Raw genomic sequence first — 57,084 nt, forward strand, 5'->3', positions numbered from 1 at the left:
CGCCCCGCTTGCGGCCCGGCCCCCGCGACGGCGTCGCAGGCGGGAGCCCCCTCACGTCACCTGCGCCGGGTCGCTGGGGTGGCGGGTCAGCGGCACCGTGTCGACGGTGCGCCAGCCGGCCACCGGGCCGGAGTGCAGGATCTCCCGCAGCCGGTCGGCCCCGGGCGCCTGCCACAGGCCGATGGCGCGGTCCCGGTCCGGCAGCGTCCACAGGCGGATCAGACGGCCCTCGGCGGCCACGTCACCTGCCCGCTTCGACCCCGCCGGGCTGTCGGACCCCGTTCCGGACGGTCCCTCCACGGCGAACGTGACCAGGTACTCCTCGCTGTCCGCCGCGACCGGGACCTCGCCGCGGCCCGGATCGGCGGGGTGCGGGCCGAGCTCGGTGGGCTCGTCGGTCCGCCAGACGCGCAACGGCATCGCGGCGAGCGTGCGCTCCAGCGCGTCCGGGCCCTCGTCGTCGAACAGGCCGATCGAGCGCCATTCACCCGGTCCGAGCGGCGGCCGCCACAGCCGCAGCAGCCGCCCCCGCGCGGCGAGTTCGCGGCTGTGCGCGGCCTCCCGCGTTCGGACCTCGGCCACCTCCCGCTCCGTCGTACCGTCCGGCACCCGGGTGGTCATCGTGACCAGGTACTCCATCTCGGCCCTCCTCGGTGGTCGGCCCTTCCAGGATCGGCCCGGCCGGCCACTCGCGCTCTTCCGGCGACCGGCCGGAGTACCCCAGGCGCTGCCGCGGCCGCCCGCCGCCGCACGCACCCTCGCCGACCTCGACATGGCCCCGGACGAACTGCTGAGCCATCTGGACGACCTGGTCAGCGACCGGGGCGAGGGCTTCTACGCCACCTGCCGGTACGCCGTCCACGACCCGGCGGGGCGCCGGTGCGGCCACTCCGTGGCCGGTCGTCCGCCGCCGGTCTTCGTTCATCCCGACGGCACCGTGCACCGCGCCGACTCAGCCCACGCACCCCACGTGCGCCAGGGCCTGCTTCAGCAGCACGCCGTGACCGCCGGGCATCTCGCCCTGGACGGTCTCCGAGATCGCCTCCCGCGGGCTGAACCACACCAGGTCCAGGGCGTCCTGACGGGGTCGGCAGTCCCCGGTCACCGGCACGATGTAGGCCAGCGACACCGCGTGCTGACGCGGGTCGTGGTACGGCGTGACACCCAGCGTCGGGAAGTACTCGGCCACCGTGAACGGCTGCAGGGAGGCCGGCACCCGGGGCAGCGCGACCGGGCCGAGATCCTTCTCCAGGTGGCGCAACAGCGCGTCACGGACCCGCTCGTGGTGCAGGACACGGCCGGAGACGAGGGTCCGGCTGACCGTTCCGTCCGGGCCGATGCGGAGCAGCAGTCCGATGCTGGTGACTTCGCCGCTGTCGTCCACACGTACGGGCACGGCCTCCACGTACAGGATCGGCATACGGGCGCGAGCCATCTCCAGCTCGTCGGAGGACAGCCAACCGGGCGTGGTTTCGGTCATGTCAGACATTGCTTGATCATACTTTCCGGGTGGGGCGCGCGCTCAGTCGCGGCCGGGGTCCGATACGGGAAGTCCGTAGAGGCGACGGGCGTTGTCGCGTCCTGTCCAGGCGGCGATCCTCACTGCGTCGGCGGTGCTCAGCTCGTCGGCGTCCACCCGCTCCTGGAGCACTCCGGCCAATCCCTGCCGGAAGGACAGCGCACCGAGATGGTGGAACTCCGCCACACCATAAGCGTCCGAGCTGTACAGCAGTTTGCGGAACGGAGTGATCTCCATCGCCTCCGCCAGCACCGCGCCCGCCCGGGCCGGGCCCACATAGTGCAGCGCGAGCCCGACGTCGAGGTGCACATGCTCGAACACCGTGGCCAGATAGGCGGCTTGGCGCTGGTACGGCCAGCAGTGCAGCAGCAGGACCGGGACGGTGCCGGCGGTCAGCCGCAGCCAGTCGGTGAGCAGGGCCGGGTCAGCCAGGTGCAGCCGCAGGTCCGAGTCCCCGAAACCGGTGTGGAGTTGGAGCGGCAGTTCGAGGGCGACGGCGGTCCACAGCAGATGCCGCATCAGCACCGGGTCCGTGAGCCTGCCGCCGCGCGCGAACCACAGCGCGGCCGCCCGGGTCACCTCGGCGTACGTCGGCCGCGCCGGATCCAGGTCGAAGCCGGTGCGGTAGGCGGCGACCGACTTGACCGCGACCACCCCCGGCCGCCCTACCGCCTCCTCGGCCGCCGCCCGGAACGCGGCCGCGTACTCGCCGGCGTCGATGCCCCGCCCGGCCACCGCCTCGGCGATGCTCTCCAGCCGGACCACCTCGTAGGCGGCGGCGCCGGACGCGTCCGCGAGGTCGGCCGGCGAGGTGACCGGGTGCGGGGCGTAGCCGGTGTCCACGCAGAACGTCTCCGCGTGCGCGGCCGTGAGGAACCGGCGGTTGACCTCCTGCCAGCCCAGTTCAGCCCGGCGCGCCAGGTAGTCGGCGGCGGGCGCGTGCCGCTCCAGGTCGAGCAGGGGCGCGCAGTGCCGTCGTACGGCCACCCCGACCGGACTGTCGAACGGTGACACGCCCGGCCGGACCGCGCCCTCGGTGAGCAGCGACTCGAACTCCGCCGGGCCGAGGTCGGCGGTGACCGCGCCGTGGCAGTGGTGGTCGACGAGGGGGAGCGCGTCGAGAGCCTCCCGGACCGGTCCCGCCATCAGTACTTCCAGCGGTAGGCCGCCGCCACCCCGGCGTCGTCGAGCCCGGCGACGGCCGCCGTCTCGCCTTCGCGCACCGCGACCACCGCGTCCGCGAGGACCGGGCCGAGGGCCGCGCGCACCACCTTGTCCTCGCGGAACGCGTCCACGGCCTCCGTCAGCGAGGTCGGCAGCCGTCGTACGCTCCGGGCCACCGCCTCGTCCGGGATCAGCCGGGCCGGGTCGTCGACGACCTCCTCGGGGAGGGCCGCCCCCGAGACGAACCCGTCGAGTCCCGCGGCGATGACGCAGCCGAGGGCGAGATACGGGTTGGCGGCCAGGTCGGCCGGCTTGACCTCCAGATTGGCGTCCTGGCTCTGATGGCCGGTCGTGCCGGTGATGACCCGGACGCCGGTCTCCCGGGTCTCCCGGCCCCAGGCCGTGAACGCCCCCGCCCACTGCGAGGGCTTGAGCCGCAGGTAGCTGGCCGGGCTCGGCGCGATCACCGCCGTCAGCGCGGGCAGATGGGTCAGCAGCCCGGCCACGAAGGACTCGGCCTCGCCCGTCATGCCGTACCGGCCGCCGCCCCCGGCGTGCAGATTGACCCCGTGATGCCAGACGGAGAGGTGGAGGTGGCCGCCGTTGCCGACGCCGCGCTCGGTGACGGCCGGGGAGAAGGAGGCCCGCAGGCCGTGCCGCTGCGAGACCGCGCGGATGGTCTGCCGTACCAGCACGCTCTGATCGGCCGCGGCCACCGGATCCAGCGCGTCGGTGGAGAGCTCGAACTGGCCGGGGGCGTACTCGGGGTGGAACTGGGCGACCTGCACCTGCTGCGCGTCCAGGGCCGCGAGCAGGTCGGCGGCGTAGTCGCTCAGCTCGATCTGCCGGGCGGCGCCGTACGCCGGGCCCTGGGCCGCCGGGGCGAACTCGTCGGCCGGGGCGGCGGCCCGGCCGAGCGCCCACTCGATCTCGACGCCCGCCTTGAAGGTGAGGCCGAGCCGGTCCTCGGCGTCGGCGACGGTCCGGCGCAGGAAGGTGCGGCTGCACCCCGGGTGCCGGTGGCCCTCCTGGGTGATCCGGTCGACGGGGGCCCAGGCCCAGCCGGGCTGTGCCGCCAGCACCACCAGACGGTCCAGGTCCGGGTAGAGGCGCAGATCGCCGTCGGGCGAGCCGAGGACGTCGGTGCGCACGATCGCGTCGTTCGCCAGGAAGGTGTCGAACACCGGGGACATGCCGACGCCCCACGCCACCGCCTGCTGGAGCCGCTGCCAGGGGACCGTCTTCGCCCGGCAGATCCCGGCGGTGTCCACATACGCCAGCACGATCGCCCGCACCCCCTGCGCGGACAGCTCATGGGCGAGGGCATGCGCGCGGGCGAGATCGCCGGGGCGCCCGCCGGGCACGGGGTCGACAAGGGGTGGCATACGACGTCCTCCTCCTCGACGGGCTCGGATGCACACGTCCGGGCCAGCGTTTCACGGCGACCGCGCCGAACTGCGGTACCGGCGCCGGGGAGTCGGCCCGGCGCGCCACCGCGGGCACGGCACCGGGCCCGGCGCCGGCGGATCGAGGCCGCCGGCGAGGTGCCGTTCGGTGATCGCGCTGTCACAGGAGTCTCCACGGCCGTTTCCGGTCCCGTCGGCCGCGTGAGGGACACTGGTGTGCGAATGCCGTCTCTCACCGGAAGCAGGACATGCCCGTCTCGCCCGCGTCCCTCCTTGACCCGCCCGGCCTCCCGGCCGGCCCCGCCGACATCCGCCTCGTCGTCACCGACATGGACGGCACTCTCCTCGACGACGAGAAGCGCATCCCCGAGGGACTGTGGCCGACGTTGGCCGAACTGCGCCGCCGCGGTGTGCTGTTCAGCCCGGCGAGCGGCCGCCAGTACGCCACCCTGGCCCGCCAGTTCGCCGACGTCGCCGACGGCATGGTCTTCATCGCGGAGAACGGCACCTATGTGGTGCGCGACGGCGTCGAGCTCAGCTCGGACGTCCTGGACCCGGCCGTCGCGGCCGACCTCGCCCGGACCGTACGGCGGCTGGTCGCGGACGGCGTCGACGTGGGCGCCGTGGTCTGCGGCAAGCGGTCCGCGTACGTGGAGCGCACGGACGAGGCGTTTCTCGCCGAGGTCCGCCGCTACTACGTCGAGCACCGGGTCGTCGACGACCTCACGGCCGTCGACGACGACGTGATCAAGGTCGCGCTCTTCGACTTCGGCCCGGCCGAGCGCACCACCGCCCCGGCGCTGGCCGGCTTCGCCGGCACCCACCAGGTGGTGGTCTCCGGGGAGCACTGGGTCGACGTGATGAACCGCACCGCCAACAAGGGCACCGCCCTGCGCGGCCTCCAGCGCGAGCTGGGCATCACCCCGGCCCAGACCATGGTCTTCGGCGACTACCTCAACGACCTGGAGATGCTCGACGCCGCCGAGTGGTCCTTCGCCATGGCCAACGCCCACCCGGACGTCATCAGCCGGGCCCGCCACCTCGCCCCGTCGAACAACGACAACGGCGTGCTGCGCACCGTCGCCCGGATCCTGGGCCTCTGAGCCGGACGGTGAGCTCGCCCCGGGCGAGGGTTCGGCCGACGAGGAGTTCCTGCCGCCGGGGTGCCGCGGGCGGCCAGGGCGGAACTCCTTGCCGTGAGCCGCTGGACGGCGCTGTGCTCGACGTCCACGGTTCGACGCTCATGGCTTGACCAGGCGGTCCTGCTCCACGGGAGGTGTGCCGTCGTGCCAGGGCAGAGGCTTGCCGAAGCGGACCAGCTCGCCGTAGAGGGCCGGGTCGACGTGGTCGGCGAAGACCAGGTCGAGGACGGCGCGGGCGGCGTCGGCGGGGGACTGGGCCTGGCTGTAGTCGCTGAACCAGGGACGGGAGGTGGCGGTGTCGACCATGCCGGGACAGACCGAGGCGATCAGGGTGCCGGAGGCCAGGTCCTGCTCCCGGCGTCCGGCGGCGACGGCGCGGACGGCGGCGACCTGGGCGACCTTCGAGGGCACGTTCAGCCACACGGGCCAGCCCGCCTCGGTGGCGGTGTGGTGGTGGACGGCGCTGCGCCAGGACTCCACGGCGTACTCGACCTGGTCGAGGCTCGCGCCGTCGAAGAGGTGGTGCAGCCGGGGGTCGAGATGACCGAGCGTGCCGAGCGAGCTGGCGACGACCAGCAGCCGGCCGCCCGGACGCAGGACGGGACCGAAGGAGCGCAGGAGCGCGTGGGTGGCGGTGTTGGAGACGTCGATGAACTCGTCGGCCCGCTCCGACTGCGACTCGTCGGGCAGCACGCGGGCGACCGCGTTGGAGACCACGATGTCCACCCCGCCGTGGCGGGCGCGGAGTTCGCCGGCGAGGCGGGCGATGGCGTCGGTGTCGGTGACGTCCAGGACGCGGCCCTCGACCCGGGCGCGGGTACCGGGCAGCCGGGCGACCTCGACGGCCGCCTCCGTCACGCGCCGCCGGTCGCGGCCGGTGAGCAGGACCAGGTCGTCCGGGGCCAGCCCGGCGGCGAGGCCTTCGACGAGGGCGCGGCCGAGGCCTTGGTTGGCGCCGGTCACCAGGGCGATGCGGGAAGTCTTCATGCCCACCACGCTAGGAACGCCGACTTCATGAGTCCAACGAAAGTTCGGCACCGCTGGTATGCGTAAACGTCATGGACTTCAACGATGTGTCGCTCACCGCGCTGCGGGTCTTCCGCGCGGTCGCCGAACAGGGCACCTTCACCGCGGCCGCCGCCACGCTCGGCTACACCCAGTCCGCGGTCTCCCGGCAGATCGCCGCGATCGAGCGGGCGGCGGGCGCGGAACTGCTGGAGCGCCGGCGCGACGGAGTGCGGCTCACCCCGGCCGGGCGGGTCGTCATGCGGCGCGCGACCGTCGTCCTAGACGAGATCGAGGCGACCGCGCGGGAGCTGTCCGGCCTGCCCGAAGGGGCCGGGACGGTCCGGCTGGGCTGGTATCCCACCGCGGGTGCCGTACTGGTGCCCCGGGCCCTGACCACGCTCCGCCGGACCGACCCCGCACTGCTGGTCACCGGCCGCGAGGGCACCACCCCGGCTCTGGTCCGCGCCCTGCGCGCCGGGAGCCTGGACCTCGTGCTGATCGCGTCGGCGCCGCCGTTCCGGGCGCCGGACGCGGAGTCACCGCCGCTGGCGGTCCAGACCCTCACCGAGCGCGCCCTGTGCCTCGCGCTGCCGTCCGCCCACCCGCTGGCCCGCGGCGACTTCGTCGATGTGGCCGACCTGCGCGGACAGCGCTGGATCGCCGGCCCCGCGGCCGGCGAGGACCGGTTGATGGGGGTGTGGCCCGGGCTGGACGAGCGGCCCGAGATCGTCCACACCGTCCGTGACTGGCTCGCCAAACTCCATCTCGTCGCGGCCGGCTGCGGGTTGACCACCGTACCGGCCGCCCTCGCCGCCGCCGCGCCGCCGGGCGTACGGATCCTGCCGGTACGCGGCGGACCTCAGGAACAGCGGCGCCAGCTGCTGGCCCGGCTGCCCCATCCGCCGACGGAGGCGGTCACCCGCGTGGCGGCGGCCCTGCGGGCGGCGGCGCTCGAAACGGACGTACCGGAGGGGCCCAGGTGAGCCCTTCCGGATCTCAGTTGTTCTCGGCCGCGAACATCCAGCGCTGCTTCTCCAGGTCGGCGGTGACGGAGATCAGCAGATCCTGGGTGACCGGGTCGGCCTCGTCGGTCGCGGTGATCCGCTCGCGCAGCCGTCCGATCGCCGCCTCCAGCGTCCGCACCATCAGGTCGACGACCTCGTCGTCCCGAAGCCAGCCGTCCTTCGTGCCGGGCAGCGAGAAGGCCGCGGCGATCGTCTCCGGGCGGCCGTCCGGCGCCACGCCCAGCGCGGCGGCACGCTCCGCGACGGTGTCCGAGTAGGCGCGCGCGCCGGCGACCACCTCGTCGAGCTGCAGATGGATCGAACGGAACCGGGGCCCCACGATGTTCCAGTGCGCCTGCTTCCCGATCAGCGACAGCCCGAGCAGATCCACCAGGGTCTCCTGGAGGGCGGTCCCGGTGACCCGGAGCGCTCCTTCGGCCAGCGTGCTCTTCACCACGGTCATGCGTGCGATTCCCTTCGTCGTGCTGCGGTCGCCGACCGGGTGCCCGTGCCGGGCTGGCGCAAACGGGAGGGGCAGACGGGCCGTGGCGGTCGGCACCGCTCAGAGCGTCGCCGGTCCGCGGGGCGATCGGTGAGACGGCACCTACCGGATCGGCTTGTCCGGACATAGCATCGGTCCCCGCATGAACACCATGACCCTCTGGCACATATCCGGCTGGGAGTTCGCCGCCCTGGCCCTCGCCGCGCTGCTCGTCGGCTTCTCCAAGACCGCCGTCAGCGGGGCCAACACCGTCAGCCTCGCCGTCTTCGCCGCGATCCTCCCGGCCCGCGCCTCCACCGGCGTCCTGCTCCCGATCCTGATCGCGGGCGACGTACTGGCCGTCGCCACCTACCGCAGGCACGCCCACTGGCCCACGCTGTGGCGGCTGTTCCCCGCGGTCGCGGCCGGCGTGGTGATCGGCACGCTGTTCCTGGTGTGGGCCGACGACCGGGTCGTACGGACCTCGATCGGCGCGATCCTGCTGCTGATGGCCGGCGTCACCGTGTGGCGGCGCCGCAAGGCCGGCCGCCCCGACGACCCGGACGCGGTCACCACCCGGGCGGGCCGGGTGAAGGCCCGTTCGTACGGCGTCCTGGGCGGCTTCACTACGATGGTCGCCAACGCGGGCGGCCCGGTGATGTCGATGTACCTGCTGTCGGCGGGCTTCCGCAAGCTCGGCTTCCTGGGCACCTCGGCCTTCTTCTTCCTGATCGTGAATGTCACCAAGGTCCCCTTCAGTGCCGGCCTCGGGCTGATCGACGGCCATTCGCTGCTGCTCGACGCCGCGCTCGTGGTGTTCGTCGTGCCCGGCGCGCTGTTCGGCAAGTGGGCGGTGAACCGGATCAACCAGCGGCTGTTCGAGCAGCTGGTCATCGCGGCGACGATCGTCGGCGGGCTCCAGCTGCTCCTGCGCTAGCCGGTCCGGCACCCGGGAATGCGACCGGGGGGGTCGTTGTTACAACCATCGTGATTGACATGCTCGGATCAGTGATCCCGGGTGTGGGCGAAGGGAGAACCTCATGGCACGCAGCACCGCGCGTCCCGTCGTCAGGCTGAAGTCGACGGCCGGGACCGGAGTCACCTATGTGACCCGCAAGAACCGCCGCAACGACCCCGACCGGCTGGTCCTGCGCAAGTACGACCCGGTGGCCGGCTCGCACGTGGACTTCCGCGAAGAGCGCTGACCGCCGAGAACGACCGGGCCCGAACCCTCCGGAACCACCACCGGACCGAGGCCCCAGGAAGGAAACCCCATGAAGCCCCGCATCCATCCCGACTCCCGGCCGGTCGTCTTCCGTGACCGTGCCGCGGACGTCGCGTTCCTGACCCGCTCCACCGCCGACTCGTCCCGGACGGTCGAGTGGGAGGACGGCAACACGTACCCGGTGATCGACGTCGAGGTGTCGTCCGCGTCGCACCCCTTCTACACCGGCAGGTCCCGGGTCCTGGACAGCGCCGGCCGGGTGGAGCGCTTCGAGCGCCGCTACGGCCGTAGCGCCGCCGCCCGCGGCTGACCCGGCCCGCGACCGACACGAGGAGAACAGAACCATGAAGGTCCGCAAGTCCCTGCGCTCACTGAAGGCCAAGCCCGGCGCCCAGGTGGTCCGCCGACGCGGCGTGGTCTACGTGATCAACAAGAAGGACCCCCGCTTCAAGGCCCGCCAGGGCTGACGGGAGTCGCGTCCCACCACGGCCGCCCGGCCCCGCGCCGGGCGGCCGTCCCGCGTCCCGGCCCCGCCGACGGGCCCCGTACGCTCACCCCATGTCCGCGCACGTCCTCATCCTCGGCGGCACCACCGAGGCCCGCGAGCTGGCCGCCGCGCTCGCCGCGTACCCCGGTGTCCGCGTCACGACCTCCTTGGCCGGGCGCGTCACCCGGCCGGGCGCGCTCGCCGGGGAGGTGCGCGTCGGAGGCTTCGGCGGGGCGGAAGGCCTCGCCGACTGGCTGCGCGAACAACACGTGGACGCCCTCGTGGACGCCACCCACCCCTTCGCCGAGACGATCACCGCGAACGCGGCCCTGGCCGCGGCCCGGACCGGCGTCGCGGCCCTCGTGCTGCGCCGCCCCGGCTGGCGCCCCGGCCCCGGGGACCGCTGGCACCCGGTCGCGTCCCTGTCGGCCGCCGCGGACCTGCTGCCGCGCTTCGGTCCCCGGGTCCTCCTGACCACCGGACGCCTGGGCCTGTCCGCCTTCGTCCACCTGACCGACCGGCACTTCGTCGTGCGCTCGGTGGAGCCCCCCGAGCCCCCGATGCCCCCGCACACCGAAGTGCTGCTGGCCCGCGGGCCGTTCACGGTGGCCGCCGAGACCGCGCTGCTGCGCGAGAACCTGATCGACGTCCTGGTCACGAAGGACAGCGGGGGAGCGGCGACGGCCGCCAAGCTCACGGCGGCACGCGAGCTGGCCCTGCCGGTGGTCGTCGTACGGCGGCCACCGCTGCCGGCGGGGGTGACGGCGGTGCCCGACACGGCAGCCGTACTGAAGCGGCTGGACCTCGAACCCAGCTGACCGGTCAGGGGTGTTGAGCCCAAACCCCGGCACCGCTCAGCTCTCCTTCGCGGCCCCCGGGTGGCGGCGCAGCAGATACGTGTCCATGATCCATCCCTTGCGCTCCCGCGCCTCGGCCCGCAGCCGTTCGATACGCGGACCGGCCTCGGCGATCGGACCGGAGACCAGGATCTCGTCGGGGGTGCCGATGTAGGCGCCCCAGTAGATGTCGATGTCCTGGTCCGCGTACTGCCGGAAGGCCTGGTGCGCGTCCAGCATCACGACCACGTCGTCCACGCCGTCCGGGAGCCCCTCGGCGAGCCGGCGCCCGGTGGTGATCTGCACCGGCCGGGCCACCCGGTTCAGCGCGGTGCGGTGCCGGGCCACCAGCGCCGAGACACTGCTGATCCCCGGCACCACGTCGTACTCGAACGCCACCGCGCCGCGGGCCAGCACCTCTTCGAGGATCGCCAGCGTGCTGTCGTACAACGAGGGATCGCCCCACACCAGGAAGGCGCCGGTCTGCTCGGCGCCGAGCTCCTCGTGGATCAGCCGCTCGTAGATGTCCGCGCGGGCGCTGCGCCAGTCCCCGACGGCCGGCGAGTACGCCCCGCCGCTCGCACCCCGGTCCCGGTCCGGGTCCCGCGCCTCGACCAGCCGGTAGCCGCCGTCCGGTATGTGCGTGTCGAGCATGTCCCGGCGCAGCTGGGTGAGGTCGCTCTTGACCTCGCCCTTGTCGAGGAGGAAGAACACGTCCGTGCTCCGCAGCGCCCGGACCGCCTGGAGGGTGAGCTGGTCGGGGTCGCCCGCGCCGATACCGATGACATGAATCTTTCGCACGCCCCGAGTCTGCCGCATCCCACCGACAGCGGAACCCCCGGTACTACCGGGGGCCGCGCAACCGCGGCGCCTCGACCCCGGCCTCGACGCTCCCGGCGCCGCTCTCCACCCGCCCGGCCAGCTCCCGCGCCCACGCGGCGAGCCCGTCGAGCTCCATCCCGTGCGGCCGCCGGACCCCGCTGCCGGCCGCCCACTCCTCGACCGCGCCCGCGCCGCGCCGCAGCAGCCGCGCCCCGCCGGCGGCGTTCCCCCGGGCCGCGTGCGTGAGCCCCACGGCCAGCTGGGCCAGCCCCCGCCACAGCGTCCGCTCCTCCTCCGGCCCCGACTTCCAGGCGTCCTCGAACACCTCGTGCGCGTGGAAGGGTTTCCCGTCGTCGAGCAGCGCCTGTGCCTCGGCGACGGTCTCGGCCGGGGTCCGTACGACCCCCTCGGCCTGCCGCTCGACGCCCGGCGCGCCGTACGGCAGCGGCCGCCCCAGCCCGTCCCGCGGCCGAGCGCTGCGTGCCCGCCCCTCGGCGTCCCGGTCCCGTGCCCCTGCCCCGGCGTTTCCCATACGGCCCATACGACCGATTGTCCCCCGTCCTTCCGTCCTCTTTCGGTCCGCCCGGGGACGTGGGGTAAAGTGCTGTCCGCGTGATCACGTGGTTCGCCGCGAGTGAGCGCACCGGGACGTGGCGCAGCTTGGTAGCGCACTTGACTGGGGGTCAAGGGGTCGCAGGTTCAAATCCTGTCGTCCCGACTGGAGACAGTCGCAGGTCAGGGCCGGTTTCGGAGTCATCCGAAACCGGCCCTTGATTATTCTTGGGGACCAGTCGGGGGACCGGCGTCCTGGACCGGGGCCGGCGGGTGACGACGATCGGGCTCGGCGGCGAGCGCGGTGCACGCGGCGCGCTCAGGGCGCGCGAAGAGCGTCGCCCCGGCGGCCGTGATCTTGTGCACGTCGGGGTGCAGGTATCGCTGGGTCGTGGTCAGCGATATGTCGCAGGACGTGGACCCGCACGCCCGCGTCGGCGAACCAGGTCAGTCCGGCGTGCCGGAGGTCGTGGCGGCCCGGGTGCTCGTAGCCGAGCTCGGTGACCACATCCTCCCGGCGTGTGGTGTCGAGCGGGACGGCGGGGGAGATGCGTCCGCTGCGCGGACCGGTGAACAGGAGGCATCGGGATCGGGATCGGGGCCGGCGGACAGGACGCGCTGAGCCGCGAGCGTCACAGCCGACGCCGACGCCGACGCCGACGCTTGCGCTGCGCAGCACAGAGGTCCGCCTGGACGAGCCCCCGGCCGCCCGCACATCCCTCCAACCCCCTGTCGCGACCCCTGCGACCGACTCCTCGGTCTCTCTAAGTCCCCACGGGATAAATGGAGTTGGGGCTCACTCAGCCTTGTTCAAGAATTGGCAAAGGTTGACTCCGGCCGAGGGTGCCCCGCTCCCATTTTGCCGTCCCTTGCCATTGGTTGGCGCCTTTTGGATCAAGTTACTTTCACAGCGGCGTCACAGGTGTGACGCCGCATCACATAGTGAAACGGCGGGATTCATGACGATTCTCAGGAAGTCTGCGTTGCGAAGACGCAGACGGCGCGGGTCGATGGCCAACACGCGCTGGATGGCGAGCGCGGTGTCCCTCGCCCTGACCGTCACACTGCTCGACGGGGCTTGGGCGACGGCCGCCGCGCCCGCGCCGCAGAACCACAAGGCTCCCAAGAAGGCGGCGGCCACGCAGGCGGCGGACGTCCCCTCCGCGCGCGTGGCGGCCCGTCTGTCCGGCAAGCGGGTGGAGGCCCTCTCCGAGCGCACCGAGACCTCCACGACCTGGGTGAACAAGAACGGCTCGCTGACCACCGAACTCACCGCGGGCCCCACCCGGTTCAAGGACGCCGCCGGGAAGTGGCGCAACATCGACCTGGACCTCAGGCGTAGGCCCGACGGGACGGTGGAGCCCACGGCACACCCGGACGGGCTGCGGCTGGCGGGCAGTTCCGGCACCCCGGCCCGGTCGTGGCAGGCCGCGCGCAAGGCGAAGGCCACGGACCTGGCGACCCTGGGCGAGGGGAACCGGAGCATCACCCTCCAGTGGAAGGGCGGCCTGCCCAAGCCGAGGCTCAGCGGCCGCCGCGCGGAGTACGCCGACGCCGTGCCCGGCGCCGACGTGGTCGTGGAGGCCACCCGGTCCGGCTTCGAGCAGTTCGTCGAGATCAAGGAGCGCCCCGACGCGGGCGGTTACTCCTACACGCTGCCGCTGAAGGCCAAGGGCCTCAAGGCCAGGAAACTGGCTGACGGAAGCGTGCTGTTCACGGACGGCAAGAACAGGAAACGGGCTGTCATGCCTGCGCCAGTGATGTGGGACGCCGCCGTGGACAAGCGGTCCGGCGAGCACCTCCACAGGGCCCGGGTCGGCCTCAAGGTGGAGCAGAAAGGCTCCACGGTCGATCTGGTGGTGACCCCGGACCAGAAGTTCCTGAACGCGTCGGACACCAAGTACCCGGTCACCGTCGACCCGTCGACGTCCGCCCTGTCGAGCGTCTTCGACACCTACGTCCAGCAGGGTGAGACCGTCGACTGGTCCAGTGACGTCGAGCTGGACCTGGGCAATCCCGGCACGACGAACGCCGACGGCACCCCGCGGATCGCGCGGTCCTTCATCACCTGGAACACCGCGCCCATCAGCGACTCGCTCGTGTCGAACGCCAAGCTGTCGCTGTGGAACTTCCACTCCGGCAACACCGACTGCAACCCGCACTCCTGGGACGTGTGGGACGCGGGCAAGGCGTCGACGTCCTCCCGGTGGGCCTCTCCCAACCAGCCCGCGTGGAACCAGAAGATGGCCACGTCCACCGAGACCAAGGGCAACCCGGGCTGCACCTCGGCACCCGACGGCTGGGTCAACGCGGACGTCACCGACCTCGTCCAGACCTGGGCCTCCGCGAAGAACGCGACCTCCGGGATGGGCCTGCGCGCCCTGGACGAGAACAACGTCCAGCTCTGGAAGCGGTTCAACTCGGCGAACGCCGCCTCCAACGTGCCGAAGCTGACCGTCACGTACAACTACCGGCCCAAGACCGGCACCGACCAGCAGGCCGGCCCGCCGTTCTTCAAGGGCAGCAACGGCACCTGGTACGTCAACACCACGACGCCGACGCTGCGGGACACCTTCACCGACGTCAACAACGACAAGGTCGACGGCACCTTCGAGATCGACGACGCGAGCACCGGCGCGCAGGTCGGCGACTACCTGGTGTCGCCGTACGTGCCGAGCGGTCAGCCCGCGTCGGTGACCGTGCCGGCGGGAGTGCTGCAGAACGGCAAGACGTACAAGTTCCGCACCAACTCCTACGACGGCACCCACTACAACCTGGGCTGGTCCCCGTACGCCACGTTCACCGTGGACACCTCGGCGCCCTCCGCGCCGACCGCGGTGACCTCCACCGACTACCCGGCCGACCAGTGGGTCAAGGGCGTCGGCCAGGCCGGTGACTTCACGGTCACCCCGCCCTCGGGTGACCAGAACGGCGTCGAGTGGACCCTCGACGGCGTCTCCTGGACCACCGTGCCCACCAACGGCACCACCACTCCGGTGAAGATCAACATCAAGCCGGACACCGCGGGTACCAACGTTCTCTCGGTGCGCACCACCGACAAGGCGGAGAACAAGTCCGACCCGGCCGCCTACACCTTCCACGTGGGCCCCGGCGGCATCACCAGCCCGCGCGACGGTACCCGCACGGCGGCCCGGGTGCCGCTGGCCGCGGAGGCGGACAGCGCCAAGTACACCGGTGTGTCCTTCGACTGGCGGCGCGGTGACGCCGACGCCTGGACCCCGGTGCCCGCCGGGGACGTGACCGTCGGCGGACAGGCGCTGACCTCGTGGCCCGCCCCGCTCACCGCGGGCAAGAGCGCCAAGCTGACCTGGAACACCACCTCGACCGTCAATCCGGACGGTGACATCCAGGTCCGGGCCGACTTCACCGGATCCGCGGCCCCGGCGTCCTCCGACTCCATCGGTGTCGTGGTGGATCGCGGCGCCGACGGCGCCGCCACCACGGACGTCGGACCCGGCACGCTCAACCTGCTCACCGGCGACTACGGCCTGTCCGCCACCGACGCGTCCTTCTTCGGCATGACGGTGAACCGTACGGCCTCCTCCCGCTCGCCGCAGGCCGGCGCGGACGACGACCAGGCGCCCATCTTCGGCAAGGAGTGGCTGTACGGCGCCGCCTCCGACCAGGTGGACACTCCGTTCTCCTACCTGCGCAAGACCTCGGCAACCTCGCTGACCGTGGTCACGGCGGGCGACGGCTCCGAGATCCACTTCACCGCGGCCGCGAACGGCAACGACTGGGTGCCCGAGCCGGGCTCCGAGGACTACACGCTCACCGGTGCCTTTACCGGCGGGTTCTCCATCAGGAGCAGCAACGGGGAGGTCACCACCTTCACCCGCACCGCTACCAACAGCACCACCTGGCAGGCGAGCACCACCTACATCGACGGTGTGGCCGATTCCACCACCACGACCGTCTCCGAGCCGGTCACCGTGGGCGGGGTGCAGACGGCCCGGCCGAAGTACGTGATCGCGAACACCTCCGCGGTCCCGGCGTCGACCTGCCAGGGCGACCCCTCCGTCAAGGGGTGCCGCGTCCTGGAGTTCGTCTACGCGACCACCACGACCGCGACCGCCTCGGCGCCCGGTGACGTGAAGGACCAGGTCTCGGGCATCCGGCTGTGGGCGACCGCGCCCGGAGCCGCCTCCTCGACCGCCACCTCCGTGGCGGCCTACCGGTACGACGGCTCGGGACGCCTCGTGGAGTCCTGGGACCCCCGTATCTCCCCGGCGCTCAAGACCGTCTACGGCTACGACTCCGCCGGGCGCGTCACCGGCCAGACGCCGCCCGGCCTTCTGCCGTGGACGTTCACCTACGGCCAGGCCGGCTCGAACCCGGCGGCGGGTGACGGCATGCTCCTGAAGGTGTCGCGCGCCTCGCTCACCCCGGGCAGCGCCACCCAGACCAACGGCACCGCCGAGACGAACATCGTCTACGGCGTCCCGCTCAGCGGCGGCTCCGCACCGGAGGACCTCGGCGCCTCGGCGACCGCCTCCTGGGGCCAGAGCGACGTGCCCACCGACGGCACCGCCGTCTTCCCGGCCGACCAGGTGCCCTCGGGCCACGACGGTCCGGGCCTCGGCACCGGCGGTTACCAGCGGGCGACGATCCACTACCTGGACGCCTCGGGACGTGAGGTCGACCAGGCGACGCCCGGTCACCGCATCTCGGTCACCGAGTTCGACGTGTTCGGCAACACCGTCCGCTCCCTGAGCCCCGCGAACCGCGAACTGGCGCTCGGCGGCACGACCGCGCAGCGCGCGCAGCTCACGGATCTCGGCATCAACGCCCTCTCCTCCGGCGAGCGGGCCCAACTGCTGTCCACGGTCTCCGTGTTCAGCGCCGACGGAGTGCGCGAGACCGACACCTACGGTCCGCTCCACCAGGTCACCCTGGAGAAGAACCTGCTCAACGGCGCCACCACGGTCGCCGCAGCGGGCAGCCAACTCGCGGCCCGCACGCACACCGTCCAGGAGTACGACACCGGTCGTCCCACCGACGGGACGGCGACCGTGGAGGACCAGGTCACCAAGACGACCGAGGGCGCCCAGCCGCGCTCCTGGCCGACCCTGCTGGCCGACCCCCGGGTGACCACCAACACCATCGACTGGGTGAAGGGCCAGCCCACCGGCAGCACCCAGGACCCGGGCGGTCTGGGGATCACCACCGGTACCTCGTACGACAGCCAGAGCAGGGTCTCGGCCACTTCGCAGCCCGCCTCCGGCGGAAGCGACGCCGGAACGACCCGTACCACCTACTACACGGCGGACGGCACCGGCACCTGCGGCAACCGGCCCGAATGGGCCGATCTGGTCTGCCAGAGCGCACCCGCGGCCGCGATCACCGGCGGTGGCAGCAACCCGACCGGCCTGCCCACCAAGACCTTCGAGTACGGCGTCTACGGCCAGGCCACCAAGGTGACCGAGACCGCCAACGGGGTCACGCGCACCACCAGCTCCGCCTTCGACGCGGCGGGCCGGGCCACCACCGTCACTACCAGTGGCGGGACCGGCGCCGCCGTGCCCGCGGGCACCACGTCGTACGACCCCGCCACCGGGCTGCCGCTCAAGGACACCTCCACGACCGGCGGCACGATCAGCAAGACGTACGACGCGCTCGGCCGGGCGATCACCTACGGCGACGCCGACGGCGGCACCACCACGACGTCCTACGACGCCCTGGACCGGCCGCTGACGGTGACCGACAGCGTCCCGTCCACGACCACCTACACCTACGACACCTCGATCGACCCGCGCGGCCTCGCCACGTCGGTCGCCGACTCCGTGGCCGGCACCTTCACCGCGCGCTACGACGCCGACGGAACGCTGACCAGCCAGACGCTGCCCGGCGGTTACACCATGACGCAGAGCGCCGACCCGACGGGTGCCGCGACCAGCAGGGTCTACACCCGTACCTCGGACGGCACGGTCCTGGTCTCCGACAGCGTCACGCTGACCGTGCACGGCCAGCGGGCCACGCACACCGGTACGCCGGGTGTCACCGCGTCCCAGGCGTACACCTATGACGCGGCGGGTCGACTCACCCAGGTCCAGGACACCAGCACCGACGCGTTCTGCACGACCCGTTCCTACACCTACGACAAGAACAGCAACCGCAAGACCCTGGCGACGGCGACCGGCGCGGTGGGCGCCGACTGCACCACGAGCGGCGCGACCACCACGTCGTACAGCTACGACACGGCCGACCGTCTGGTGAACTCCGGCTACGTGTATGACGCGTTCGGCCGCACCACCAGCCGGCCGGGTGTGACGCTGGCCTACTACGCCAACGACCTGATCCAGCAGCAGACCGCCGGCACCAAGCGCCAGACCTGGAACCTGGACGCCACCCTGCGCCTGCGGTCCTGGACCACCGAGAGCAACTCCTCGGGCACCTGGACGCAGACCGCGTCCAAGGTCAACCACTACGGCTCGGACGACGACAACCCCCGCTGGATCAGCGAGGACATCGCCGGCACCGTCACCCGCAACATCCAGGGCGTGGACGGCAACCTCGTCGCCACCAGCACCAAGACGGGTGCGGTCGTCCTGCAACTGGCGAATCTGCACGGCGACATCACTCTGCAGCTTCCTTCCGACACCTCCGTAGCGCCGACCGTCCTGGACGCCGACGAATACGGCAATCCCAGGTCGGGCCAGCCCGCCGTACGTTATTCCTGGCTCGGTGGCAAACAGCGTTCCGACGAGACCGTCACCGGGCTCACTCTCATGGGAGTACGGCTCTACGACCCCACCACTGGCCGCTTCCTGTCGCTGGACCCGGTCCGGGGCGGCAGCGCCAACGCCTACGAATACGGCAGCGGCGACCCCGTCAACAGCTATGACCTCGACGGCCGGTGCAACAAGGAGTGCCACGAGTTCAGGGCGTGCATGAGCCTGGGCTACTCGAACTGCGTGTTCGTCACGTATCTGTCCGGCATCCTGAGCTTGAACATCAAGACCAACAAGGGCCGCCGCAACGCCGTGCGCCATTTCATCTGGCAGGCCACCCTGACCTACTTCTTCGGCGCGACAGCGGCCAAACGAATCGGAGACGCCCACGAATACGGGGAAAAATGCACACCGAGACACTGCGACACCGGCAGGGACCAGCACAACAACCGAGTCGCACGGATATTTGAGAGCAGTAGCTGGAACCGCAGCCAGACCCGCTACTGGCTGAACAGGGGACTGCTGCTTCAGTACCTCTACAACGTCGGCAACTACCTGTACCACTACGGCTATCTCTGGTAGTCGCCAGCACTGCCTCACCATGATCTGACCGCTCGACCAGCCGGGGGCGGTCTCCCTGAGCGGGACCGCCCCCGTCTTCAATTGCCGTACTCCTTAGGAGCACCGTTGTCCTGCACTTCGTCATCCCCCTTCGCTCGCGCCGGTCTCACTGCCGCACTCCTCCTACCCACCGCCTTCCTCGGCGCCTGTTCCGTCATCGGCGGCGCGAGCTGCGACGGCACGAAGGACGAACTCAAGCGCCTGGCGACACAGCCGCTGCTCGACGCGGCACCCGCCCACGCCAAGGCGCCCTCCAACTACCACAACCTGGGCATAACCACCGCCTGCGACGACGACAGCAGCGGACAGCCCTGGCTGCACGCCGACCACATCTACGCCTTCGCAGGCGACAACTCGGAGGTCATCGACCACTACACCAAGGCAGCCGCCGCGGCCGGCTGGCGGTTCGAGCGCGACCCAGACCCCGCGGCTACGGCCCCCGAAGTGGAGGGCGCCTGCTGGACCAGGACCGAGAAGGGCCGACACCTGCTGCTCACCGTCGACTTCCGTACCGGCGCCTACTCGCCCGCACCCGAAGTGGGCACGGGAATCGCCTACGAGGTGTCGATCGGCACCACACCGGACGGAAACAACGACGACAACGAAGCCACCTGCTGGCACTAGCACTCCAGCAGCACTTTGACGTCTTCCCTGGTCAGAAGCGTTCTGGGCGAGTGTAGAGGGCGGGACTGTCCTAAAGATTGTGTATGCACCGGTGTGAGGGGCCCGGCTGGACCGGGATCTGGCCGAGCAGTTGATCGAGCGGGCCCGCCGCGAGGGAGTGAACCTGGTAGGCGAGGGCGGGCTGCTGTCGGGGCTGGTCAAGCTGGTCCTGGAAGGAGCCCTGGAGGCCGAGATGACCGAGCATCTCGGCTACGAGAAGGGCGATGCGGCCGGCACCGGCTCGGGCAACTCCCGCAACGGAACCTCCCGCAAGACGGTGCTGACCGACGTCGGTCCGGTCGAGCTGGACGCAGTCGTCATGATCGACGCCATCGTCGTGAAGATCCGCGACGTCCGCCGGCCGCGGGCTCGACTCGGCCGCGCGTTTCGCGGGACCGGTTTCGGGGTCGCTGGGGGAGGACGATGCGCGTGCGCGTGATCGGCGGGACCTGGCAGGATCCGGGTATGCCGATTGCCGACGTGTCGCCCGGAGTGTCCCTCGCCTACGACGGTTTCGGTGATCCCGGGGACCCCGCGGTGCTGCTCGTGATGGGCTTCGGCGCTCAGATGATCGCCTGGCACGAGGACTTCTGCCGTGCGCTGGCCCGTCGCGGCCGCTATGTGATCCGGTACGACAACCGCGACAGCGGTCTGTCCACCAAGTTCGACGAGCACCCGGTCGACGTCGGCCGGTTCCTCGACGCGGTGGGCTCGGGAGACATCCCGGCCGCCCTCGCGATGGTCCCCTACGGACTGCCGGACATGGCCGAGGACGGCCTGGGTCTGCTCACCGCGCTCGGCATCGAACGCGCGCACGTGGTCGGAGCGTCGATGGGCGGAATGATCGCCCAGACGATGGCCATCTCCCGGCCCGAGCGGGTGCTGACGCTGACGTCGATGATGTCCTCGACCGGCGAGAGCGAATACGGCCGGCCGACTCCCGAGGCCCAGGCCGTGCTGCTCGGCCCGAAGCCCCGGGACCGCGAGGGGTACATCGCCGCGGCGGAACGGGAACTGGTGTGGGCGTCCAGGCGCTACGGCGACCCCGCGGCCCTTCGGGAGATGGCCGCCGACAGTTACGACCGCGCCTACTACCCCGCCGGGGTGGGACGTCAGCTCGGCGCGATCATCCTCGGCGGTTCACGCGCGGAGGCACTCCGGAAGCTCAGGGTGCCGACGCTGGTGATCCACGGCCTGGACGACACGCTGATCGACGTCAGCGGCGGACAGCGCACCGCCGACCTGGTGCCGGGCGCCGAACTCCGCCTCATCCCCGACATGGGCCACGACCGCCCGCGCCAACTCTGGCCCGAGATCATCGACGCCGTCGTGGCCCACACCAGCTGAGCAGGCAGGCTGAAGGCCGACCTCCCGGGGGCTACGGGGCCGTGGTCCGGGGCACGTTGTGACCCTCGACGCGCACGCTCGGCTGTGAGACCGGCACGTCGGCCGGCCAGGAGGTGGTGACCGTCCGTGATTCGCCGGGCAGCAGCCACAGGTAGTTGTCGCTGTAGAGGGTGGGCAGGACCCGGTGCCCGGAGCGGGCGTCACGGAGCGAGACGCGGAGCATGGCCGCGACGGACGAACCGCGGTTGGTCACCCGGGCGGTGACCGTGTGCCGTTGTCTCCTCACGTCCCGGTCGGTGCCGGTGATGTCGACCGAGACCCGCGTCCGTTGCAGCCGGTTCATGGCCTGCATGGCCTCCGGAGCGCGATAGCGCCAGTAGGTGTTCTCCGAGAGGAGCGTGTTGCGCGCGTCCGTGAGACGCAGACGCAGCAGGTGGAGGTCCGGCAGCCCGTCGTCGTCGCCCGCGGTGAACGCGGTCGTGGCGGCGGACGGCGCGATGTCGACGTTCGCGTGCCGCTCGGGGGCGATCTGGTGGCCGGACAGGTCGTACCGGCGTGCCACGACCGTCGCGCCGCTGATCGGCCGCGCGGTGTGGTTGACGGCGATCACCCGGCCGTCGACGGGACTTGCCTGCACATGGACGGGTTCGGCGGCCTTGCGGACGCCGTAGTAGGCGCCGTTGACGTCGAAGTCGTAGTCGTACGTCTGCCACACCGTGCTGTACCAGGCGGGATGCGACATCCACAGCATCAGTCCGCTCGCGTCGTCCCAGAGCCGGTCGTTCCAGGCCTCGAACATGGCGCGGAAGTTCTCGTAGTTGACGAACTGCGCCTTGCGGCAGAAGTCGTCCAGGTCCGTCGCCGTGCCCAGCCGTGACTCGATGGCGGCCCGGTAGTTCTGCGGGGCCTGATTCCCCTTGGTGCTCCAGTCGTGGTAGTACCAGGCACCGCCGACGGGCCACTCCGGCTCGTCGCCGACGAGGTTGCGCATCGTCTCCGCGGTGGACACCACCGGCATGCCGATCTCCGTGTGGAAGCCGAAGGTCCCGCCGCCGTAGGTCGCGGCGGAGTAATAGCGTTCCGGCTCGACCCAGCCGTAGGGGCCGCCGCCGGAGACGATCCCGGCCGCCGAGTTGTTCTGGTAGAGGACGGCGGGCGCCTCCGCCCGGACCGCGGCCCGCATGCCGTCGTCCACCGGGCCGGGCGGGTTGCCCTCGTTGGCACCGCACCACACGGCCACGCTCGGGTGGATGCGATAGCGCCGTACGGTGTCCTGGGCCAGGTCGAGGAAGAGCTTGTGGTCCGGCGGATCCATGCCCCAGGCGTTGGGGAAGTCGTTCCACACGAGCAGGCCGTGTTCGTCGCAGCTGGCGTAGAACTCCTCGCGGTCGGAGCAGCCCACCCAGTTGCGGATCATCGTGAAGTTCATGTCGCGGTGCATCCGCACGGCCGTGTCCATGCGTGCCGCGGGCATCCGCCGCAGCAACTCGTCCCAGCCCCAGTTGCCGCCGCGGCAGAACACCCGGACGCCGTTGACGCTGATCTTCAGCGGCACGGTGGAGTTGTCGACGGACTCGACGTCCCTCCAGTCGGAGCCGTTGTCGGAGACCTGGATCGTGAACGTCTTCGCATAGGCCTGCTCCCACAGCAGCAGCACCCGGTCGAACCGCACCGGCGAGCCCAGGTCGACCTGGATCCACTGGTCGTCCTCGTAGGTCGAGGACCAGCGGGTGTCGGGATTCCCGTCCACCGCCTGGGCGGCCCGGGTGCCGTCGCTCTCGGAGGACGCGGTGGCCTCCTTGCGCAGGGCGAGGTCGGTGCCCGGCGAACCGCTGTCCACGACGGACAGGCTCCACAGCGACGAGCCCCAACTGGTCGCCCGGGTACGGCAGAACACCCGCACGTACCGGGCCGTCGCCGCGGTCAGCTCGACGGTCTGCAGGCTCGCGGCGCCGGACGTCCGGAACGGGAGCGGGACCGCCGTGTTGTCGACGCCGCGTACATCGGTCCACTCGGTGCCGTCGGCGGAGGCCTGGACGGTGTACGTCCCGGCGTAGGCCCGCTCCCAGGTGACGACGACGCGGTCGAAGGCGACCTGGGACCCCAGGTCGACCTGGATCCACTGGTCGTCCTCGAAGGCCGAGGACCAACGGGTGCCGGCGTCCCCGTCGGTGGCGTTGCCCGGCGCGTTCCCGGGATCGTCGACGGAGGAGGCGGTGGCCTCCCGGTGCAGGGCCAGGTCGTTCGTCGGCACGGAGCTGTCCAGCACGGAGAGGCTCCACATGGACGAGCCCCACTCCGTCGCGCGGGTGCGGCACAGGACGCGCACGTACCGTGCCGTGCGCCGGGTGAAGTCCACGGTCTGCGCGTACGCGTCGCTGCCCGTCTGGAAGGTCAGCGGCACCTCGTACGCGTAGCCGAACTGGCGTATCCCGAAGCGGGTGGTGCGCCGGTCGCTCTCCACGCCGTCCAGGGAGGCGGTCAGCGTCAGCCGGTGCAGGGTCGGCTCGCCGTAGCCGTTGGGCCACCACAACTCAGGGTCCTTCAGGCGGAGCTGGGGGTACTCGGCCGGGGTGAAGACGACGTCGGTGCTCTCGCCTTCGGCCACGGTGACCGTCCGTGTCACCCGCACCTTCCCGAAGGCCGCCGCGACGGTGATCCGCGTGGCGCCGGTGCCGGCGTTGCGCACCGGGACCACCACGGTCAACTCCGCCGTGCCGGTGTCGGGCAGGTCGGGCAGCGCGGTGTCCACCCGCGGGTCGCCGAGGACCGCCGCCCCGGTGGAGCGCAGCCGTACGTGGTTCCAGATGCCGGCCGCCCGGTCCCGTACCGCGGGCATCCAGTCCCAGCCCGAAGAGGCCAGGTAGGTCGGCGAGTTGCGGTTCATCATGTTCGCGCCCGCGTCCACGAACGCCAGCCCCGCCGGGCCCTTGTCCCCGGGGCTGCCGGGGAACGGCATCGGGGTGATCCGGACGGCGAGGGCCTGCTCGCCGTCGCCGAGCAGCCCGGTGACGTCGTGGGCGGCACGGGCGAAGGGGGAGGTGACGTCGCCGACCCGGGCGCCGTTGAGCCAGACCTCGGCCTTGTGGTTGATCCCGTCGAACTCCAGCCAGACATGACGTCCCGAGCCGGTGCGCAGACCCCTGGGGAGACGGAACTCGCGGCGGTACCACCAGGAGTGCCGGGAGAGCGCCTCCGGGACGTGGAGGTTGCCGAAGCCGGCCACCGGGTCGGGCAGCCGGCCCTGCTCCACCAGCGAGCCCAGCACGGTGCCGGGGACCGTGGCCGGCAGCCAGCGGCTGGTGTCGACCGACGGCCTGGACAGCGCGGCACCGTCCCCGCCCGCCCCATCGTCGGTCGTCAGGTCCCAGCCGGACTCCAGCGGAACCGTGCCGTCCGTGTCGACCCGCAGCGGTTCGGGGGTGCGGCGGTGGGTCTCCCAGTCCGTCCAGCCGGTCACCTCGGGGCGCGCGGTGCGGCAGGTGCCGTACACCTGGAGGCCGTTGAGGCCCAGCGGGTTGCTGTTGGAGCGCTTGTGGACCGTCATGCGCACCCAGCGCGCGGTGGCGGGCTCGGCCAGGGCGATCTCCATGATCCCGCCGGTGCCGGACTCGGTGCGGTACACCGTGGTCCAGGACCGGTGGTCGGTGGAGGTCTCGACGACGAAGCCGACCGCGCAACTCGACAGGATCTCCTGCCCGGTGGTGTTGTCCCGGGGGCTGCCGCTCGGTGACTCGGTGAACGGCGGATCGTCCGCGGTCGCTTCGAAGACGAGCCGGAGCGACTCCACCCGGCACTGCGCCTGGAGGTCGACGGAGATCCACTGCGGATCGCCCGCCGCGGCCCGCCATCCGGTGCCCCGGACGCCGACGGTGTCGAGACCGTCCACGGCGAACTCCGCGGGCGTGGGCGCGTAGTCGGTGGAGGACACCGACACCGGCCGGTAGGCGGCGAGCTCGCCCCGTGAGGCATCCGGGTGCGGCTGTCCGGATCCTGCCGTGGCGGCGGTGGCGAGCGGGCCGACACCGAGCCCGAAGCCGGCCAGCAAGGTGGTGCCGGCGGAGAGAACGGCACGACGGGAAGGCGAGGTTGACTGATCCGACATGGACGAGCGCTCCGATCGGGGGAGTTCGAAGAACGGCACAGCCGGGAACACCAGACGATGACAACGTTGCCATGGCTTCTGACAACGTTGCCGAACACTGCACCGCCGCAGTGACCCTGTCAAGGTCCTGTGCTCGCTTCCGTCTGGCTTCTATTAAATTAGTAATTAATCTTGACAGTGTTTCGGCCACAGGCCACAGTCATCGCCGTGACGTCGTAGGCCTCTGCCGCGGAGCGGCCCGCGTCACGTTCTCCTGCATCCCACTCCCCGGGAGAGGTACGTGACTTTGCACCCGCCCGTACACAGACCCACGCACCACCGGTTCACCCGGCCCGCACTCGCGGCCGCGATCGCGGCGGTCCTGGCCGCCACCGTGACCCCCGACGCCGTCGCCGTGACGGCTGTCGACCAGGGCGCACCCGCCTCCTACGACAGCGGCCTCGCGCCCACTCCCTACATGGGATGGAACACCTACTACGGACTGGGGGCGCCCACCGAGAAAGAGGTGCGCTCCGTCGCCGACCGGCTGGTGAGCAGCGGTCTGCGCGACAGCGGATACGACATCGTGTGGCTGGACGGCGGCTGGCAGGCCGACAACCCCCGCGACGCGCAGGGGCGGTTGGTCGCCAATCCGGACCGCTTCCCGTCCGGCATCCCGGCCCTCGTCTCCTACCTGCACAAGCGCGGACTGCGAGCCGGCATCTACACCGACGGCGGCACCTACGACGGCGGCAAGAGCTGCGGCCTCGGCAGCCGTGGGTACTACGACCAGGACGCACGGCAGTTCGCGAGCTGGAAGATCGACGCGATCAAGGTCGACTTCCTCTGTGGGATCGGCGCGAAGCTCGATCCGGGGCCCGCCTACAAGGAGTTCAGCGACGCGGTCGCCAAGTCCGGCCGCAAGATGCTGCTGAACCTCTGCAACCCGCTCACCGACGACTGGGGCCTGCCGCACACCCCCGAGCAGGACGCCCACAACACCTACGTCTACGCCCCGGCGATCGCCGACTCCTGGCGCACCGGCACCGACATCGCCTGGGGTACCCCGAGCCCCGGCGAGTGGCCCAACATCCTGCGCAACATGGACGCCAACGCCTGGCACCCCGAGGCGCAGGGCCCCGGCCACTACAACGACCCGGACTACCTCATCCCCATGCGGAAGATGACCGACGGGTCGTACGAGCTGACGCAGGAGGAGTCCACCAGCCAGTTCGTGATGTGGGCCGAGATGGGCTCGCCGCTGGTGCTGGGCTCCGACCCGCGGACGCTGTCCGACTCGATGCTCGCGACCCTGCGCAACCCGGAGATCATCGCCGTGGACCAGGACCCCCTCGCCGTCCAGGGCGTGCGGGTCGCCACCGACTCGGTCGGTGACGTCTACAGCAAGGTGCTGCGGGGCCGCGGACAGCGCGCGGTCGTCCTGCTCAACCGGTCCGACCAGCCCGCCCAGCGCACCGTGCAGTTCTCGGACACCGGCCTCGGCGGCCCGGTGCGCGTCCGTGACCTGCGGGCACGTGCCGACCGGGGCACGCACACCGGGTCGTACACCGTCGAGGTCCCCGCGCACGGCACCGCGTTCCTGAAGCTCACCGGCGCCGACGCCCTGCCGGGCACCGACCTCGGTGTGACGGCCACGGCGAGCCCGGCCGTGACGAGCGGCGGCGCCACGTTCTTCCGCGGGCCGCACGGCTCGCTCGTCGAGAAGGCGGACGGCGGGGCGCGGGACCTCGGCGGTCCGGTCCGGGGCCAGATCCTCGGCCAGCCCGCCGTGTACGCCTCCGCCGGCGGCCGGATCGACGTCTTCGTACGCGGCGCCGACTCCCGGGCCTACCGGCGGGTCTACGCCGACGGCCGCTGGGGGCACTGGCAGTCCCTGGGCGGGCAGTTGACCGACGCCCCCTCCGTCGCCTTCACCGATCCCGCGCACTGGACGCTGTTCGCGCGCGGCACCGACGGCACGGTCGCCCAGCGCGGGCCGGTGTCCGGCTGGTCCTCGCTCGGCGCGCCCGGCGACCGGCAGGTGTACGGCCGCCCGTCCGCCGTCGTCGACGCGCAGGGGAGCGTCCACGTCGCCGTACGCACCGCCGCGGACGACGTGTGGACGCGGACCCGGGACACCTCGGGACAGTGGTCGGACTGGGCCGCGCTCGGCGGGACCGTCAGCGGCAGCCCGACCCTGGTCGTCGCCGGGGACGCGGTGCTGCTGTACGTGCGGGCCGCCGACTACACCCTCTGGCAGCAGCGGTACAGCGACGGCGCCTGGCAGGGCTGGAGCAAACGGCAGGAGTTCCCGAGCGCGGCCTTCGACGGCGCACTCGGCGCGACCGCCGGCCCGGACGGAGCCGTCGACGCGGTGTTCCGCGGCGTCGACGGCCACGTGTACCGCACCCGACTCAAGTGACTGAGGAAACAACCATGGCCAACCAACAGCCCAGCCGACGCCGGTTCCTCGCCGGACTGGGGGCCGCCGGGACAGCGGCCCTGCTCAGCGGCTGTGTCACCGACAGCTCCTCCGCCAAGGGCTCCTCGAAGGGCGCGGTGACCCTCCAGTCCAACCTGTCCGCCCCGCAGGCCAAGGCCGCGATGGAGGACCTGGTCGCGGCGTACGGGAAGAAGGGATCCGGCAAGGCGAGTCTCAACACGGTCGCCGCCGAGACCTTCCGCACCCAGCTGCCGACCTACCTCACCTCGGCCAACCCGCCGGACGTGTACACCTGGTACCCCGGCTCGGTGGCGGACGCCTACGCGAAGAAGAACCTGCTGCTCGACCTCGACGAGGTCTGGGCCTCCTCGCCCGACCTCAAGCGCTACTCCAAGGCGCTGAACACGCTCTGCACCGCGAGCTCCGGCAAGAAGGTCTTCGTGCCCAACACCTATTACTGGTGGGGCATGTTCTACCGGAAGTCCCACTTCGCCAAGTGGGGCGTGAGTGAGCCCACCAGCTGGGACGACTTCCTCGACCTGTGCGACAAGCTCAAGAGCAAGGGCGTCGCGCCGATCGGACTCGGTGCGGGCGGCAACACCCCCTGGGTGGCGTCGGCCTGGTTCGACTACCTGGACATCCGGATCAACGGCGCCCAGTACCACCGTGAACTCCTCGCCGGGAAGCACCGGTTCGACGACCCCGAGGTGCGCAAGGTCTTCGACCGCTGGCAGGAGGTGCTGCCGTACTTCGACCCGAACGGCACCGCCGTCGCCTTCCAGGACGCGACGACCGCCCTGCTCAACGGCCGCAGCGGCATGATGCTCATCGGCACCTTCTTCGCCGACGCGGCACCCAAGAGCGCCCTGGACGACATCGACTTCTTCCGCTTCCCGGTCATCGACTCCAAGGTCCCGCTCGCCGAAGAGGCGCCCGTCGACGGCTACTTCGCCAGCGCCCGGACCGGCCGCGGCGACCAGGTCCGCGACCTGATGAGCTATCTCGCCACGGCCGAGGCCCAGGAGATCTACATCAAGGGCTCCTCCGGCACCGTCCTGCCCTGCAACCCGGACGCCAAGGACGCCGGCACCGCGCTCGTGAAGAAGGGCCGTGCGCACGTCGACGCGGCCGCCGAGATCACTCAGTTCTTCAACCGGGACTCCAGTGACGCCCTGCAGCCCACCGCGGACACCGCGCTCACCAAGTTCCTGGCCAAGCCCAAGTCGGTCGGGAGCATCCTGACCGACTGGCAGCGGGACGCCGAGAAGATCTGGAACGCCTGAGATGGCCGTCCTGACCGCGCCCGACCGGAAGTCCCCGGCCCGCCCGCCCGTACGTGGCGGGCGGGTCCGGGGGCCCCGGCGCACCCCGCCCCTGGTCCTCGCCTTCGTCCTGATCCCGCTCCTGGCCGAGGCCGTGTGGGTGTTCTGGCCCGCCCTGCAGGGCTTCTACCTCGCCCTCACCAAATGGGACGGCGTCTCCCCGCCGCAGTTCGTCGGCCTGGACAACTTCCGGGAGATGGCCCACGACGACGTCTTCCGCAGCGCGGCAGGCCACACCGTGCTGTGGCTGGTCCTGTTCGGCGGACTCTCCGCCGTACTGGGCCTGGCCGCGGCGCTGCTGCTCCAGCAGGAGCGCCGCGGGGTCGGCTTCTACCGGGCCGCGCTGTTCCTGCCGGTGGTCTTCTCCCTGGTCGCCACCGCCCTCGTCTGGCAGGCGATCTACCAGCCCGACGGCGTCCTGAACCGGCTGTTGCAGGGCGTGGGCCTCGGCAGCCTCCAGCACGCCTGGCTCGCCGACCAGGACACCGCCCTGTACGCGGTGATCGTGCCCGCGCTGTGGCGGCAGATCGGCTACGTCATGGTGCTGTATCTCGCCGGCCTCAAGGGCATCGACCCGGCGCTCTACGAGGCCGCCAAGGTCGACGGCGCGAGCGCCCTGCAGCGCTTCCGGCACGTGACCCTGCCCCAACTGCGCAGTGTCAACGCGGTCGTGCTGTCCGTCATCGTCATCGACTCGCTGCGCTCCTTCGACGTCGTCTGGTCGCTCACCCGCGGCGGCCCCTACCACTCGTCCGAACTGCTGAGCACCTACATGTACTCGACCGCCTTCCAGTCGCTGCGACTCGGCTACGGCTCCGCCCTGGCCGTCGTCATCTTCGTCCTCGCCTTCGGGGTCATCGCCTCCTATCTCGTCCGCGCGTTCCGGGAGGCCGACTGATGTCCGCCGACTCGACGGCACTGCGCCGCCGGCGGGCCGCCACCGCCGGATTCCACCTGGGCGCCGGTGCGCTGGCCGTGCTGTGGCTGCTGCCCATCGTCCTGGTCCTGGTCACCAGCCTGCGTACCTTCGACGACATCGCCGCCCACGGCCTGGGCAGCTGGCCGCACTCCTTCACCCTCGGCAACTTCGGGCAGGCCTGGACCGACGGCGGCCAGCAGCGCGCGCTGATCAACAGCCTGCTGGTGACGATCCCCAGTGTCCTGGTGACCCTCGCGCTCGCCGCGATGGCCGCGTTCGCCCTCAGCCGCTACGAACTCCCCTTCCGGCGCTCCCTGTTGCTCCTGATGCTCGGCGGCAACCTGCTCCCGCCGCAGATCCTGCTCATCCCGGTGTCCAAGCTGAGCGAGCTGATGGGCGTCTACGACACCCTGCCCGCCCTCATCGGCGTGCAGATCGGCTTCGGCGTCGGCTTCTACGTCTTCGTCCTGCACGGGTTCATGCGGTCGATCCCGGTGGAGATCCAGCAGGCGGCGGTCGTGGACGGCGCCGGGCCGTGGCAGATCTTCTGGCGGATCATCCTTCCGCTGACCCGGCCCGCCCTGGCCGCCCTCAGCGCCCTGTCCTTCACCTGGATCTTCAACGACCTGCTCTGGGCGATCACCGTCCTGCGCAGCGACACCAAGATGCCGATCACCGCCGCCCTCATCGGACTCCAGGGCCAGTACGTGTCGATGTGGAACGTGATCGCCGCCGGATCGGTCATCGCCGCCGCGCCCACGGTCGCCGTGTTCCTGCGCTTCCAGCGGCACTTCGTGGCCGGACTCAACCTCGGAGCGGTCAAGTGACCCACCAACGCTGGACCTTGCGCACGGAGCACACCTCCTACACCGTCCGCCTCTCTCCGGACGGCCCGTGGGCCGAGCTCGACGCCTGGGGTCCGCTCGGCGTCGAGGACGGGCCGTCCGCCCTCGACTGGTCCCACCGCACCCACTTCATCACCCCCGCCGACGCGGCCCCGGCCGAGTATCTGCCGTACGGACTGCGGCCGTTCACGGGATCCGAGCTGATCGCCGGGGCGGAGCGGGGCGTGTGGTGGGAGTTCGACGGCGCGCAGGAGACGGAGGGCGCGCTGCGGCTCGCCTTCACCGACGAGACGATCGGGCTGCGCACGGTCCTGTGCTACGAGACCGTGCCGGGCACCGATGTGATCCTGCGCTGGACCGAGTTCACCGCAGCCGGGGAACTCCGCCTGGAACGGCTCGACTCGGCCGCCGTGAACATCCCGGTGGCCGGCGCGGCCCGGCTGACGTACCTCTGCGGCCAGTGGTCGCAGGAGTTCCAGCTCACCCGACTCGACCTCACCCGGGGCACGTTCACCATCGGCAGTCTCCAGGGCGCGCCCGGACACGCGTACGCGCCCTGGCTGGCCGTGCAGAGCGAGGAAGCGGCGTACGGAGTCGCCCTCGAATGGCCCGGCAACTGGCACATCACGGCGGAGGCCGAGCCGGGCGGCGCCGTGCGGGTCCGCGCCGGCCGGGTCCCGCACGAGGGCGCCGTCCTCATGGCCCCGGGGGAGACCCTCGCGACCCCCCGTCTCGCCTGCGCGTTCAGCCCGGACGGCCTCGACGGCCTGTCCCGGGTCTGGCACCGCTACGAGCGCCGGCTCACCGGCGACCGGCTGCACCGCCCCCGCAAGGTGCTCTACAACTCCTGGGAGGCCACCGGCTTCGACGTCGACGCGGCCGGACAGCTGGAGCTGGCGAAGGCGGCCGCGGACATCGGCGCCGAGCTGTTCGTCGTGGACGACGGCTGGTTCACCGGCCGCGCCGACGACACCGGGGGACTGGGCGACTGGTATCCGGACCCCGAGGCGTTCCCGGAGGGCTTCGACCGGTTCGTGCGGGACGTCCGCGGCCTCGGCCTGGACTTCGGGCTGTGGGTCGAACCGGAGGCGGTCAGCCCCGGCAGCCGGCTGTACGCCGAACACCCCGAGTGGGTCTACCGCGTCGACGGCCGCCCCTCCCGGCTGGTCCGCAACCAGCTCCTCCTCGACCTCGGCCGTACCGACGTCCAGGAGTTCGTCATCGGCACCCTGGACCGGCTGCTCGGCGACTACGACATCGGCTACCTCAAGTGGGACATGAACCGCCCGCCCACCGAGCGCGGCCGCCCCGGTGCCGGTCCCGTCGACCTGGACGCCGAGCACGTCGCCGGATACCTGCGCGTCCTCGACCACCTGCGTGCCGCCCACCCGGACGTCACCGTCGAGGGCTGCGCCGGCGGCGGCGGCCGGATCGAGCACGCCACCATCGCCCGCACCGACGTCGTCTGGCCCAGCGACAACACCGCGCCCCTGGACCGGCTACGCATCCAGCACGGCTTCCTGCACGCACACGCCCCGCACCTGATGAGCTCCTGGGTCACCGACGCCCCCGGAATCCTCGACCCGCGGCCGCGCAGCCTCGCCTTCCGCTTCGTCAACGCCATGTGCGGGGTCCTGGGGATCGGCGCCGACCTGCGCGCTTGGACACCCGGTCAGCAGGCCGAGGCCGCCCGGTGGATCGCCCGCTACAAGGAGATCCGGGACGTCGTCCACCACGGCGAGGCCCGGCTGCTCGGCACCCCGGACGACACCAGCTGCGGAGTGCAGTTCGACCACGGTGACCGTACCGTCGTCGCCGCGCTCTCCACCGGCCGCCTCGACGGCGCACCGCTGCTGGCCGGCCGCCCCGACCGGCTCCGGCTGCGGGGCCTGGACCCGGCGGCGCGCTACCGGGACACGGCGACGGGAACGACGTACGGCGGAGCCCATCTGCTCCACTACGGCCTGCCGTTCGCCTGGAGCGCCGATCACGATGCCGACCTGGTGGTGCTGACCCGCCGGTAGGACACATATGTTTCCTGCAGCTCACCCTCTAAGGAGCCCGATGGACCAGTCCGTACGACGGTACGGTGCCCGCTTCACCGGCCGTACCGCCGTGGTGACCGGAGCCGCCTCCGGCATCGGCGCCGCCACCGCCGAACGCCTCGCCCGGGAGGAGGCCGCCGTCGTCCTCGTCGACATCGCGGACGAACGCGGCCAGGCCGTGGTGGACGGGATCACCAAGGACGGCGGCCGGGCCCGGTACGTGCACGCCGATGTCGCCGCCGAGGACGACTGGGCCCGGATCGTCACCGCCGCCCATGCCTACGGCCCGGTCGACGTGCTCGTCAGCAACGCCTACACCGTCGACGTCGTACCGGCGCACGAGCTGTCGGCCGAGTCCTGGCAGCGGCAGCTCGCCGTCAACCTCACCGCGAGCTTCCTCGGCTTCAAGGCGGTCCTGCCCGACCTGCGGGCCGGCCGCGGGGCCGTGGTGCTCACCTCGTCGGTGCACGCCCACGCCGGCATCCCCGGACACCCCGCCTACGCGGCGGCCAAGGGCGCACTGCTCTCCCTGTGCGGGCAGCTCGCCGTCGAGTACGGGCCCGAGGTACGCGTCAACGCGGTGCTGCCCGGGCCGATCCTGACCGGCGCCTGGGACGGGGTGACACCCGCGGAGCGGGAGCGCAGCGTGGCGCAGACCGCCGCCCGCCGGTTCGGCACGCCCGAGGAGGTGGCCGCGGCGATCGCGTTCCTCTGCGCCGACGAGGCCTCCTTCATCACCGGGTCCAGGCTGGTCGTGGACGGCGGCTGGAGTGTCGTGAAGGACTCCGTGTGAGCGCCGCCGAACCACGTCGTGAACAGAAAGGCTGTACGACATGACGCCCTACGCCCGCCGCGGTGTGCACGGCCAGACCGTGGAGGCCCTGGCGCGCCGCATCCTGGGCGGCGAGATCCCGGAAGGGGCCACGCTCGACCTGGTGGCCCTGCAGAGCGAACTCGACGTCAGCCTCACCGCCCTGCGCGAGTCCCTCAAGGTGCTCGCCGCCAAGGGCATGGTCGACGCCCGCCAGAAACGCGGCACCTTCGTGCGGGCCCGAGCGGACTGGAACCTGCTCGACGCCGACGTGCTGCGCTGGCAGTTCGAGGGCGCCGGTACGGCCGACGCCGACCGGTCGCTGCTGTACAACCTCGCGGAGGTCCGGGCGATCATCGAACCGGCCGCCGTCCGGCTCGCCGCCCAGCGCCGCACCGAGGCCGACCTCGTGGCCCTGGAGAATGCCCTGGACGCCATGGGCCGGCACGACGCCGCCGACCCGGGCCACGCGGTGGACGCCGACCTCGCCTTCCACCGCGCCCTGCTCGCCGCCACCCACAACGAACTGCTCGAACGCATGGAGATGGTGATCGAGTCGGGGCTCGCCCACCGCGACCGCATCGTGCACAGCTCCCCGCACAGCGAGCCCCCCGTCCCAGCCCACCGTGCCGTCCTGGACGCCGTCCGCGACGGCGACCCCGAGGCGGCCGAGCGCGCCATGCGCGCCCTGCTCGACCAGGCGGGCCGCGACCTGGCCCGGCTCGACGGCACCGACGACGACCCGAAAGGCAACGGCGGCCAGTGAAGATCGAACGAATAGAGACCTTCCTCGTCCCGCCACGCTGGCTGTTCTGCCGCGTCGAGACCGACGAAGGCGTGGTGGGCTGGGGCGAACCCGTCGTCGAGGGCCGCGCCGAGGTCGTGCGCGCGGCCATCGAGGTGCTCGCCGAGTACCTGGTGGGGCAGGACCCGCTGCGCGTCCAGGACCACTGGCAGGTGCTCACCAAGGGCGGCTTCTACCGGGGCGGCCCCGTCCTGTCCAGCGCCGTCGCCGGACTCGACCAGGCGCTGTGGGACATCGCCGGCAAGACCTACGGCGCGCCCGTGCACGCCCTGCTCGGCGGTCCGGTACGCGACCGGGTCCGGGTCTACGCCTGGGTCGGCGGCGACGAACCGGCCGAGCTCACCGAGCAGGTCGCGGCCCAGGTGGAGGCCGGCTTCACCGCGGTGAAGATGAACGCCGCCGGGGCCACCTCGCCGATCACCACGGCGTCGGAGACCGCGGCCGTGGTCGCCCGGGTGGCGGCCGCCCGGGACGCCCTCGGCCCCGACCGCGATGTCGCCGTCGACTTCCATGGCCGCTTCACCGCCGCGAGCGCCCGCCGCGTCCTGACCGAACTCGCCCCCCTGCACCCGCTGTTCGTGGAGGAACCCGTCGTCCCCGAGCAGGGCCACCTGCTGCCCGGCCTGGTCACGGCGAGCCCGGTACCGCTGGCCACCGGTGAACGCCTGTACTCGCGCGCCGAGTTCCTGCCCGTCCTCGCCGCCGGCATCGCGGTCGCCCAGCCGGACCTGTCCCACGCGGGCGGCATCTCCGAGGTGCACCGCATCGCCTCGCTCGCGGAGACCTACGGCGCGCAGCTCGCCCCGCACTGCCCGCTCGGGCCCATCGCGCTGGCTGCGAGCCTCCAGGTCGCCTTCGCCACACCCAACTTCCTGATCCAGGAGCAGAGCCGGGGCATCCACTACAACAAGGACGCCGACCTCCTCTCCTACCTGGTCGACCCCGAACCCTTCCGGTTCGTCGACGGGCACGCCCGGCGCGGTGACGCTCCCGGGCTCGGCATCACCGTCGACGAGGCGGCCGTACGCGCGGCCGACCGGGCCGGCCACCACTGGCGCAACCCGGTGTGGCGGCACCCCGACGGCTCGTTCGCGGAGTGGTGATGGACGTCCTGACCGACCTCGCCCACGGCGGCCGCTGGACCTCGCTGCGCCACGGCGGCCGCGAATGGCTGTGGCGGCGCGAGGCCGACGGACGCGACGGTGTGGCACCGGGCGACGCGTTCGTGGACGCGGGGGGACTGGAGGAGTGCGTCCCCACCGTGCGCGGCACCCCCGACCACGGGGACGCCTGGTCCCGGGCCTGGACCCGGGAGGGCGACGGCGAGCGCGTCCACTGCGAACACTTCACCCTGACGCGCGAGCTGACCGGTACGGCCGACGGTGTGCGGGCCGACTACGTCCTGACGGCCGAGCCCGGCTTCCGCTTCCTCTGGGCCGCGCACGCGCTGCTGGACCTCTCCGAGGAGGCCGTGGTGAAGGCCCGGGACGGGGCGCCGACCCGACTGTTTCCGGAGGCGGCGCCCCTGGTGGACCGCCCCTGGCCGGACGGCGCCCGCTGGCTGGAGGGCGCCTGGCCCGCGCCGCTGGGACTGCGACTGGACCGGTTCGGGCCGGACGACGGGACGGCGGCCGGTGCCGTGGTGGCGGGCGGCCGGTGCTGTGTGCACGACGAGGGGGACCGGCTCTCCTTCGCCCTCGAGGCGGAGGGACAGCCCCTCTCCGTCGCCCTGTGGCGCAACCTCGGCGGCTTCCCGGCCGGCCGGCCCTACCGCAGTACGGGCGTCGAGCCCATGCTCGGCCGGGTCTTCGACCTCGCCGACGCGGGCCCGGACGACGCGGCCCGCGTCGGCGCCTCGGGCGAGGTCCGCTGGCGCCTCACCGTGAGCGCCGCCTGCCGCTGCCCCTGAGCGCCCCCTGAGAAACCGAACCGTAGAAGGAGCCCTGGCCGTGGATCTACGAGCCGCCCTCATCTCCCGCCGCCTGCTCGCCATCGTGCGCGGCACCGATCCGGACGCCGCCCTGCGCACCGTGCTGACCCTGGCCGAGGAGGGCATCGAACTGATCGAGGTGTCCCTCAGCGGCACGGACGCGCTCGCCGTCCTGGCCCGGGCCCGCAAGGAACTGGGGCCCGAACGGCCGCTGGGCGCCGGCACCGTGCTGACCGCCGCCGACGCGCGGGCCGCCCACCACGCGGGCGCCACCTTCGCGGTCGCCCCCGGCCTCGGCGCCGGCGTCGACACCGCGCTGGAGCTCGGCATGCCGGTCCTGGCGGGCGTGCTGACCCCCACCGACGTCATCGCCGCGCAGGCCCGGGGCGCGGCCGCGCTGAAGCTCTTCCCCGCCGCCGAGGCCGGGGGAGCGGCCTATCTGAAGGCGTTGCGAGGTCCGTTCCCCGACGCCGTGCTGGTCCCGGTGGGCGGTGTCGACGTGAGCGCCGCCCGGGCCTACCTGGCCGCCGGGGCGACCGCCGTCGGTGTCGGCTCACCCCTGGTCGGTGACGCGGCCGACGGCGGCACCATCGCCGGACTCCGCGACCGGGCCCGGGCGTTCCTCGCCGCCGTGGCGGAGGACGGGCACGCATGACGGCACCCTGGCGGCCGGCCCCGGGACGGGTCGTCTGCGTCGGCGAGACCATGGCGGCCCTGGCCCCCGACCCGCCCCGGTCGCTCACCGACGCCGAGCAACTGCGGCTGTCCACCGCGGGCGCCGAGTCCAACGTGGCCATGTACCTCGCGGACCACGGCATCCCGGCGCTCTGGCTCTCGGCCGTCGGCGACGATCCGCTGGGCCACCGGGTACGTGCGGCGGTCGCCGCCGCCGGGGTCGACGTCAGCCAGGTGCGCACCGACCCGCACCGGCCCACGGGCCTCCTCGTCAAGAACCCCGGCCCCACCGGAACCCGCGTCCACTACTACCGCACCGGCTCGGCGGCCTCGGCCCTGGGCCCGGACCTGCTGGACGGCGAACCGCTGCGCTCCGCCGCCCTGCTGCACCTCACCGGCATCACCCCTGCCCTCTCGCCGTCCTGCCGCGACCTGGTGACCCGCGCCCTCGCCGCGCCGGCCGGCGAACGGCCGTACGCCATCAGCTTCGACGTCAACCACCGCGCCGCCCTGTGGCCGGACGGCACGGCGCCCGGGGCCCTGCGCGCGCTCGCCGACCGGGCCGACATCGTGCTCGTGGGCCTGGACGAGGCACAGCGGCTGTGGGGCGACGACCTGACCGTCACCGGCGTGCGGGACCTGTTGCCCGGTCCACGGATCCTGGTCGTCAAGGACGGCGCCCGGGCCGCCACGGCCGTCACCGCGGACGGCTCGTGCACGGTGCCCGCGCTGCGTACGAGGGTGGTGGAACCCGTGGGCGCGGGCGACGCGTTCGCGGCCGGCTTCCTGGCCGGGCTGCTGCACGGCGGGACGACGGCCCGTGCCCTGCGGCTCGGCCACATCACCGCGGTCTCCGCGCTCAAGGTGACGGGGGATCACGGTCCGTTGCCCGAACCGGCGGAGACCGAGCGGCTGCTCGGCCTCGCGGACGGTGACTGGGAGCGGTACGAGGACGGGATCGACCGCGTGTTCGCACCGTAGCCGCCGTCCGGAAAACACGTGGACTGCGTGACCGTCGTCACGGCACACTTCCCTTTCCTGACCTGCCGATTCGAGGCCGCCGCAGACCATGCGCCGGCCGGCTCGGCATGCCGTACGACGACTACACAGGGTTGACATGACATCCTCAGTCGATTTACCTGCGAGCGGACCGCGAAAAGGTGCCGTCGTGCTCGCACTTCGTTACTACGGACGGGAACTGGCGCGGCTCAAGCGGTTCACCCTGCCCGGAATGCTGCTGCCGGCGCTCGGCAACATCGGAATCAACTACGGGGCCCCGCTGGTCGTGGCCAAGCTGGTCGGCCGCATCGCCGACGGGCACGGCCTGGGCTTCGGTGCCGCACTGCCGTACGTCCTCGGCTTCGGCGGTGTCCTGCTCCTGGCGGAGGTGTTCTGGCGGATCGGTCTGCACTGCCTGAACCGCCTGGACGCGCTCGGCATCGAGCAGCTGTACGTCATCGGTATGGACGAACTGTTCGCCAAGGACTCCGCGTTCTTCCACGACAACTTCGCCGGGTCGCTCACCAAGCGGGTGCTGAGCTTCGCCACCCGTTTCGAGGAGTTCGCCGACACGCTCACCTTCAACATCGTGGGCCTCTTCGTTCCCCTGCTGTTCGGGTCGGTGGTGCTGTGGCGCTACGAACCGCTCCTGGTCGTCGCGCTGTTGACGATGATCGCGGTCACCGCGGTGTGCGTGGTGCCGCTGATCCGGCGGCGGCAGCGGCTGGTCGCCCAGCGGGAGGAGGCCATCGCCCGGGTGTCCGGTCATGTCGCCGACAGCCTGATGAACATGGACACGGTCCGGGCGTTCGCCGCCGAGCGGCGGGAGGCCGCCGAACACCGGTCCCGGGTGGCCGAGTCGAGGCGGCGCACCCTGCGCTCCTGGGACTACGGCAACCTGCGCATCGACACGTTCGTCGCACCGATGTCGGTGGCGACCAACGCGCTGGGCCTGCTGCTCGCGGTGGGGCTGGCCGGCGGCGGCCACGGTGTGGAGGCGGTCGTGGTCGCGTTCACCTACTACAGCAACGCGACCCGGATCATGTTCGAGTTCAACCAGATCTACCGGCGCATGGAGAGCTCCATGACGGAGGCGGCCCAGTTCACCGAGCTGCTTCTGGAGCCGCCGACCGTGCTGGACCCGGTGACCCCGGAGCCGCTCGCGCCGCGGGCCGCCGACGTCCGGTTCGAGAAGGTCTCCTTCACCCACGCGGGTGCCAAACCGCTGTTCGAGGGACTTGAGCTGGACGTGCCCAGCGGCTCGAAGTTCGGGTTCGTCGGCCGGTCGGGCGGCGGCAAGACCACGCTCACCCGGCTGCTGCTGCGGATGACCGACATCGACGCCGGACGGATCACCATCGGCGGTCAGGACATCAGCCGGCTGCGCCAGCGCGACCTGCGCAGCCAGATCGCCTACGTCCCGCAGGACCCGGCGATGTTCCACCGCACCCTGCGGGAGAACATCGCCTTCGCCCGGCCCGACGCCAGCGACGCCGAGATCCGGCTCGCCGCCGAGGCGGCCCACGTCACGGAGTTCGCCGACGCGCTGCCGGACGGCTTCGAGACGATGGTCGGCGAGCGTGGCGTCAAGCTCTCCGGCGGCCAGCGCCAGCGGGTCGCCCTGGCCCGGGCGATCCTGCGGGACGCCCCGATCCTGCTCCTGGACGAGGCGACCAGCGCGCTGGACTCCGAGAGCGAGATGCTCGTCCAGGAGGCGCTGTGGCGGCTCATGGAGGGGCGTACGGCACTCGTGGTGGCGCACCGGCTGAGCACGGTCGCCTCCATGGACCGGCTCGTGGTCCTGGACCGCGGCCGGATCGTCGAGCAGGGCACGCACCACGAACTGCTCACCGCCGAGGGCGCCTACGCCAAGCTCTGGCAGCACCAGTCGGGCGGCTTCCTCGACGAGGGCCCGACACCGGCCGAAGTGCACTGAGCGCTCCACCGGAGGTGCGGGGGTGCGTCACGCAGGTCTGCCGGGCCGGCTCGGAAGACGCCTGCCGGACGCGGGCGGGTGGTACACAGGTGATCATGAGCCATGTGAACGCCCCCGCCCGCCCGGCGGACCTGCGATGACCGCCGGGACCGACACCCCCGACCGCCGGGGCCGCACCGGACTCGACCGCACCGGCCTGGACCTGACCGGCAACCCGCGCGTGCGGGTCCGGGAGGTGAAACTGCTGTCCAGCCACTGGTACGTCGAGCGGGCGACCACCTTCGACTACCGGCACGCCGACGGCACCTGGCACACCGAGGAACGCGAGACCCACGACCGCGGCAACGGCGCCACCCTCCTCCTCTACGACGCCGAGCACGAAACCGTCCTGCTCACCCGCCAGTTCCGCTTCCCGGTGTACGTCAACGGCCACCCCGACGGCATGCTGATCGAGACCCCGGCGGGCCTCCTGGACGCCGAGGACGAGCACCCGGAACACGCGGTCCGCCGGGAGGTCGTCGAGGAGACCGGCCACACCGTCGGCGACGTCCAGCACGTCTTCGACGTCTACATGAGCCCCGGCTCGGTCACCGAACGGATCTCCTTCTACGCGGCCGCCTACACCCCCGCCACCCGCACCCACGAGGGCGGCGGCCTGGACGAGGAGGGCGAGGACATCGAGATCCTCGAACTCCCCTTCCGCCGCGCCCTGGAGATGATCCGCACGGGCGAGATCGCCGACGCGAAGACCATCATGCTGCTGCAATGGGCGGCCCTGGACGGCCCGTTCGCGTCCAAGTGAGACCAGCCCCCGCGCCCTTCCGAGGACGCGGGGGCTAGCTCGCTGTAGCGCCCCTTCAGGGGCGCGGGGAACTGCGCGACCGGCCACGACGGGACCGCAGCCGCCCGACGGCCTCGCCGATGCGGCGCTAGGCGATCGCCCGGCGCTCCCGTACGACCGCGATCTCACCCGGAGCCACCATGACGGCCCCGTCCGCAGGCTTCCCGGACAGCAGCTCCACGGACCCGGCCGCCACCGCGACCTCGGCCCCCCGGCCGCCATGGTCGATCACGAACACGTAGTCCGCGTCCGCACCGCGCCGCACGACGACCTCCACACCGTCCGGCGCGCCACGGCCCACGGCCACCCCCGCCTCCGCGCGGATCCGGTCGAGCAGCCCCGCCAGGGTCTCCGCGTCCGGCAGCGTCGCCAGGTACCAGGCGCTTCCCGTGCCGTACGCGTGCCGGGTCACCGCCGGGACACCGGCCAGCGGGCCGTCGGCGTACGACGTGACCACCTCGGCGCCCTCCGCCCGCAACCGCTCCGACCACAGCGAGCCCGTGCCGCCCTCGCTCAGCGCCACCCGCTCACCCGGCAGCAGCGGGAACAGCTCGTCCGTGCGGACGCCCAGCACCTCCCGGAACGCCCCCGGGTAACCGCCCAGCCGCACATGGCTGTGCTCGTCCACCATGCCGCTGTGGAAACCGATGGCGAGCGTGCCGCCGGCCTCCGCGAAGGCGGTGAGGTTCGCCGCGCCCGCGTCGTCCACCAGGTACAGGCTCGGGGCCAGCACCACCTTGTACGCCGACAGGTCCGCCTCCGGCCGGACGAAGTCCACGGCGACGCCCGCCCGCCACAGCGGCTCGTACCAGGAGCGGACCAGGTCCAGGTAGCGCAGCTCGCCGCTCGGCTGGGAGGGGAACTCCACCGCCCAGCGGGCGTCCCAGTCCCAGACCACGGCCACCTCGGCGGTGCCGGTGCTGCCGCGCACCTCCGCCAACGCCCGCAGGTCCGCGCCGAGTCGGACCACGTCCCGCCAGATCTGGCTGTCCGTCCCGGCGTGCGGCAACATCGCCGAGTGCCACTGCTCGGCACCGGCCTTCGCCGCCCGCCACTGGAAGTAGCAGATGCCGTCCGCGCCGTGCGCCACATGGGCGAGCGCGTTGCGCCGCAACTCACCGGAGTTCTTGGCCCGGTTGACGGGCTGCCAGTTCACCGCCCCCGTCGAGTGCTCCATCAGCAGCCACGGCCCGCCCGCCAGGGACCGCATCACATCACCGCTGAGCGCGACGTCGATCTGCGACTCGGGGTCGGCGGACATCAGATAGTGGTCGTTGGCCACCACGTCCAGCTCCGGTGCCCAGCGCCAGTAGTCGAGGGCGTCGAAGTTGTGCATCACCATGAAGTTGGTGGTGGCGGGGATCGAGGGGGCCGCCTCCCGGAGCACGTCACGCTCCGCCGTGTACAGCGACAGCAGCTCGTCCGAGCAGAACCGCCGCCAGTCCAGCTGGTGGGTCGGGTTGGGTACGGCACCGGTCGCGCGGGGCGGCAGGATCTCGTCCCAGTCGTAGTACCACTGGCTCCAGAAGGTGGTGCCCCAGGCGTGGTTCAGGGCGGCGAGGTCGTCGCCGTACCGGGCCCGCAGCCAGCGGCGGAAGGACTCCGCGCTGGTGTCGCAGTAGCAGGCCGCGTTGTGGCAGCCGTACTCGTTGTGCACGTGCCACATCTTCACGGCCGGGTGGCTCGCGTACCGCTCGGCGATGGCGCCGGCGATCCTGAGCGCGGCCTCCCGGTAGGCGGGGCTGCTCGGGCAGAACGTCTGGCGGCTGCCGTACGACAGGGTGCGGCCGTCGTGGTCCACCGGGAGCGCCCCGGGGTACGCGCGGAAGAACCAGGCCGGCGGGGCGGCCGTCGGGGTGGCGAGGTCGGCGGCGATGCCGTTCTCGTGGAGGAGACCGAGGATCTTGTCCATCCGCGAGAAGTCGTGGACACCCTCGGACGGCTCCATCAGTGCCCACGAGAAGATGCCGACGCTCACCATGTTGACGCCCGCCTCGCGCATCAGGCGGACGTCCTCGGCCCACACCTCCTCGGGCCACTGCTCGGGGTTGTAGTCGCCGCCGTAGACGATTCCCGGGACGGAGAGGGTGCGGTCGCTCATCGGTTGACTCCGGTAGCTCCGGTGAGAAGGCGGCGGGTCGTGTCCACGCCCCACGGGTCCAGGGAGAGCAGCCGGTCGCTGGAGGCGACCAGGCCGCCGACGGCCTCCACATGGGCCGCCCAGCGGGCGCGGGTCTCCACGGCGGGGCGGGCCATCAGGCAGTCGGGGTCGTTGATCCAGAGCCGGCCGTGCTGCCACTGGCGGCCGGCCCCGGTGAACTCGGCCGGGTCCTGCCCCGGTTGGCTGTAGTCGCCGGCCTCGGGGCGGCGGTGCGGGGCCGTGTCGGGGCTGACCCGCATCGCGTCGAACAGGCCGATGGAGGGCAGCATCGGCGCACCGCAGCCCAGCAGGTAGGCGTCCGCGCCGATGGCCTCCCGGATCAGGGCGATGCCGAGCCGGTACGCGGTGAGCGGGTCCGCGCCCGAGTGCCGTACGCCGTCCATCGCGCCCGCGTAGAGGAAGTCGACCTTGAAGTAGTCGTAGCCCTCGGCGCGCAGCGTGGCGAAGACGTCGGTGAGGTAGGCCGCGGCGGCCGGGTGGGTGGTGTCCAGGACGTACAGGTCGTGGCCCCAGTTGCGACCCGCGTGCAGCGGGTTGCCGTCGGGGTCGCGGACCAGCCAGTCCGGGTACGTCTCGGCGAGCGCGCTCGCCGGGTCGACCAGGAAGGGCGCCGTCCAGATGCCCGCCCGGCGGCCGCGGGCGCGGATGGCGTCCGCGATGCCCCGCCGTGAGCGGAACCGGCCGGAGAGGTTCAGCCAGTCGCCCAGGGCGCTCTGGTAGCCGTCGTCGATCTGCACCACGTCGATCGGCAGGTCGAGGGTGTCCATCGCGCGCAGGTTCTCGTGGATGTCGTCCTCGGTGACGGCCGTGAAGTACTCGTACCAGGAGCACCAGACGGTGGGCGCCGGGCGGGGCGCCGGCAGGGCCAGGGAGTCGGCCCAGTCGGCCAGCACGGACTGGATGTCCGCGCCGGTCCACTCCTTGACCGGGCCGTCGGCCTCGACCTCGGCGAGACCGCCGGCGACGGTCAGCCGGACCGACGGCACCTCGTGCAGCGGGTCCGTCGCCGCCCAGAGCCGGACCGGGGAGCCGTCGCCCGGGTCGAGCGCCAGCAGGCCCTCGCCCTGGAAGGCCCCGGCGGGCACACCGCGGCCGGGGCGGTAGCACACGGTCGCCCAGTTGTCGTTCGTCGGGCGGTGCGGGGCGGCGCCAAGGGTGTAGGAGCCGCTCGGCGACCAGGACTGCCAGCCCTCCTCGTGGACACGGGCGGCGCGCGTGTCCACGGGCAAGGAGGCGACCGGGGTGAACGGGTTGTGCACGGGGTTCTCTTTCGGATGAGGCCGGGTCAGCCCTTGGCGGAGCCCAGGGTCAGACCGCTGACGAACTGCTTCTGGAGCGCGAAGTACACGACCAGCGTCGGAATCGCGGTGAGCAGGGAACCGGCGGCGACCAGGTTCGGGTCGGTGAAGTACTGGCCCGAGAGGTTGTTCAGCGCCGAGGTGATCGGCATGTTCTCACCGGTCGAGATCAGCACCAGGGCCCAGAAGAAGTCGTTGTAGATCCAGATCGACAACAAAGTCGCCAGGGCCGCCATCGCCGGCCGGCACAGTGGCAGCGTGATCTGCCAGTACAGCCGCCACACCGACGCGCCGTCCACCAGCGCGGCCTCGGTCAGCTCGTGCGGCAGCGACCGCATGTAGTTGCTGAGCACGAACGCGCAGAACCCGGACTGGAACGCCACATGGATCAGCACCAGGCCGAGCGCCGAGTCGTACAGCTTGCCGCTCTGCGTGATGCCCGGCAGGTTCGTCAGCAGGTACAGCCGGTACAGCGGGGTGATGATGACCTGCTGCGGCAGCAGGTTGCCCGCGGTGAACACCAGCAGCAGCGCCAGGTTGAGCCGGAAGTCGAAGCGGCTGACGTAGAACGCGACCATCGACGACAGGAACAGCGTGAGCAGCACGGCCGGGACCGCGATGATCAGCGTGTTCATGAAGTAGTGGGTCATGTCCGACTGCGTGAACGCGTTCTTGAAGTTGTCGAAGTTCAGCGTGTGCGGCCAGGACACGTAACCGCGGTCGCTGGTCTCGCTGTACGGGCGCAGCGCCGAGAAGATCGCCCACAGCAGCGGGGCGAGCCACGCCAGCGCCGTGACGGCGAGGAAGACGTGCAGCAGGACGCGGGCCGGCCGGATCGGGGTGCGCTGTTTGGCCAGCGCGCTCACGGTGCTCATGCGCGCCGCTCCTTCCGGAAGGTCGCGATCAGGTACGGGATGATCACGATCAGCGAGATGAACAGCAGGACCACCGCGATCGCCGAGCCGTAACCGATGCGGCTGGACTCGCCGATGATGTTGTTGGTCACCAGGATGGAGAGCAACTCGGTTCCCTGGGCGCCCTTGTTGAAGACGAACACCAGGTCGAAGGCGCGCAGCGCCTCGATGATGGTGACGACCAGGACGACCGTGTTGGTGGGCCGCAGGGTCGGGAAGATGACGTTCTTGAACGTCTGCCACTCGTTGGCGCCGTCGAGGGCCGAGGCCTCGCGCAGCGACGGGTCGACGCTCTTCAGGCCGGCCAGGTACAGGATCATCATGTAGCCGGCGTGCCGCCAGGACGCGGCGATCAGGACCGCCCACAGGTTGAGCTTCGGGTCACCGATCCAGTCGATGTAGTGGCCCGGCTTGTTGGCGCCGATGAGGCTGTTGATCAGGCCCGTGTCCGGGTTGTAGATCAGCTGCCAGACGAACCCGATGCAGGCCATGGAGATGACGACCGGCAGGAAGAACGCCGTCTGGTAGACCCGGGTGAACCGGATCCGCTTGTCCAACTGCACGGCCAGGAACAGGCCGAACGGCGTCGGGATCAGGATGAGGACGACGAACCAGATGATGTTGTGCTGGACCGCGGGCCAGAACTGCGGGTTGTCGCTGAAGAGTTGCTGGAAGTTGTCGAGCCCGACCCACTTGATGGAGTCGAAGCCGATGCCGTCCCAGGTGGTGAAGGCCAGCAGGATCGAGGCGAGTGCGGTCACCCAGACGAGCAGGACATGGAGGACCGTCGGCACGCCGGCCATGAAGGCCAGCGTGATGCGGTCGCGGCGGGTCAGCAGGCGCTTGTGCCCCTGCCGGACCCGCTTCTTCTCGGACGCGCGCCCAGGAGGCGGCACGGCGGCCGCCTCCTGGGACTTCGTGGTGGTTTCAGTCGTCATTGAGCCGGCTCACTCGGACGCGAAGATGGTCTTCTTCTGGCGCTCGATCGACGAGAGCAGACTGTCGACGCCCTTCGGGTTCTGCAGGAACTTCTGCAGGCCGGGCTGCATCACCGTCGAGGTGAAGTCCGGGCGGGAGTCGCGGTCCATGAACTGGGTGAGGCTCTTGGCGCTGCTGATCATGTCGTACGCCTTCTTCTGCAGGGCGGAGTACGACGAAGTGTCCGCCTTGGAGGAGGCGGCGACCACACTGGAGTCGGCCTTGAGGTAGATCTGCTCGGCCGCGGGGGTGCCGAGGTACTCCATCAGCTTGAAGGCGCCGCTCTTGTTCTTCGGGGCCTTGCTGACCATGTAGCCGTCGGTGGGCGCCTCGACGGTGTCCTGGCCGTACGCGGAGTTGATCTCCGGGAAGGCGAAGAAGTCGAGGTCGTCCAGGTCGGCCTTGTTGGTGAACTGCTGGGCCACGAAGGAGCCGAGGAGGTACATGCCGGCCTTCTTGGAGACCAGGCTCTGCGCGGCGTCCTGCCAGGTGCGGCCCATGAAGCCGTCCTGGTGGTAGGGGAGGATCTCGGCCCAGTGGTCGAAGACGGCCTTGACCTTCGGGTCGGTCCATTCGGCCTTGCCGCCCATCAGGTCGACGTGGAAGTCGTACCCGTTGATGCGGAAGTTGAGCTGGTCGAAGGTGCCCATCGCCGGCCACGCGTCCTTGTCGCCGAAGGCGATCGGGACCAGGCCGTCCTTCTTCATCTGCTTGCACAGGGCCACGAAGGCGTCCCAGGTGGTGGGAACGGTGTAGCCCTTCTCCTGGAAGAGGCTCTTGCGGTAGAAGATCGCCCAGGGGTAGGTGTCCAGCGGCACGAAGTAGTACTTGCCGTCCTCGCCCTTGCTGAGCTTCTTCATCGCGTCGGGGAAGCCGTCGCCGATCTTGTCCCAGACCTCGTCGATCGGGGTGGCGAGGCCCTTCTTCGCGAAGAACTGCATCCGGTACCCGGCGAACCAGTTGAACACGTCGTCCGGCGTGCCCTGGAGGTAGGAGTTGATCTGCTCCTGGAAGGTGTTGTGGTCCTTCGTGTTGACATCGACCGTGATGCCCGACTGCTTCTTGAAGGTCGCGTACATCTCCGCGTAGGCCTTCTTCGGCACGGCGTCCGAGCCGTTGGAGCCGAGAGAGACCGTCTTCGGGTCGGAGGAGGATCCGCTGCCGCCGCATGCGGAGAGCAGGGGTATGCCGGCACCGGCGAGGAGGGCGGCCGAACCGGCCCCACGCAGAACGTTACGGCGGCTCGGACCCGGCAGGTGAAGACCGGACGGGGAGATGCGCATGGCGGCTCCTGAGTAACAGGGTTCGGCAAGGGGAAGAGTTGGTCTTCGAAAGGTCCCGAAACCGATCAGAAACCAACTCGGCCGAACATCGTGGGCGCAATAACAGCCGCTTGTCCGCTCATGCGTCAATAGCCTGCGTCCCTCTCACCCGTCTCTTGCCCGAAACGTAATCGACATGGTTGCCTGCCGGTTTGTTGAACGGAGCGGTACGGCCGGGCCCCCGGGGGGCGAACTCCGTGGGGGCCCGTGTGCGGGCATGTTGGTTTCCCGCGGCGGGACCAGCGGTTAAACCCGCGGCGGCCGGACCGCCAACCGCCGTTCGACGCGCCGTCGCGCGAACACCCTAGGGCCGTACCAGCAGTTGGAAGTCGAAGGCGTACCGGGACGCCCGGTAGACATGGCTGCCGTACTCCACCGGGCGGCCGGTGTCGTCGTAGGCCGTGCGCCGCATGGTGAGCAGGGCGGCGCCCGCCTTCTCGTCGAGGCGGGCGGCCTCCTCGGCGGTGGCGCTGCGGGCGCCCACGGTCTGCCGGGCGCTGTGCAGGGTGATGCCGGCCGTGCGCATCATCCGGTACAGACCGGTCGACTCCAGGCGTTCGGTGTCGAGTTCGAGCAGATCGGCGGGCAGGTAGTTGCAGAGGAACGCCACCGGCTGGCCGTACGTACAGCGCAGCCGCTCCAGCACGACGACCTCCGCGTCCTCCGCGATGCCGAGCGCGGCGGCCACCTCGCCGGTCGCCGGGATCCGCTCGTTGCGCAGCACCCGGGTGGTCGGGCCCTGCCCGGCCGACTCCAGGTCGTCGTAGAGGCTGCTCAGCTCCAGCGGCCGCTTGACCTGACTGTGCACCACCTGGGTGCCCACGCCCCGGCGGCGCACCAACAGCCCCTTGTCGACGAGGGACTGGATGGCCTGGCGGACCGTGGGCCGGGACAGGCCGAGCCGCACCGACAGGTCGATCTCGTTGCCCAGGAGGTTCCCCGGGGCGAGCACGCCGTGCTCTATGGCCCCCTCCAGCTGCTGGGCGAGCTGGTAGTAGAGCGGCACCGGGCTGCCCCGGTCCAGGGCGAAGTCCATGGAGTCGAGTGCCGAGACGGTCGCGGCACGGGCGGAACCTGCGGTTCGGGCCACCGGGACACCTCCTTCCGGAACGGGGCGGGGATTCACAGGTGCCGGCGGCGGCCGGCGACCTGTCGGTCGTAGTCCTCGCGGGCCCGTACGGCGGCCTCGCGGGTGGCGGTCTCGGCGACCGGGACGTCCCACCAGGCCTCGGCCCCGGGAGCGGTGGGCGTCGGGTCCGTCTCGACGTACACGCAGGTCGGCCGGTCGCTGGCGCGGGCCGCGGCGAGCGCCTCGCGCAGCTCGCGTACGGTCTTGGCGCGCAGCACCTCCATGCCGAGGCTGGCCGCGTTGGCGGCGAGGTCGACCGGCAGCGGGGCGCCGCCGAAGCTGCCGTCGGCCGAGCGGTAGCGGTAGGCGGTGCCGAACCGCTCGCCGCCCACCGACTCGGAGAGGCCGCCGATGGAGGCGTACCCGTGGTTCTGGATCAGCACCAGGTTGACGGGCAGGCCCTCCTGGACGGCGGTGACGATCTCGGTCGGATTCATCAGGTAGGTGCCGTCGCCGACCAGCGACCAGACCACGGTGTCCGGGGCCGCCTGCTGGACGCCGATGCCGGCCGGGATCTCGTAGCCCATGCAGGAGTAGCCGTACTCCAGGTGGTACTGGCGCGGGGAGCGGGCCCGCCAGAGCTTGTGGAGGTCGCCCGGGAGCGAGCCGGCCGCGTTGATGACAACGTCGTCATCGCCCACCACCGCGTCCAGGGCGCCCAGCACCTGGGTCTGGGTCGGCACCGCGTCCTCGTCGTCCGCGCGGTAGGCGGCCTCGACGACGGCCTCCCAACGCTCCTTGCCGGCCCGGTACTCGGCCTCGTAGGCCGCGGCCACCCGGTGCCCGGCGAGGGCCTCCCTGAGGGCGTCCAGCCCCGCCAGCGCGTCGCTGACGAGGGTGCGGGCGGACAGCTTGTGGGCGTCGAAGCCGGTGATGTTCAGGTTGAGGAAGCGGACGTCCGGGTTCTGGAAGAGGGTGCCGGAGGCCGTGGTGAAGTCCGTGTACCGGGTACCGACGCCGATCACCAGATCGGCGGTGCGGGCCAGGTCGTCGGCGACGGCCGTCCCGGTGTGACCGATACCGCCCAGGTCGGCCGGGTGGTCGTGGCGGAGCGAGCCCTTGCCCGCCTGGGTCGAGGCCACGGGGATGCCGGTGGCCTCCACAAGGGCCCTCAGGGCGTCCTCGGCGCGACTGTGGTGGACTCCGCCGCCCGCCACGATCAGCGGCCGCTCAGCGGCCCGTACGGCGCTCACGGCGTCCGCCAGCTCGACCGGGTCGGGGGCGGGCCGCCGGACCCGCCAGACCCGCTCGGCGAAGAACTCCTCGGGCCAGTCGTACGCCTCCGCCTGGACGTCCTGCGGAAGGGCGAGGGTGACCGCGCCGGTCTCGGCCGGGTCGGCGAGCACCCGCATGGCGTTCAGCGCGGACGGGATCAGCGCCTCGGGGCGGGTGATCCGGTCGAAGTAGCGGGAGACCGGGCGCAGCGTGTCGTTGACGGAGACGTCGAACTCGACCGGGTGCTCCAGCTGTTGCAGCAGCGGGTCGGGCGCGTGGCTCGCGAAGTAGTCGCCGGGGAGCAGCAGCACCGGCAGCCGGTTGAGGGTGGCGAGCGCGGCGCCGGTCACCAGGTTGGTGGCGCCCGGGCCGATGGACGTGGTCACCGCCTGCGCCGAGAGCCGGTCCAGCTGGCGGGCGTGGCCGACGGCCGCGTGCACCATCGCCTGCTCGTTGCGGCCCTGGTGGTACGGCATGACGTCGCCGTACTCCAGGAGCGCCTGGCCGATCCCGGCCACGTTCCCGTGGCCGAAGATGCCCCAGGTGCCGGCGATCAGCCGGTGCCGGACGCCGTCGCGCTCGGTGTACTGGGCGGACAGGAACCGCACCAGCGCCTGGGCGACGGTCAGGCGGGTGGTCGGCTGGCTCATGGGGACCTCATTCGGACGGGGTGGTGTACAGGGGTACGCCGGGCGCGAGCGGGTAGGGATCGCGAGGCTTCCCGGGTGGGGCGGGGTGCCTCTCAGGTGTAGATCGGGGCAGGTCGAACTGTCAATGGTTTGTACTTACATTCGGACCTGAGTGTGAAATGATGTCTTAACAAAGTATTGACAGCGGGCCGCGCAGGGACTTGTATCCCGTCCCAACGCACAGCACCGACCCGGACCGGCGCTTTCCGGACCGGGTCCAGGATCCTCACGGATTCCCTCTCTTTCCCGTCGCACAGTGAGGTGCAGGCAAGATGGACCGCTCATCACGTAACCGTCCGCGGAGACTGGCCCCCTTCGTGGCCCTGGCCGCGGCGGCCGCCCTGACCCTCGCCGGCTGCTCCAGCAGCTCCGGGGGGAAGAAGTCGGAGGAGGGCGGTGCGTCCGCCGCCGCCGGCAAGGCGAGCACCCCGCGCATGACGGTCGCGCTGGTCACCCATCAGGCGCCCGGCGACACCTTCTGGGACATCGTCCGCAAGGGCGCCCAGGCCGCCGCCGACAAGGACAACGTCAAGCTCGTCTACTCCGCCGACCCGAACGCCGGCAACCAGGCCAACCTGGTGCAGAACGCGATCGACCAGAATGTCGACGGGATCGCCGTCACCCTCGCCAAGCCGGACGCCCTCAAGGCCGTCATCGGCAAGGCCACCTCGGCGAACATCCCGGTCGTCGGCCTCAACTCCGGTCTGAGCGACTGGAAGAAGCTCGGTCTGCTGGAGTTCTTCGGCCAGGACGAGACGGTCGCGGGCGAGGCGCTCGGCAACCGGCTGAACTCGGAGGGTGCCAAGAAGGTCGTCTGTGTCATCCAGGAGCAGGGCAACGTCGGCCTCACCCAGCGGTGCGACGGCGTGAAGAAGACGTTCTCGGGAACGACGGAGACCCTGTACGTCGACGGCACGTCCCCGACCGCGGTCAAGTCCACGATCACCGCCAAGCTCAAGACGGACGGCGACATCGACCACGTGATCACGCTCGGCGCCCCCATCGCGCTGATCGCCGTGCAGTCGGTGTCGGACGCGGGCAGCAAGGCGAAGGTCGCGACCTTCGACCTGAACAAGGCGCTGACCGGCGCCATCAGCAAGGGGACCATCGAGTTCGCCGTGGACCAGCAGCCGTATCTGCAGGGCTACCTGGCGGTCGACTCGCTGTGGCTCTACAAGAACAACGGCAACTACATGGGCGGCGGTGAGCAGCCGGTGCTGACCGGGCCGGCCTTCGTCGACAAGTCCAACGTCGACAAGGTCGCCGAGTTCGCCGCGAAGGGCACACGGTGATCGGTATGAGCCAGCAGGCACAGCCGGCGGTGGCCACACCGCCGGCCCCCGGCCCCAAGGAGAAGGACGGCCGTACCGCACAACGCCCCCTGATGCTGCGGGTGCTGGCCCGTCCGGACGTGGGCGTCTTCCTCGGCGCCGTCGCGGTGTACGTCTTCTTCCTGATCGCGGCCCCGCCGGTGCGCGAAGCCAGCTCGATGGCGAACATCCTGTACCAGTCGTCCACCATCGGGATCATGGCACTGCCGGTCGCCCTGCTGATGATCGGCGGCGAGTTCGACCTCTCCGCCGGTGTGGCGGTGGTCACCTCGGCGCTGACCGCGAGCATGCTGAGCTACCAGCTGACGCTGAACGTGTGGGTGGGCGTGATCGCCGCGCTCGTCGTGTCGCTGGCCATCGGCTTCCTGAACGGCTGGCTGGTCGTCAAGACGGGACTGCCCAGCTTCCTGATCACCCTGGGAAGCTTCCTGATCCTCCAGGGCGTGAACCTCGCGGTGACCAAGCTGGTCACCGGCAACGTCGCCACCGACGACATCAGCAACATGGACGGCTTCGACCAGGCCAAGAACATCTTCGCCTCCTCCTTCCACATCGGCGGCGTCGAGGTCAAGGTCACCATCCTGTGGTGGCTGGTCTTCGCGGCGATCGCCACCTGGGTGCTGCTGCGCACCAAGTACGGCAACTGGATCTTCGCGGTCGGCGGCAACAAGGAGAGCGCCCGCGCGGTCGGCGTCCCGGTGACCTTCACCAAGATCTCGCTGTTCATGCTGGTCGGCTTCGGTGCCTGGTTCGTCGGGATGCACCAGCTGTTCTCCTTCAACACCGTGCAGTCCGGCGAGGGCGTGGGCCAGGAGCTGATCTACATCTCCGCGGCCGTCATCGGCGGCTGCCTGCTGACCGGCGGTGCGGGCTCGGCGATCGGCCCGGTCTTCGGTGCCTTCATGTTCGGCATGGTGCAGCAGGGCATCGTCTACGCCGGCTGGAACCCGGACTGGTTCAAGGCCTTCCTCGGCGTCATGCTGCTCGGCGCCGTCCTGATCAACCTGTGGGTCCAGCGCACCGCGACCAGGAGGTGACCCGATGACAGACAACGGAACCGGAACCCACGGCGCCGTCCTCCAGGACACGGCACCCGCAGAAGGCGCCCCCGTCGTCGAACTGCGCGGCGCGGGCAAGTCCTACGGCAACATCCGCGCCCTGCACGGCGTCGACCTCAGGGTCTTCCCCGGCAAGGTCACCTGCGTGCTCGGCGACAACGGCGCCGGCAAGTCCACCCTCATCAAGATCATCTCGGGGTTGCACCAGCACACCGAGGGCGACTTCCTCGTCGACGGCGAGCCGGTGCGCTTCACCACCCCGCGCCAGGCCCTCGACAAGGGCATCGCCACCGTCTACCAGGACCTGGCGACCGTCCCACTGATGCCGGTGTGGCGGAACTTCTTCCTCGGCTCCGAGATGACCAAGGGCCCCTGGCCGGTCCGGCGTCTCGACATCACCAGGATGAAGGAGACCGCCGACCGCGAACTGCGCAACATGGGCATCGTCCTGGACGACCTGGACCAGTCCATCGGCACCCTCTCGGGCGGCCAGCGCCAGTGCGTGGCCATCGCCCGCGCCGTCTACTTCGGCGCCCGGGTGCTGATCCTGGACGAGCCGACCGCCGCCCTCGGTGTCAAGCAGTCCGGCGTGGTCCTGAAGTACGTCGCCGCCGCCCGCGAACGCGGCCTCGGCGTCATCTTCATCACCCACAACCCGCACCACGCCTACATGGTCGGCGACCACTTCAGCGTGCTGCGTCTCGGCACCCTCGAACTCTCCGCCGAGCGCAGCGAGATCACTCTCGAAGAGCTCACCAACCACATGGCGGGCGGCGCCGAACTCGCCGCCCTCAAGCACGAACTGTCCCAGGTCCGAGGAGTCGACACCGAGGAACTCCCGGAAGAGGAGGACCTCACCGCCCCCGCGGTGACCGGTCCGGAAGGAAAGTCCTGACCCATGGCGAACGCCCTCGACCGCATCCGGGTCGGCTCGGCCCCCGACTCCTGGGGCGTCTGGTTCCCGGACGACCCCCAGCAGGTCCCCTGGGAGCGCTTTCTCGACGAGGTCTCCGAGGCCGGGTACTCCTGGATCGAGCTCGGCCCCTACGGCTACCTCCCCACCGACCCGGCCCGCCTCACCGACGAGATCGCCCGGCGGAACCTCAAGGTCTCGGCCGGCACGGTCTTCACCGGCCTGCACCGCGGCCCGGCCGTCTGGGAGTCCACCTGGGAGCACGTCAGCCAGGTCGCCGCGCTCACGCAGGCGATGGACGCGAAGCACCTGGTGGTCATCCCGTCCTTCTGGCGGGACGACAAGACCGCCGAGATCCTGGAGCCGCACGAGCTGACCGGCGAGCAGTGGGCCCACCTCACCAAGGGCATGGAACGACTCGGCCACGAGGTCAAGGAGACGTACGGCCTGGACATCGTCGTCCATCCGCACGCCGACACCCACATCGACACCGAGGAGCACGTGGAGCGCTTCCTCGACTCGACCGACACGGACCTGGTCAACCTCTGCCTGGACACCGGCCACTACGCCTACTGCGGCGGCGACAGCGTCAAGCTGATCGAGACCTACGGCGAGCGGATCGGCTACCTCCACCTCAAGCAGGTGGACCCGGCGATCCTGGCCGACGTCCAGGCCGAGGGCACCCCGTTCGGGCCGGCCGTGGCCCGGGGCGTGATGTGCGAACCGCCCACCGGGGTACCGGAGCTGGGCCCGGTGATGGAGGCGGCCCAGCGGCTGGGCGTCGACCTGTTCGCCATCGTCGAGCAGGACATGTACCCCTGCGAGCCGGACAAGCCGCTGCCCATCGCGGTGCGCACCCGGCAGTTCCTGCGGTCCTGCGGAGCCTGAGCCCGGGAACACGCGCCGGGACCCGGACGTTCTTCCGGACGACGGGACGAAACCGGACTCCGCCGCGGCGGTCACCATGCCGCCGCCGCGGCGGGCGACACGGACCATGGGGGCGACCATGACGGACGAACAGCACGCGGAGCCGGACGCCGACGCGGCCGCCGAGGTGTCGCGGCACCGGCGGTTCGGTGCGCTGCCCGAGCGGATCCGGCCGGAGGACATGGTCGAGACCAGGCCGGCGATCCGGCACGACCCGGACCGGGAGGCCTACGACCCGGACGAGTTCGCGGTCCGCTACGGCCTCTGAGCCGCCGGGACGTCGACCGCGCCGTGGGCGAGCAGGCTCTCGGCGCAGTCCAGCACGGTCTCCCGGGCCGGGCGCGGCTGCCAGTCCAGCAGCCGCGCCGCCTTCTCGGTGCTGTGCCGGTTGCGCCGGCCCAGCGCCGGGGTGATCTCGCGCAGCGCGGGGTCCCGGAAGCGGGCCGCGAGCCGCACGGCGAAGTCCGGCAACCGACGCGTGGACACCTGCTGTCCGCGCTCCCCGAGGCCCTCCCGCAGGAACCGGGCCAGGTCCGCCATCCACACGAACTCGCCGGTGGCCAGGAACCGTTCGCCCGCGGCGGCCGGTGAGGTCATCGCCCTGAGGTGGACGTCGACCAGGTCCCGGACGTCCACCACCTCCAGCCCGATGCGGGGCACGCCGGGCATCGCCCCGGAGAGCATCCGGGCGACGATCCCGATGGAACCGGCGACGTCCGGCGTCAGCACCGGCCCGAACACGGCGCCGGGCAGCACGGTGGCCAGCTCGGTCGGCCCGTCGTGCCCCCGCATGTACTCCCAGGCCGCCAGCTCGGCGAGGGTCTTCGAACGTCGGTAGGGGATCAGCGTGGGATCCTCCGGATCGGTCCACAGCGTCTCGTCCGTGACACCCTCCGAGGCGTACGACGACGGGCTCGCGGTGTTCGCGGCCGACGTCATCACCACCCGCCGTACGCCCGCCGCGGTGGCCGCCCGCAGCACCCGGAGCGTGCCCTCCCTGGCCGGGGTGACCAGGTCCGAGGACTGGGCACTCACGCCCAGCGGCGAGGCCACATGGAGCACCCGGTCGACGCCCTTCATCGCGGCCTCCCAGCCGGCGTCGGCGGTGAGGTCGGCGACGGCGAAGCCCAGCCGCCCGGCCGGGTCGGCGACCGAGGAGACCGCGTCGACGACCGCCTGTTCCCGGCCCGGTGAGCGCACGGTCGTCCGCACGTCGTAACCCCGTCGCAGCAGCTCGGCGACGCACCAGCCGGCGATGTACCCGGTGCCGCCGGTCACCAGGACGAGTTCGGGCATGACTGACCTCCACGGATGCGATGGGATGTGCCACAATCGGCAAGGAAACGGAGACCCCTCCGCTACATCTCCCAACGTACCGGAGGGGTCTCCGGATAGCAATCCACTTCGGACGGACGACTGACACCCGTGAACCCGCAGCCCTCGAAGCCGACCCGGAAGGACGCCCGCGACAACCGGGACCGGATCCTCGCCGCCGCCCGGGCGGAGCTCGCCGCCTCCACCTCGGCCTCCCTCTCCGCGATCGCCCGCGAAGCCGGCGTCGGCATCGGCACGCTCTACCGGCACTTCCCGACCCGGGAGGCGCTGATCATGGAGCTGTACCAGCACGACCTCCAGCACCTGATCGACCTCGCGCCACGGCTGCTGCGGACGCATCCGCCGCTGGAGGCCCTGCGCCGCTGGTTCGACGAGGTCGCCCACTACGGCCGGCTCAAGTTCGGCGTCTCCGAGGTCGTGCACGCAGCGACCGGCGGCGGCACCGACCCGATGTACGGGCCGTTCGTGCACGCCATCGCAACCCTGCTCGACGCCGGCGCGGCGGACGGCACGCTCAAGCCGGACGTCGACCCGGAGGACGTCCTCCTCCAGCTCAGCGTCCTGTGGCGGATCGACCCGGCACGCGGCGACGCGGAGGCGCGGGCGGCACGGATCCTGCGGCTGATCGTGGACGGACTGCGGGCCTAGCGGAGCGCCTGGCAGGGGAGACGGCGAACGGGCGGGCGGCGGGACCGTCTTCGTCTCCCGCCGCCCGCCCGTTCGTGGTGCCCGGTGTCAGGCCCCGCGCACCTCCGCGATCGTCACCGGACGGTGCTCGTGCAGGGACAGCGTGCAGGCCTCCGCGATCCAGCCGGCCTCCAGGGCGTCCTCGACCGTGCAGGGGGAGGGACGGTCGCCGGCCACGACCTCGGTGAACGCGGCGAGTTCGGCGCGGTAGGCCGCGGTGAAGCGGTCCATGAAGAAGTCGTGCGGGGTGCCCGCCGGGAAGGTCACCCCGGGCTCGACCGAACGCAGCGGGAGCTTGTCCTCCAGGCCGACGGCGATCGAGTCCTGGAAGCCGTGCAGCTCCATACGGACGTCGTAACCCCGCGCGTTGTGGCGGGAGTTGGAGACCACCGCGATGGTGCCGTCGTCCAGGGTGAGGATCGCCCCGGTGGTGTCGGCGTCGCCCGCCTCCTTGATGTAGTCGGCGCCCCGGTTGCCGCCGACCGCGTACACCTCGGTGACCT

Annotated in this window: 47 protein-coding genes, 1 tRNA gene and 2 pseudogenes (1 of these 50 only partly in view); 32 read left to right on the top strand and 18 right to left on the bottom strand. The window is 71.5% G+C overall.

Annotated elements, in window-relative coordinates; genetic code table 11:
* Positions 1-51: 51 nt before the first annotated feature.
* The gene (locus tag ABZ642_RS07970; protein WP_360478941.1) at positions 52-639 is read right to left on the bottom strand and encodes a muconolactone Delta-isomerase family protein; all 588 of its coding nucleotides are present in this window, start codon (positions 637-639) and stop codon (positions 52-54) included.
* 106 nt (positions 640-745) lie between these two features.
* Between ABZ642_RS07970 and ABZ642_RS07975 the strand changes: the two are divergent.
* Positions 746-940, top strand: a pseudogene (locus ABZ642_RS07975) (SpoIIE family protein phosphatase); the annotation flags it as partial.
* A 12-nt stretch (positions 941-952) separates the two neighbouring features.
* Here ABZ642_RS07975 and ABZ642_RS07980 read toward each other — a convergent pair.
* The 3 genes from ABZ642_RS07980 to ABZ642_RS07990 are packed head-to-tail and all read right to left on the bottom strand — an operon-like array spanning position 953 to position 4,068.
* Positions 953-1,480, bottom strand: coding sequence for an NUDIX hydrolase family protein (locus tag ABZ642_RS07980; protein ID WP_360480129.1), 528 nt, complete (start codon positions 1,478-1,480; stop codon positions 953-955).
* 42 nt (positions 1,481-1,522) lie between these two features.
* Positions 1,523-2,668, bottom strand: a complete 1,146-nt coding sequence (locus tag ABZ642_RS07985; RefSeq protein WP_360480132.1) for an amidohydrolase family protein — start codon at positions 2,666-2,668, stop codon at positions 1,523-1,525.
* Positions 2,665-4,068, bottom strand: a complete 1,404-nt coding sequence (locus tag ABZ642_RS07990; RefSeq protein WP_360478944.1) for a glutamine synthetase family protein — start codon at positions 4,066-4,068, stop codon at positions 2,665-2,667. Before ABZ642_RS07990 ends, ABZ642_RS07985 begins: the two co-directional genes overlap by 4 nt.
* 269 nt (positions 4,069-4,337) lie before the next feature.
* Here ABZ642_RS07990 and ABZ642_RS07995 point away from each other — a divergent pair, with 269 nt between their 5' ends.
* Complete coding sequence (locus ABZ642_RS07995) at positions 4,338-5,192, top strand: Cof-type HAD-IIB family hydrolase (protein WP_360478947.1); 855 nt, start codon at positions 4,338-4,340, stop codon at positions 5,190-5,192.
* A 138-nt stretch (positions 5,193-5,330) separates the two neighbouring features.
* Here ABZ642_RS07995 and ABZ642_RS08000 read toward each other — a convergent pair whose 3' ends face one another.
* Positions 5,331-6,218: an SDR family NAD(P)-dependent oxidoreductase gene (locus ABZ642_RS08000; protein WP_360478949.1), complete on the bottom strand. Its 888-nt coding sequence runs from the start codon at positions 6,216-6,218 to the stop codon at positions 5,331-5,333.
* 71 nt (positions 6,219-6,289) lie between these two features.
* On the opposite strand from ABZ642_RS08000, the gene ABZ642_RS08005 reads away from it, so the two are divergent.
* Complete coding sequence (locus ABZ642_RS08005) at positions 6,290-7,222, top strand: LysR family transcriptional regulator (protein WP_360478952.1); 933 nt, start codon at positions 6,290-6,292, stop codon at positions 7,220-7,222.
* 13 nt (positions 7,223-7,235) lie between these two features.
* Here ABZ642_RS08005 and ABZ642_RS08010 read toward each other — a convergent pair whose 3' ends face one another.
* Positions 7,236-7,706, bottom strand: coding sequence for a DNA starvation/stationary phase protection protein (locus tag ABZ642_RS08010; RefSeq protein WP_360478955.1), 471 nt, complete (start codon positions 7,704-7,706; stop codon positions 7,236-7,238).
* A 181-nt stretch (positions 7,707-7,887) separates the two neighbouring features.
* On the opposite strand from ABZ642_RS08010, the gene ABZ642_RS08015 reads away from it, so the two are divergent.
* From ABZ642_RS08015 to ABZ642_RS08035, 5 genes are all read left to right on the top strand, one after another.
* Positions 7,888-8,661, top strand: coding sequence for a sulfite exporter TauE/SafE family protein (locus tag ABZ642_RS08015; protein WP_360478958.1), 774 nt, complete (start codon positions 7,888-7,890; stop codon positions 8,659-8,661).
* Positions 8,662-8,764: 103 nt separating this feature from the next.
* Positions 8,765-8,929: a 50S ribosomal protein L33 gene (gene rpmG, locus ABZ642_RS08020; RefSeq protein WP_360478961.1), complete on the top strand. Its 165-nt coding sequence runs from the start codon at positions 8,765-8,767 to the stop codon at positions 8,927-8,929.
* Between the two features lie 69 nt (positions 8,930-8,998).
* The gene (locus ABZ642_RS08025; protein WP_360478964.1) at positions 8,999-9,259 is read left to right on the top strand and encodes a type B 50S ribosomal protein L31; all 261 of its coding nucleotides are present in this window, start codon (positions 8,999-9,001) and stop codon (positions 9,257-9,259) included.
* Between the two features lie 34 nt (positions 9,260-9,293).
* Complete coding sequence (gene ykgO / locus ABZ642_RS08030; protein WP_046728129.1) at positions 9,294-9,416, top strand: type B 50S ribosomal protein L36; 123 nt, start codon at positions 9,294-9,296, stop codon at positions 9,414-9,416.
* Positions 9,417-9,507: 91 nt separating this feature from the next.
* Positions 9,508-10,254, top strand: a complete 747-nt coding sequence (locus ABZ642_RS08035; protein ID WP_360478967.1) for a cobalt-precorrin-6A reductase — start codon at positions 9,508-9,510, stop codon at positions 10,252-10,254.
* Positions 10,255-10,290: 36 nt separating this feature from the next.
* Here ABZ642_RS08035 and cobF read toward each other — a convergent pair whose 3' ends face one another.
* Positions 10,291-11,073, bottom strand: coding sequence for a precorrin-6A synthase (deacetylating) (cobF, locus tag ABZ642_RS08040; RefSeq protein ID WP_360478970.1), 783 nt, complete (start codon positions 11,071-11,073; stop codon positions 10,291-10,293).
* A 43-nt stretch (positions 11,074-11,116) separates the two neighbouring features.
* Positions 11,117-11,635: a DUF309 domain-containing protein gene (locus ABZ642_RS08045; RefSeq protein WP_360478973.1), complete on the bottom strand. Its 519-nt coding sequence runs from the start codon at positions 11,633-11,635 to the stop codon at positions 11,117-11,119.
* Between the two features lie 103 nt (positions 11,636-11,738).
* Between ABZ642_RS08045 and ABZ642_RS08050 the strand changes: the two genes are divergently transcribed.
* The 5 genes and pseudogenes from ABZ642_RS08050 to ABZ642_RS08070 all read left to right on the top strand — a co-directional run bounded on the left by ABZ642_RS08050 (position 11,739) and on the right by ABZ642_RS08070 (position 20,969).
* Positions 11,739-11,812 (top strand) — tRNA-Pro (locus tag ABZ642_RS08050).
* An 844-nt stretch (positions 11,813-12,656) separates the two neighbouring features.
* Positions 12,657-18,920: a DNRLRE domain-containing protein gene (locus ABZ642_RS08055; protein WP_360478976.1), complete on the top strand. Its 6,264-nt coding sequence runs from the start codon at positions 12,657-12,659 to the stop codon at positions 18,918-18,920.
* A 105-nt stretch (positions 18,921-19,025) separates the two neighbouring features.
* Positions 19,026-19,583 carry a hypothetical protein gene (locus ABZ642_RS08060; RefSeq protein ID WP_360478979.1) on the top strand — a complete coding sequence of 186 codons (558 nt, stop codon included), beginning with the start codon at positions 19,026-19,028 and terminating at the stop codon, positions 19,581-19,583.
* 118 nt (positions 19,584-19,701) lie between these two features.
* A pseudogene (locus ABZ642_RS08065) lies at positions 19,702-19,932 on the top strand (transposase); the annotation flags it as partial.
* Between the two features lie 155 nt (positions 19,933-20,087).
* Entirely contained in the window at positions 20,088-20,969 is an 882-nt protein-coding gene (locus tag ABZ642_RS08070; RefSeq protein WP_360478982.1) for an alpha/beta hydrolase, read from the top strand.
* Between the two features lie 31 nt (positions 20,970-21,000).
* Here ABZ642_RS08070 and ABZ642_RS08075 read toward each other — a convergent pair whose 3' ends face one another.
* A complete protein-coding gene (locus ABZ642_RS08075; RefSeq protein ID WP_360478985.1) occupies positions 21,001-25,074 on the bottom strand; it encodes a discoidin domain-containing protein in 4,074 nt (1,357 codons plus the stop codon).
* A gap of 286 nt (positions 25,075-25,360) precedes the next feature.
* On the opposite strand from ABZ642_RS08075, the gene ABZ642_RS08080 reads away from it, so the two are divergent.
* From ABZ642_RS08080 to ABZ642_RS08140, 13 genes are all read left to right on the top strand, one after another.
* Positions 25,361-27,475: a glycoside hydrolase family 27 protein gene (locus ABZ642_RS08080; protein ID WP_360480135.1), complete on the top strand. Its 2,115-nt coding sequence runs from the start codon at positions 25,361-25,363 to the stop codon at positions 27,473-27,475.
* A 14-nt stretch (positions 27,476-27,489) separates the two neighbouring features.
* Positions 27,490-28,779: an extracellular solute-binding protein gene (locus ABZ642_RS08085; RefSeq protein ID WP_360478987.1), complete on the top strand. Its 1,290-nt coding sequence runs from the start codon at positions 27,490-27,492 to the stop codon at positions 28,777-28,779.
* Position 28,780: 1 nt separating this feature from the next.
* Positions 28,781-29,716 carry a sugar ABC transporter permease gene (locus ABZ642_RS08090; protein WP_360478990.1) on the top strand — a complete coding sequence of 312 codons (936 nt, stop codon included), beginning with the start codon at positions 28,781-28,783 and terminating at the stop codon, positions 29,714-29,716.
* On the top strand, positions 29,716-30,564 hold the full coding sequence (locus ABZ642_RS08095; protein ID WP_360478992.1) for a carbohydrate ABC transporter permease: 849 nt from the start codon (positions 29,716-29,718) through the stop codon (positions 30,562-30,564). Before ABZ642_RS08090 ends, ABZ642_RS08095 begins: the two co-directional genes overlap by 1 nt.
* Complete coding sequence (locus ABZ642_RS08100; RefSeq protein ID WP_360478995.1) at positions 30,561-32,606, top strand: alpha-galactosidase; 2,046 nt, start codon at positions 30,561-30,563, stop codon at positions 32,604-32,606. The genes ABZ642_RS08095 and ABZ642_RS08100 overlap by 4 nt, the downstream gene beginning before the upstream one ends.
* 40 nt (positions 32,607-32,646) lie before the next feature.
* A complete protein-coding gene (locus ABZ642_RS08105) occupies positions 32,647-33,420 on the top strand; it encodes an SDR family oxidoreductase (protein WP_360478998.1) in 774 nt (257 codons plus the stop codon).
* Positions 33,421-33,460: 40 nt separating this feature from the next.
* Complete coding sequence (locus ABZ642_RS08110) at positions 33,461-34,204, top strand: FadR/GntR family transcriptional regulator (protein ID WP_360479001.1); 744 nt, start codon at positions 33,461-33,463, stop codon at positions 34,202-34,204.
* Positions 34,201-35,346, top strand: coding sequence for a galactonate dehydratase (dgoD, locus tag ABZ642_RS08115; RefSeq protein ID WP_360479004.1), 1,146 nt, complete (start codon positions 34,201-34,203; stop codon positions 35,344-35,346). Before ABZ642_RS08110 ends, dgoD begins: the two co-directional genes overlap by 4 nt.
* A complete protein-coding gene (locus ABZ642_RS08120) occupies positions 35,346-36,152 on the top strand; it encodes a hypothetical protein (protein ID WP_360479007.1) in 807 nt (268 codons plus the stop codon). The genes dgoD and ABZ642_RS08120 overlap by 1 nt, the downstream gene beginning before the upstream one ends.
* A 40-nt stretch (positions 36,153-36,192) precedes the next feature.
* Entirely contained in the window at positions 36,193-36,828 is a 636-nt protein-coding gene (locus tag ABZ642_RS08125; protein WP_360479009.1) for a bifunctional 4-hydroxy-2-oxoglutarate aldolase/2-dehydro-3-deoxy-phosphogluconate aldolase, read from the top strand.
* Positions 36,825-37,829 carry a sugar kinase gene (locus tag ABZ642_RS08130; RefSeq protein WP_360479012.1) on the top strand — a complete coding sequence of 335 codons (1,005 nt, stop codon included), beginning with the start codon at positions 36,825-36,827 and terminating at the stop codon, positions 37,827-37,829. The genes ABZ642_RS08125 and ABZ642_RS08130 overlap by 4 nt, the downstream gene beginning before the upstream one ends.
* Before the next feature lie 136 nt (positions 37,830-37,965).
* Positions 37,966-39,783: an ABC transporter ATP-binding protein gene (locus tag ABZ642_RS08135; protein ID WP_360479015.1), complete on the top strand. Its 1,818-nt coding sequence runs from the start codon at positions 37,966-37,968 to the stop codon at positions 39,781-39,783.
* A 136-nt stretch (positions 39,784-39,919) separates the two neighbouring features.
* Positions 39,920-40,585: an NUDIX domain-containing protein gene (locus ABZ642_RS08140; protein ID WP_360479018.1), complete on the top strand. Its 666-nt coding sequence runs from the start codon at positions 39,920-39,922 to the stop codon at positions 40,583-40,585.
* A gap of 127 nt (positions 40,586-40,712) precedes the next feature.
* Here ABZ642_RS08140 and ABZ642_RS08145 read toward each other — a convergent pair whose 3' ends face one another.
* The 7 genes from ABZ642_RS08145 to iolD all read right to left on the bottom strand — a co-directional run bounded on the left by ABZ642_RS08145 (position 40,713) and on the right by iolD (position 50,291).
* Positions 40,713-42,725, bottom strand: coding sequence for a beta-galactosidase (locus tag ABZ642_RS08145; protein WP_360479021.1), 2,013 nt, complete (start codon positions 42,723-42,725; stop codon positions 40,713-40,715).
* The gene (locus ABZ642_RS08150) at positions 42,722-44,044 is read right to left on the bottom strand and encodes a glycoside hydrolase family 36 protein (protein ID WP_360479023.1); all 1,323 of its coding nucleotides are present in this window, start codon (positions 44,042-44,044) and stop codon (positions 42,722-42,724) included. Before ABZ642_RS08150 ends, ABZ642_RS08145 begins: the two co-directional genes overlap by 4 nt.
* Positions 44,045-44,070: 26 nt before the next feature.
* Positions 44,071-44,958, bottom strand: coding sequence for a carbohydrate ABC transporter permease (locus tag ABZ642_RS08155; RefSeq protein WP_351705783.1), 888 nt, complete (start codon positions 44,956-44,958; stop codon positions 44,071-44,073).
* A complete protein-coding gene (locus ABZ642_RS08160; RefSeq protein WP_360479026.1) occupies positions 44,955-45,935 on the bottom strand; it encodes a sugar ABC transporter permease in 981 nt (326 codons plus the stop codon). The genes ABZ642_RS08155 and ABZ642_RS08160 overlap by 4 nt, the downstream gene beginning before the upstream one ends.
* A gap of 9 nt (positions 45,936-45,944) precedes the next feature.
* Positions 45,945-47,258, bottom strand: a complete 1,314-nt coding sequence (locus tag ABZ642_RS08165) for an extracellular solute-binding protein (RefSeq protein ID WP_360479028.1) — start codon at positions 47,256-47,258, stop codon at positions 45,945-45,947.
* A 343-nt stretch (positions 47,259-47,601) separates the two neighbouring features.
* The gene (locus ABZ642_RS08170) at positions 47,602-48,387 is read right to left on the bottom strand and encodes a GntR family transcriptional regulator (protein ID WP_360479031.1); all 786 of its coding nucleotides are present in this window, start codon (positions 48,385-48,387) and stop codon (positions 47,602-47,604) included.
* Positions 48,388-48,419: 32 nt separating this feature from the next.
* Positions 48,420-50,291: a 3D-(3,5/4)-trihydroxycyclohexane-1,2-dione acylhydrolase (decyclizing) gene (gene iolD / locus ABZ642_RS08175; protein WP_360479034.1), complete on the bottom strand. Its 1,872-nt coding sequence runs from the start codon at positions 50,289-50,291 to the stop codon at positions 48,420-48,422.
* A 311-nt stretch (positions 50,292-50,602) separates the two neighbouring features.
* Here iolD and ABZ642_RS08180 point away from each other — a divergent pair, with 311 nt between their 5' ends.
* The 5 genes from ABZ642_RS08180 to ABZ642_RS08200 all read left to right on the top strand — a co-directional run bounded on the left by ABZ642_RS08180 (position 50,603) and on the right by ABZ642_RS08200 (position 54,827).
* Positions 50,603-51,622, top strand: coding sequence for a sugar ABC transporter substrate-binding protein (locus ABZ642_RS08180; protein WP_360479037.1), 1,020 nt, complete (start codon positions 50,603-50,605; stop codon positions 51,620-51,622).
* Positions 51,622-52,698, top strand: a complete 1,077-nt coding sequence (locus tag ABZ642_RS08185) for an ABC transporter permease (RefSeq protein WP_360480139.1) — start codon at positions 51,622-51,624, stop codon at positions 52,696-52,698. Before ABZ642_RS08180 ends, ABZ642_RS08185 begins: the two co-directional genes overlap by 1 nt.
* A 4-nt stretch (positions 52,699-52,702) precedes the next feature.
* Positions 52,703-53,614: an ATP-binding cassette domain-containing protein gene (locus tag ABZ642_RS08190; RefSeq protein ID WP_360479040.1), complete on the top strand. Its 912-nt coding sequence runs from the start codon at positions 52,703-52,705 to the stop codon at positions 53,612-53,614.
* Between the two features lie 3 nt (positions 53,615-53,617).
* On the top strand, positions 53,618-54,520 hold the full coding sequence (locus ABZ642_RS08195; protein ID WP_360479043.1) for a sugar phosphate isomerase/epimerase: 903 nt from the start codon (positions 53,618-53,620) through the stop codon (positions 54,518-54,520).
* Between the two features lie 118 nt (positions 54,521-54,638).
* Entirely contained in the window at positions 54,639-54,827 is a 189-nt protein-coding gene (locus tag ABZ642_RS08200) for a hypothetical protein (protein WP_360479046.1), read from the top strand.
* On the opposite strand, the gene ABZ642_RS08205 is transcribed toward ABZ642_RS08200, so the two are convergent.
* A complete protein-coding gene (locus ABZ642_RS08205) occupies positions 54,815-55,855 on the bottom strand; it encodes an NAD-dependent epimerase/dehydratase family protein (RefSeq protein ID WP_360479049.1) in 1,041 nt (346 codons plus the stop codon). The genes ABZ642_RS08200 and ABZ642_RS08205 overlap by 13 nt on opposite strands.
* 129 nt (positions 55,856-55,984) lie before the next feature.
* Here ABZ642_RS08205 and ABZ642_RS08210 point away from each other — a divergent pair, with 129 nt between their 5' ends.
* Positions 55,985-56,542 carry a TetR/AcrR family transcriptional regulator gene (locus tag ABZ642_RS08210; RefSeq protein WP_360479051.1) on the top strand — a complete coding sequence of 186 codons (558 nt, stop codon included), beginning with the start codon at positions 55,985-55,987 and terminating at the stop codon, positions 56,540-56,542.
* Positions 56,543-56,629: 87 nt separating this feature from the next.
* Here the strand turns inward: ABZ642_RS08210 and ABZ642_RS08215 are convergent, their stop codons facing one another.
* Positions 56,630-57,084 carry the 3' portion of a Gfo/Idh/MocA family oxidoreductase gene (locus ABZ642_RS08215; RefSeq protein ID WP_360479054.1) on the bottom strand. Its footprint extends 550 nt past the window's final position, so only the last 455 of its 1,005 coding nucleotides appear in the window; the start codon falls outside the window, past its right edge; its stop codon occupies positions 56,630-56,632.

The sequence above is a fragment of the Streptomyces sp. NPDC007157 genome, from assembly GCF_040634235.1.
Classification (GTDB): Bacteria; Actinomycetota; Actinomycetes; order Streptomycetales; family Streptomycetaceae; genus Streptomyces.

What these genes read in the sequence shown, in the direction of transcription:
- ABZ642_RS07970 (WP_360478941.1), bottom strand. Translation starts at nt 639, where the DNA reads ATGGAGTACCTGGTCACGATGACCACCCGGGTGCCGGACGGTACGACG.
- ABZ642_RS07980 (WP_360480129.1), bottom strand. Translation starts at nt 1,480, where the DNA reads ATGACCGAAACCACGCCCGGTTGGCTGTCCTCCGACGAGCTGGAGATG.
- ABZ642_RS07990 (WP_360478944.1), bottom strand. Translation starts at nt 4,068, where the DNA reads ATGCCACCCCTTGTCGACCCCGTGCCCGGCGGGCGCCCCGGCGATCTC.
- ABZ642_RS07995 (WP_360478947.1), top strand. Translation starts at nt 4,338, where the DNA reads ATGCCCGTCTCGCCCGCGTCCCTCCTTGACCCGCCCGGCCTCCCGGCC.
- ABZ642_RS08000 (WP_360478949.1), bottom strand. Translation starts at nt 6,218, where the DNA reads ATGAAGACTTCCCGCATCGCCCTGGTGACCGGCGCCAACCAAGGCCTC.
- ABZ642_RS08005 (WP_360478952.1), top strand. Translation starts at nt 6,290, where the DNA reads ATGGACTTCAACGATGTGTCGCTCACCGCGCTGCGGGTCTTCCGCGCG.
- ABZ642_RS08010 (WP_360478955.1), bottom strand. Translation starts at nt 7,706, where the DNA reads ATGACCGTGGTGAAGAGCACGCTGGCCGAAGGAGCGCTCCGGGTCACC.
- ABZ642_RS08015 (WP_360478958.1), top strand. Translation starts at nt 7,888, where the DNA reads ATGAACACCATGACCCTCTGGCACATATCCGGCTGGGAGTTCGCCGCC.
- rpmG (WP_360478961.1), top strand. Translation starts at nt 8,765, where the DNA reads ATGGCACGCAGCACCGCGCGTCCCGTCGTCAGGCTGAAGTCGACGGCC.
- ABZ642_RS08025 (WP_360478964.1), top strand. Translation starts at nt 8,999, where the DNA reads ATGAAGCCCCGCATCCATCCCGACTCCCGGCCGGTCGTCTTCCGTGAC.
- ykgO (WP_046728129.1), top strand. Translation starts at nt 9,294, where the DNA reads ATGAAGGTCCGCAAGTCCCTGCGCTCACTGAAGGCCAAGCCCGGCGCC.
- ABZ642_RS08035 (WP_360478967.1), top strand. Translation starts at nt 9,508, where the DNA reads ATGTCCGCGCACGTCCTCATCCTCGGCGGCACCACCGAGGCCCGCGAG.
- ABZ642_RS08045 (WP_360478973.1), bottom strand. Translation starts at nt 11,635, where the DNA reads ATGGGCCGTATGGGAAACGCCGGGGCAGGGGCACGGGACCGGGACGCC.
- ABZ642_RS08055 (WP_360478976.1), top strand. Translation starts at nt 12,657, where the DNA reads ATGGCCAACACGCGCTGGATGGCGAGCGCGGTGTCCCTCGCCCTGACC.
- ABZ642_RS08070 (WP_360478982.1), top strand. Translation starts at nt 20,088, where the DNA reads ATGCCGATTGCCGACGTGTCGCCCGGAGTGTCCCTCGCCTACGACGGT.
- ABZ642_RS08075 (WP_360478985.1), bottom strand. Translation starts at nt 25,074, where the DNA reads ATGTCGGATCAGTCAACCTCGCCTTCCCGTCGTGCCGTTCTCTCCGCC.
- ABZ642_RS08085 (WP_360478987.1), top strand. Translation starts at nt 27,490, where the DNA reads ATGGCCAACCAACAGCCCAGCCGACGCCGGTTCCTCGCCGGACTGGGG.
- ABZ642_RS08090 (WP_360478990.1), top strand. Translation starts at nt 28,781, where the DNA reads ATGGCCGTCCTGACCGCGCCCGACCGGAAGTCCCCGGCCCGCCCGCCC.
- ABZ642_RS08095 (WP_360478992.1), top strand. Translation starts at nt 29,716, where the DNA reads ATGTCCGCCGACTCGACGGCACTGCGCCGCCGGCGGGCCGCCACCGCC.
- ABZ642_RS08105 (WP_360478998.1), top strand. Translation starts at nt 32,647, where the DNA reads ATGGACCAGTCCGTACGACGGTACGGTGCCCGCTTCACCGGCCGTACC.
- ABZ642_RS08110 (WP_360479001.1), top strand. Translation starts at nt 33,461, where the DNA reads ATGACGCCCTACGCCCGCCGCGGTGTGCACGGCCAGACCGTGGAGGCC.
- ABZ642_RS08120 (WP_360479007.1), top strand. Translation starts at nt 35,346, where the DNA reads ATGGACGTCCTGACCGACCTCGCCCACGGCGGCCGCTGGACCTCGCTG.
- ABZ642_RS08130 (WP_360479012.1), top strand. Translation starts at nt 36,825, where the DNA reads ATGACGGCACCCTGGCGGCCGGCCCCGGGACGGGTCGTCTGCGTCGGC.
- ABZ642_RS08135 (WP_360479015.1), top strand. Translation starts at nt 37,966, where the DNA reads ATGACATCCTCAGTCGATTTACCTGCGAGCGGACCGCGAAAAGGTGCC.
- ABZ642_RS08140 (WP_360479018.1), top strand. Translation starts at nt 39,920, where the DNA reads ATGACCGCCGGGACCGACACCCCCGACCGCCGGGGCCGCACCGGACTC.
- ABZ642_RS08145 (WP_360479021.1), bottom strand. Translation starts at nt 42,725, where the DNA reads ATGAGCGACCGCACCCTCTCCGTCCCGGGAATCGTCTACGGCGGCGAC.
- ABZ642_RS08155 (WP_351705783.1), bottom strand. Translation starts at nt 44,958, where the DNA reads ATGAGCACCGTGAGCGCGCTGGCCAAACAGCGCACCCCGATCCGGCCG.
- ABZ642_RS08160 (WP_360479026.1), bottom strand. Translation starts at nt 45,935, where the DNA reads ATGACGACTGAAACCACCACGAAGTCCCAGGAGGCGGCCGCCGTGCCG.
- ABZ642_RS08165 (WP_360479028.1), bottom strand. Translation starts at nt 47,258, where the DNA reads ATGCGCATCTCCCCGTCCGGTCTTCACCTGCCGGGTCCGAGCCGCCGT.
- iolD (WP_360479034.1), bottom strand. Translation starts at nt 50,291, where the DNA reads ATGAGCCAGCCGACCACCCGCCTGACCGTCGCCCAGGCGCTGGTGCGG.
- ABZ642_RS08180 (WP_360479037.1), top strand. Translation starts at nt 50,603, where the DNA reads ATGGACCGCTCATCACGTAACCGTCCGCGGAGACTGGCCCCCTTCGTG.
- ABZ642_RS08190 (WP_360479040.1), top strand. Translation starts at nt 52,703, where the DNA reads ATGACAGACAACGGAACCGGAACCCACGGCGCCGTCCTCCAGGACACG.
- ABZ642_RS08195 (WP_360479043.1), top strand. Translation starts at nt 53,618, where the DNA reads ATGGCGAACGCCCTCGACCGCATCCGGGTCGGCTCGGCCCCCGACTCC.
- ABZ642_RS08200 (WP_360479046.1), top strand. Translation starts at nt 54,639, where the DNA reads ATGACGGACGAACAGCACGCGGAGCCGGACGCCGACGCGGCCGCCGAG.
- ABZ642_RS08205 (WP_360479049.1), bottom strand. Translation starts at nt 55,855, where the DNA reads ATGCCCGAACTCGTCCTGGTGACCGGCGGCACCGGGTACATCGCCGGC.